Below are 57,671 nucleotides of genomic sequence, written 5' to 3' on the forward strand. Positions count from 1 at the left end.
TTAAAATTTAAACAGCGAAATTTATACTATTTTAATGTTATTTTTATCATATTACTAATCAAACTCTATTTATATGAATTCAATGTTTACTAAAATCGTTAGAATAGTCTTGGGTTTGGCACTGGTTATTTTTGGTGCCAACATGATTCATCCTTTCATACCAATGGATCGGCCAGATACCCATACCGCTGCCGGGCAGTTTATGTATTCACTTGGAGCAACGGGTTATATTTTTCCTGTGGTAGGTTTCATGGAAATTATTATTGGCGCCATGCTTTTGTTGAAAAAGTGGGTAGCTTTTGCACTGATATTATTGGTGCCGATTTCACTTAACATTTTACTATTCCATTTATTTTTAGACATTCCGGGATTGTCGGTTGCTTTGGTGATTGTACTCTTCAATGCGATATTAATATTCAAACATTGGCAACAATACAAACCTTTGTTTTATTAGAATCTTATATACAATAAAAAAGCCGGCAATTACTTGTCGGCTTTTTTATTATAGTCTATTTTCCCAAGATGTCTCATCACTCTCATTATATTTTCTTTTCTCCGGTTAATATAAGAAGAAGAGTTTGATGCCTTGAATTTTCTTGGATTGGGCAAAATAGCTGCAATACCTGCAGCTTCCTTTGCATTCAGATCTATCGCGGTTTTGCTGTACCAATGTCGTGACGCTTCCTGTGCTCCGTAAACACCGTTACCCATTTCTATGCTATTCAGGTACACTTCCATGATGCGTTCCTTGCCCCAGACTAATTCAATTAACACTGTGAAATAGGCTTCCAATCCTTTACGCAAATAACTTCTGCCCTGCCATAGGAACACATTTTTTGCAGTTTGTTGTGAAATCGTACTGCCTCCTTTGAGCTTCTTTCCCTTACTGTTACTTTTATATGCCTTTTCCATTGCCTTGAAATCAAAGCCACTGTGTTTTAAAAAGTTTCCATCTTCACTGGCGATTACCGCTTTTTGAAGGTTAGGAGAAATCTCTTCCAAAGGAACCCATTTGTGGCTGTAAATAGCATCGCCCTTGCTATCAAGCTTAAATTCGATAATCCTGGTAACCATCAAAGGGGTAAACGGTATCGGAACCCATTTGAATACAATGACCGATAGGATTGATAATCCAAAGAACCAAAGCATGGCTTTCCAAATCCAGCGAAAAATCTTTTTTATCATATTCTCTATAGCTTTAGAGTTTAAGTATCTTCAGGGTTTTATTTTTCCCTTCTGAAGTTACTGTAACAAAATATACTCCTCTTGAAAAATCAGCCATATCAACCGTTGCTTTTATATCATTGACATTGATTTCCTTTATAATTTGCCCGCTGATGTTGGAAACCTTTAATTTTTCTATGAATGAGGTTGATTCAATATTCAAGATACTGTTGGTTGGATTGGGCCACACTTTAATTTTAAAGCTTTCCGAATCACTAATCGACAAAGTACTACCCTGATTTAAATCGATATTCTTTAAATAGGCAATATCTGTTGTTGTTTTGCCGATATGTTGCAGTGAAATATAAATAGTGCCTCCAACATAAGGAGTCAAATTAAACTCAAAAGGCTGGAAAGAAATTTGTTTTGATGACTGCGGATATATAATCTCACCCATTACAGTGCCATTAACCAATACCCTAAAACCAGAATCTGCAGCATTCTGATTATACAGCTGTTTGAGGTCAAATCGCAAATAAAGCGAAGTTAGTCCCGAAGCATTTACCTTGAAATTGGCTTTGGTAATATAATTTTGATTGCCTTCCCATGGATTGGTGCTTACTATATAATCGGTATTTGTAGAACCTGTCATTTTTAGCGCACTCTCGTTTTCTTCTATTACTTGGATGGCTGTGGCAGTTTGTGTTTGCTCCACAATAAGGCCATTGTGGCTTTGTCCTAAATAAATCCTTCCATAAGAATTCAGGACATCTTCATAACCTTCGTCCACCTTAAAGTCATCCAGTATCATATTCATTCCGCCACTATCACTTAAAATCAGGTTAAAGCTGTAGTCGGCACTCTGTATGGGAGTGTAATAAAATGAATTTTTTTCATAATTATATTCCGTAAGCGTTCCTTCCCTGTGAAGCATTGCATCCCTGAAATAATATTCCTGGCCTCTTACGGCACTTGCTTTCAGCGTTGCAAAATCATATTCATAATCCTTCCGTGCCTGTAATGAAAATTTATAGGACACTCCTGCAGTCAAATGAAAAACAGGCGTATAGATTCCACTTAAAAAAGAATCATCAAAATGCAGATAGGTTGTGTCGTTATAGCCTGTCATCAAATTATCAGGATCATATCCGGAGCCAAGACCCAACGTACTTAATGAAGTGTTGTATGCATGAAAATCATTCGCAGCATTGTCTTTAAAGCATTGTGGCAAAACATTCAATCCGTAATTGCTTAGTCCGTTGAAGTCCTCATACCATGGAAGGCTCTCTGCCAAACAGGTTGTTGTGATTTTCTTTGGCCCAATAGTGATTGAATTACCATTGGTACAATTAGTCGTAAAATAAAAATCGTAATTGGATGATGGCAAAAGTCCGGAAACAATTACATCCATGGTGGTGGAAGTAAGTAGTGTTCCACTTCCCTGCGTAAACCCTTCCGGTCCATATTCTATCGTAACGTTGCGCGTTCCGGTATTTTGCCAAAGGAAATGGGTCGCATTTCCGTTTACAAATTCTGTATGGATGTTGAGAGGTTCCGCACAAGACGGAAGCGATTCATAATATACATCGTCGATATAGATTCGATTGCTTACGAAAGTGTTTTCAGTAAAACCACTCGATTTGAACGCGAAAAATTTGCTGTCGCCAGTGTAGCTTGAAAAATCAACGACATACTCCATTCCGCTATGCGCCTGTCCGTCCATATGGAATGTTTGGAATGGTACAAAAGTAGAAAGGTCTAAAGGATTTTTAACTGTTCCGACAATCAAGTCCATGGTATCCACCGAATACCCATCAGGAAAATAAGCCCAAAACTTAAGTTGTTTCGTATTGTCAAAATCCGGCAGATAAGGAGAAATCATTATCCCCTCAGTACGCACTCCATTCTGAAGGCCGGAGCTCTCCACCTCGGCACAATTTGGCGCACTACTAACATTATTCATAGAATACTGAACCACGCCTGCATACATAGTGTTGTTGGAAGTCCAGCAAATGGTAGGATCCATGGTAACGAATCCTCCGCTGATACTGTTATATTGATCGAAGTTTTCATAAAAAGGAACAGTTTTGGAACAGGTTATTTTAAAGGAATACAAATCGCTCCAGTTCGTGGCATTGTTAGCGCAAATATTCCTTACGCGGAATTGGTATTTTTTTATCGATTGCAAGCCACTTAATACATACGGATTTGTATTTACTGTCAAGAATGTCCCGGTTCCTGGAACAAATCCAAGCTCACCGTATTCTAACTGCCAGGTCGTGCTGCCATCGACTGTAATATTGGAATTCCATAACAACGTTGCGCTAGTCTGTGCTGTTTGTGAAGCCATTAACTCAGTTGGCTTCCGGCATGGGTTATCAGTATATTCAAAATCATCTATAAAAAGAATATACCTTCCATTAGAGGAAATTTGCTTAATCCCGACATATTTATCTGTACCATAATACGAAGAAAAATCAGCCGTATATTGTTTCCATTGCCCAAGAGTGTACGGGCCAGTAATTGTCTGAAACGGAGTGAAAGTGGAATAGTCATCCGGATTGGATAAGGTTCCAATCACTATTTGCTGAAGAGTTGAATAGGCATCATTAGGACAAAAAGCCCAAAATTTAAGCAGTTTAGTATTGTCCAGATCTATCAATCTCGGCGTAACCAACACCGTTTTGTTTTGTTCATCAGTATCTGGAGAATCGTTTCCGCCAAATATCTTCGCAAATTTGGTGCCTGTATGGGCTGTGTAAGATCCGTATTGTCCGTTATTGTATATATCGATAAAGTATCTTGGGCTATACGAATAGTTTCTCAATATAGGCACGGTTCTTCTCCAGCAGGTGGCATTCGGATCAAATGACTCATTTTCAAATCCTCCGCTATATCCTACCGTAACTCCACTGCATCGGGTTTTAAAGATTCCTTTGGATGATAAAAGACTGTTTCCGCCCGCGCAGACCGATCTTACATAAAAATCATAGTTTGTATCGGGAGTCAAATTAGCAAGCGTAAAAGGCGAACTCGATGCATCGACGATTATTCCTGTTCCAGGGACAAAGCCAATTGGCCCATACTCAATCTGCCAAGAAGTTGCCGAAGAAGCACTGTTCCAGGAAACAGTAGCTTTATCATAGTCATAGCTTATGACCTGAATGTTGGTGGGCTCTTTGCATTGTGGGATTTCATCAAAATAAAAATCATCAAATGCAATATTTTGCTGAAAAGACGCAGCATTTGGTTCAATCTTAAAGCCAATATAGTGATGGCCCGCCGGTATCGAATAATTACTGAAATCCAAAATAAATTGCTGCCAAAAAGAACCTAACTCAAAAAGTCCAACCGGATTAACGTCTAAAGGATTTAGGGTTACCAAAGGCACAAAGGTTGTTGGATCATTTGGATTTGACAATGTTCCAACAGTAAAAGGATAATTAAGGAAATAGGCTCTTTTGTTATCATACAGCTTGAATCGTATCCTTTTGTTATTATCCAATTCAGGAACATACGGCGAAACAAGTATAGTCTTATAGGTAGTATCGGAAGTCCCGTCAAACGAAAGGTATTTGGTTCCTGAAGCTGCCATTATTGATGCTGATGATGGTGCCAGGTTGATCGTATAGAAAGAATTGGTCGCAATTTTTGTCCAACACGGATTAAAATAGGCAGATTCATCAAAACCCGTATAATATCCGGGAACGACATTTTCACATGGCGTTGTAAAGGAATTCATAGCAGTCCATGGAGAATATATTCCATCACCGCAATTAGCACGTAGCTTAACCTGATAAGTGGTGTTTCCTGTCAAGTTATTTAGGACATAATTGGCATTATTGATTGTGATGGTCTGCACCTGGGTGGTAAGCATGTTTTTTACATAGAGCTCCCAATTGGTCTGCCCTGATGTATCGAAATCCATTTGGGCACTATGCTCTGTAATATTTGAAATATTAAAATTTCCGGCAGCAATACAATTTACGGATTGCTCATAACTGAACTGATCGATGAGGCAGGCTTCAGCTGAGAAATCTACTTTTAATTTAAAAGCAATGTACTTATCAGTACCGTTATAGTCATTGAAAAGAATTGTTTTTTGTGTAAACGCAGTACTGCCTATGCCGGTGTAACTGGCCAATTCATGGAATGTTGTCGGATCGTATGGATTGGTAATGGTTCCGACCTTTACCTGACCACTATTCCCATTTCCTTTTAACCAAAATTTAATCCTTTTATCAGATGCTAAATCCTCTAACCTTGGCGAAACCAGCATAGCAGTATACGCATTGCCACAATACATCAATAGTGACTTTCCGGTGTTGCCATCATAATTTTGGTTTTCAATATTGATTTGCACAGATGTCGAAATTATATTCGATTTATATCCTCTCCAACACTGCTGAATCGGATCAGTATCAAAGTCAGCCGTGTACCCAACATAATGCGGACTGCTGGTACAGCTGTTATTTAGCGTTTCTACCTGTGACCATTCACCAGTAGGGAAACTAAGGTATTTTTTCCTAACTCTAAAATCCCATGTTTGAAAAGGATCCAGCTTATAAGATATGGTATAATAACCCGTAAAATTAGATAGCGTCCCTGTTCCTTCCGCAAAACCGGATGGCCCATATTCAAATTGCCATGTGTCACCAGCAGAAAGGCTTCCAATAGTGACCAATGCAGTTCCGTCTATTTTTAAAGCAACGGTAAAAGGAGTGTTTATAGAATGTCCTTTAAAAAAGAAAAACAATAATACTAAACAGTAATGTAATTTTGAATTCATCGCTAATGGTTATTTTGTTGCAATATAATACTTTAAACTAAATCTGCTAATTCCTGACCAATCAGACTACCGATGGCAACTCCCATTCCTCCTAAGCGGACGCCGCAAAAAACATGCTCTGAAAGCTGTTCTACTATTGGTTTTTTTGTTGAGCCTAATCCCATGATTCCACTCCAGCGATGAGCGATTTTATACTCCGTGTCAGGTAAAATTACTTCTTTCAATAATTCCTCCAAACGGTTTTGGATTAATTCCGTTTGCCCTAATTCAGTTGTGGTTTCTTCCTCAAAGGCCAGGTTCCTTCCGCCGCCCAATAAAATGCGGTTGTCGATATTCCTGAAATAATAATACCCTTTATCTAAATGAAAGGTTCCTTTTATATCCAGATTCGGAATGGGTTCTGTAATCAAAACCTGCGCTCTTGCGGGCTTCACCTGATTATTTGTCAACTGCCCGGCAAAACCATTTGTGGCAAACAATAATTTTTTGGTGGGAAAACTAAATCTCGCCAAAGCTACTTCCACTCCGTCGCTTTTTTCCTGATAAGATGTCATTTCTACCTGATTCAGTATTCTAATGTCGTTAACAATGGCTTTTTGCAATAACGCATTCATCATTTTCCCGGTATCAATCTGTGCTTCAAACGGATTAAAAACCACATATTCCTGAATGCCCTTAAAGGCGAACCGGTCGACTTCTTTGGCGAAAACATCATTTCTGAAAAGGGGTTTCAGCAGCTCATTGATAAAAGGAAGTTTTTGCAGACATTCATTATAGGTGTTTTCATCTTGCTTCAGAAACAGTTCGTAGCCGCCGTAGGGTTTGAAATCGATAACTTCATCGCCTAGATTTTTGCGCAACAACTTTAGTCCATTCCAGCGTTTTTGAATCAATTGCACCACTTCTTCCTCGCTATGCGACTTCAGATCATCTATGATTTCAGATATGCTTCCGAAGCAGGCAAAACCTGCATTTTTAGTACTGGCTCCTTGAGGCAACATTCCCTTTTCTAAAATCAATATTTTACTTTCTGGAAATTTTTCACGAAGGGCCAAACCACAATGAAGTCCAACGATCCCACTGCCAACGATAGTGAAATCTACATTTGTAAACCAATTTTTAAGTTCCCAATAGCTAAGGTGCATTTGTTTTGATTTTTTTCTAAAATTACTTATTTATATAAATTGCAGGACAATTTCTAAAAAATTTATCGCTTTTATACGAATTCTTCCTGCATTTTATTAATTAAGAGTGTAGTTCATCGATTTTTTAACAGTTTTTATCGATTTGTAGAAAAAGCATTTATTTTTGAAGGGTTAATTTCAACCGAAAAATTATGAACCGTAAATTACTAATAATTGCCTTGTTGGCAACAGTAAGCTTCTCCTTCGCCCAAAACAAGGGTTCGCTTTGGAGTGCAACTTCTAAAAAAAGCAACATGGTGCCTCTTGAGGCCAGAATGACGCTTCCGGAAAACAAGCTTTTTAATTTAAATCTTGCTACCCTAAAATCTAGTTTAAGTGCTGCGCCTGCAAGAATGGCAAATGCCAAACTATCAAACACGATCTTATCTATTCCAAATGCTGATGGCGTTTTAGAAAGATTTAGCGTGTATGAAAACCCGATTATGGATCCTGCTTTAGCAGCTAAATATCCTGAAATCAAATCCTATATCGGAATCGGTATTGACAATCCAAACGCGACTGCTTATTTTAGTGTTTCGCCATTAGGTTTCAAATCTATGGTTTTGGCACCTGATAAGTCTGCAGTTTTCATTGAGCCAATTTCTGCCGATTTAGGAACGTATACAGTTTATAGAAAATCAGATAAAAAGCAATCATTGACTCCTTTTGAGTGTAGCGTTATTGACCAGGCTATTCCTCAGGTTGACGGAGCTGCTGCAAGACCTAATGCAGATGATGCCGTTATGAGAACGTTCCGTTTGGCTATGTCCTGTACAGGAGAATACACCGCTTATTTTGGTGGTACAAAAGCTTTGGCCTTAGCGGCTATCAATAACTCTATCACAAGATGCAATGGAGTTTTTGAAAAAGATTTTGGTGCGCGAATGATTATTATTGCCAATACAGATGCAGTGATTTATACAAGTGCATCAACTGATCCTTATTCTGCGGCATCTGGAATGTCTAGCTGGAATTCGCAACTGCAATCGACTTTAACATCTGTTATCGGAGAAGCAAATTATGATATCGGGCACTTATTTGGTGCCACTGGTGGTGGTGGAAATGCCGGATGCATTGGATGTATTTGCTCAAATGGTTCAAAAGGAAGCGGATATACTTCTCCTGGTGATGGAATTCCATCTGGAGATAATTTTGATATTGATTATGTAGCTCATGAAATTGGCCACCAAATGGGGGCTAACCATACTTTTACACAAAGCAACGAAGGCACAGGCGTTCAGATGGAGCCAGGTTCAGGATCAACCATTATGGGTTATGCAGGAATTACTGCTTTGGATGTGCAACCTCACTCTGATGCTTATTTTCATGCGGTTAGTATCCAACAGGTTACAAACAACATTAAAGCTAAAACTTGTTCAGTAAATATTGCTACCGGAAATTCGGTTCCATCAGCTTCTGCTGGTTTAGATTATACGATTCCAAAAAGCACTCCGTTTATGCTTACTGCTACAGCAACAGATGCCAATGGTGATGCCCTTACCTACAATTGGGAAGAAATGGATAACCAAACGACCTCAGCAGCTCCAAGTGCTACAAAAACTACCGGAGTAAATTTCCGATCGTACAATTCTTCTACTTCGCCAACAAGATATTTCCCTAGAATGGCGACTTTATTAGTTGGTGGTACTACAACTGCAGGAAGCGAAATTACTGTTGAAGCTTTATCATCTGTTGCCAGAACATTGAATTTCAGAGTGACAGTGAGAGATAACAGAGCGGGCGGACCAGCAAACAACAGTGATGACATGGTTGTTACCGTTAACGCTGTTCCAGGACCATTTAATGTAACTGCTCCAAATACCGCAATTTCTTATGCGGGTGGAAGTACTCAGGCAGTAACCTGGAATGTTGCAGGAACAACTGCTAACAGTGTAAACTGTGCCAATGTTGATATTTTAATCTCTACCAATTCAGGGACTACATGGACGACCTTATTGGCAGCTACGCCAAATGACGGTTCAGAAAATGTGGTTATTCCCAATACTGCCGGAACAACAAACCGAATTATGGTAAAAGGAACCAATCATATTTTCTTTGATATTTCTAATAGTAACTTTACCATTACTGCAGGTTCTACTGATACTGTTGCTCCAACAGCTCCAACATTATCAGCATCAGGAACTACACAAACAACGACAAATCTGTCATGGTCGGGCGCTACAGATAACGTAGGCGTAACCGGATATGATATATATAAAGATGCCGTTTTGATTGGATCAACTTCCGGAACAACTTATAATGTTTCTGGTTTGACCAATTCCACCACTTATGTTTTCACTGTGAAAGCTAAAGATGCAGCCGGAAATGTTTCAGCGGCAAGTAATGCTGTAAGTGTAACTACCTTGGCTCCGGCTCCTGACACAACAGCTCCGACAGCTCCGACATTATCAGCTTCGGGTACCACTTTTACCAATACGACTTTATCATGGTCTGGCGCTACAGATAACATAGCTGTGACTGGATATGATGTATATAAAGACGGCGTTTTATTGGGATCTACAACAAGTGCTACTACTTTTGCAGTTGGTGGTTTAACCGCTTCCACTACATATACATTTAATGTCACTGCTAAAGACGCGGCTGGAAATGTTTCTGCAAACAGCAATACTGTAAGCATTACCACTCCAACTCCGGACACAACAGCTCCAACGGCTCCAACTTTGACTGCTTTAGGAACTACTGCATCAACTACAAACTTATCTTGGTCAGGTGCATCAGATAACGTTGCTGTAACCGGATATGATGTTTATAGAAATGGTTCTTTATTGGGATCAACAACAAGTGCTACCACTTATGCAGTAAGTGGCCTGACCGCTTCAACAACTTATACTTTCAATGTAAAAGCTAAAGATGCTGCCGGGAATGTTTCTGCAAACAGCAATACGGTAAGTGTAACCACTCTTACCAATACAGTAACTTACTGTACTTCTCAAGGTAACAATACTGCGGATGAAAGAATCGGAAAAGTAGTGTTGGGAACCATCAATAACACCTCAGCCGGAACTGCCGGTTATGAAAACTTTACAGCGCTTTCTACCAATGTGGCCAGAAGTTCATCAAATACGATAACCATTACTCCAACTTGGACCGGTTCTACTTTCAACGAAGGTTATGCTGTGTTTATTGATTACAATCAAGATGGCGATTTTGCTGATTCTGGCGAAACTGTTTTAACAAAAGCAAGATCAAAAACAACTCCGGTTTCAGGCTCGTTTACGATTCCTGCGATTGCTACGCTTGGAGCTACAAGAATGCGTGTTTCTATGAAATACAACGCAACTCCAACCGCATGTGAGGTTTTCACATACGGACAAGTTGAAGATTATACTGTAAACATTACAGCAGCTGCAAGAATTGACGAAACAACTAGTCCTGCAAGAATTTCATTTAATTTATATCCAAATCCTGTAAAGGGAGAAATCCTGAACATTGCCAACCTTGAATCACCATCGACTTATAGAATTTATAATATGATGGGACAAGAATTGGGAACAGGTAAAATTGAAAATGATGCGATTTATGTTGGAAATTTGACTACAGGAACTTTCTTAATCGAAATTTCTAACGGAACTTCATCCGCAACCAAACGCTTTATCAAAGAATAAATAATTAATAAGAATAGAAAAGCCATACTGAAAAGTGTGGCTTTTTTTATATTTGAAATTAAAAGGAGCACTGCCAGTGGCAGTGAGGTATTCAAACTTTAGTTTGCTAATATTTTCCGACACAATTAAATTTGCTACTTTTAGCCATTCAAAAAAATCATGATTACCAATGAAGAAAATCCTTTTTTTAATAGTTAGCACTATGGGCATAGCAGCATCGGCGCAACAAGTTTTATCTCCGGAAATTTTATGGAAATTAGGAAGAGTTACCGCTCTGGGAATTTCGAAGGACGGAAAAACAATCGTATACAAGGTTTCGACTCCTTCTATGGAAGAGAACAAATCCAATTCAAAATTTTATGTTATTCCTGTAAATGGCGGCAATGCTGTTGAAGTCCAGGAAGCAAAAACCAAGGAATTGCTGGCAGATAAAAATGTTTCTGCTGACGGTAAGTACATCTTATCCACCCAGGAAGTAAAAACAGAAAATGTTTTAGGAAAGGATTTTTATCCCGAATTGGATAAATCGGATGCCCAAATTTATGATGGCTTGGATTATCGTCATTGGGACACCTGGAACAATGGATCCCATAATCATGTTTTTTACGCAGAAAATGTGGATAAGGCAACTCTAACCGACATTATGAAAGACGAGCCTTATGATGCTCCCCAGAAACCTTTTGGTGGAGATGAGGATTATATTTGGTCACCCAACGGCAAAAGCATCATTTATGTTTCCAAAAAGAAATTTGGTACCGCTTATGCGATTTCTACAAATACCGATCTATACGAATACAATCTTGAAACCAAAACCACAAAAAATCTAACGGAAAACAATCCTGGTTACGACACCAATCCAGTTTTTTCACCAAAAGGCGATTTGACCTGGCTACAGATGAAACGTGATGGTTATGAAGCCGACAAGAATGATATTATTGTACGTTTTAGGAATGAAGATTATAATCTGACCATCAATTGGGATGGTTCAGTTGAGAGTTTTAAATGGAGTGCAGATGGCTCAAAAGTATATTTCGTTGCTGCAGTTGACGGAACTTTACAATTGTTTGAAGTTAATTTTCCTGGCGCAAAAAGAATCGCTATCGGTGTAAAACAAATTTCTACAGGTGATTTTGACGTTCATGACATTGTTGGTCTTAACGGAGACAACATCATCATCACCAGAACCGATATGAATCATGCTGCCGAGCTTTATTCGTATAACCTGAAGAAAAAAATATTCACGCAACTCACAAAAACCAATGCTGATATCTATTCCAAATTGGCAATGCCTAAATATGAAAGAAGATATGTTACGACAACCGATGGCAAAAAAATGTTGGTTTGGGTAATCCTTCCTCCTAATTTTGACAAATCCAAAAAATATCCAACCTTGCTTTATTGCCAAGGCGGACCACAATCTCCGTTAACACAATTTTACTCTTTCCGATGGAACTTTTCTTTGATGGCTTCACAAGGTTATGTTGTAGTAGCACCAAACCGAAGAGGCATGTACGGTCAGGGCCAAGCCTGGAACGAACAAATATCAAGAGATTGGGGCGGCCAGGTAATGGACGACTATCTTTCGGCTATTGATGATGTGTCTAAGGAAAACTATGTCGACAAAACACGTTTAGGCTGTGTTGGTGCCAGTTATGGAGGCTATTCTGTTTTCTATCTGGCCGGAATACACAAAAACCGTTTCAAGACTTTTATTGCCCATGACGGTGTTTTCAATACGCAAAGTATGTTTGGAACCACAGAGGAAGTATTCTTCAACAACTGGGATTTTGGCGGTGCTTATTGGGAAAAAGACAATGCCGTTGCGCAAAAAGCTTACAATGAATTCAACCCAATCAACTATGTAGATAAATGGAATACACCCATTCTTATAGTTCAGGGCGGAAAAGATTACCGTGTGCCAATAGGGCAAGGGCAGGAAGCTTTCCAGGCAGCTCAATTACGCGGAATCAAAAGCCGTTTCCTTTATTTACCGGAAGAAAACCATTGGGTTTTAAAACCTCAAAACGGAATGGTTTGGCAGCGTGAATTTTTTAAATGGCTGAAAGAAACATTGTAAAAAAATAATAAGTACTACATAAAAAGCCTTGATTTGAATCAGGGCTTTTTTTATTACAATTTGAAAATCCAAAAGTGAATTTATAAGAAATATTCTTTATTGAAGATTAAATGTTATGCCACCAGTCGGAGTGGTACAACCTTTGGTTAAACTTCATTGTTGGTGACACATAACGATTTAATCAATGCGGGATCGCTTAGCAATAAAACAGATTCCTTTTTCACAATCCAACAGCTACGATAAAAGGAAAAAGCCTATTCTCTGGGGAATAGGCTTTTATTTTATAATAGAATCAGAAAATTTATTCTGAACCTTTCATTTTGAAACTTTCCATAAACTTGGTGGTATAGTTTCCGGCAACATAATCCGGTTCGTCCATCAATTGTCTGTGAAAAGGAATGGTAGTTTTGATTCCTTCAATATAAAATTCATCTAAAGCACGTTTCATTTTGTTGATGGCTTCTTCCCTTGTTTGAGCAGTAGTAATCAATTTGGCAATCATCGAATCATAATTTGGCGGAATAGTATAGCCTGCGTAAACGTGAGTATCTAAACGCACTCCGTGTCCACCTGGCGAATGCAATACAGTGATTTTCCCCGGTGAAGGACGGAAATCGTTGTAGGGATCTTCAGCGTTGATACGGCATTCTATGGAGTGTAATTGTGGCAAGTAATTTTTACCGGAAATTGGCACACCGGCAGCCACTAAAATCTGCTCGCGAATCAAATCATAATCAATAACCTGTTCTGTGATTGGATGTTCTACCTGAATACGCGTATTCATTTCCATGAAATAAAAATTCCTATGCTTATCCACCAGGAACTCCACAGTTCCGGCACCTTCATACTTGATAAACTCTGCAGCTTTTACGGCAGCTTCACCCATTTTGTGACGCAATTCGTCAGTCATAAATGGCGATGGTGTTTCTTCGGTTAATTTTTGGTGACGACGTTGTACCGAACAATCCCTTTCTGATAAGTGACAGGCTTTTCCATAAGAATCACCCACAACCTGTATTTCGATATGACGTGGCTCTTCGATTAATTTCTCAAGATACATTCCGTCATTTCCAAAAGCCGCAGCGGATTCCTGACGGGCACTTTCCCATGCTTTCAATAATTCATCTTCCTTCCAAACCGCACGCATTCCTTTTCCTCCACCACCTGCAGTAGCTTTCAGCATTACCGGGAATCCCATTTCTTTAGATAGTTCCAATGCCTGTTCGTAAGACTCTAATAGTCCTTCTGAACCTGGTACACAAGGAACTCCGGCAGCTTTCATAGTAGCTTTGGCAGAGGCCTTATCGCCCATCCTGTCAATCATTTCAGGTGAAGCACCAATAAACTTGATACCGTGTTCCTGACATATTTTAGAAAACTTAGAATTTTCAGAAAGGAAACCATATCCAGGGTGGATTGCATCGGCGTTTGTAATTTCGGCGGCGGCAATAATATTGGACATTTTTAAGTACGAAAGGTTACTTGGCGGTGGCCCTATACAAACGGCTTCGTCAGCAAACTTTACGTGTAAACTTTCGGCATCTGCAGTGGAATAAACCGCTACCGTTTTGATTCCCATTTCCTTACAGGTTCTGATTACACGAAGTGCAATTTCCCCTCTATTGGCAATTAGTATTTTTTTAAACATAATTTTAATTTGAAAATTAGACAATTTGAAAATTTGAAAATGAATTCAAATGGTTACATTTTTTTCAAATTAAGAAGGATCTACCAAGAATAATGGTTGGTCAAACTCCACTGGTGACATATCGTCAACCAAAATCTTAACGATTTTCCCAGTAATTTCTGATTCGATTTCGTTGAATAATTTCATCGCTTCCACCACACAAAGAACGTCACCTTTGCCTATTGAAGTTCCCACTTCAACAAATGTAGGCTTGTCTGGCGCTGGTTTGCGGTAGAATGTTCCAATCATTGGAGACTTTATAGTGATGAAGTTTGAATTATCATCCGATGAAGCTGGCGCAGCTGGTGCGGCCGGAGCGGCAACTGGTGCTTGTGCAGCTGGCATTGCCTGTTGCATTGGCGCTTGTTGTACATAGGTGATATCTGGTGAATTCCCTTCTAATGTAGTTCTAATGGTAATTTTCACTTCTCCGGTTTCCAGCTTTACTTCAGCAACTCCAGAATTGGATACGAATTTGATTAGGTTTTGAATTTCTTTTAAATCCATGATTAGTTTATTTTAGTTAGTTTATTGTTTGTTGTATGCCCATTTTAAATAGATAGAACCCCAAGTGAATCCTCCACCAAATGCTGCAAAAATTAAATTATCTCCTTTTTTAAGTTTGTCTTCGAAATCGCTTAGCAGCAAAGGCAATGTAGCCGAAGTGGTATTACCATATTTTTGGATATTTACCAATACCTTTTCTTCGTCAAGTCCCATTCTGCTAGCTGTGGCATCGATGATTCTTTTGTTGGCCTGATGTGCAATCAGCCAGTTTACGTCGTCTTTTGACAAATTATTACGCTCCATGATTTTTTCACTAACATCTGCCATTCCTGAAACTGCGTATTTGAAAACTGTTTTTCCATCCTGGAACACATAGTGTTGACCATTTTCAACGGTTTCCTTTGAAGGAGGAAGTATAGATCCGCCGGCATCGATTTTCAGGTATTCCCTGCCGATTCCGTCACTTCTTAAAAACTCATCCTGCAGTCCCAGACCTTCATAATTTGGTTCGAATAAAACAGCACCCGCACCATCTCCAAAGATGATACAAGTCGCCCTATCCGTATAATCAATAATGGAAGACATTTTATCGGCACCAATTAAAAGTACTTTCTTATACCTACCTGATTGAATATAAGCTGCGGCGGTTGACATTCCGTATAAAAAACTGGAACAGGCAGCCTGCAGGTCATAGGCAAAAGCATTAACGGCACCAATTTGAGTTGCTACAAAAACTCCTGTCGAAGCCACGGGCATATCGGGAGTCGTTGTTGCCATGATAACCATATCGATGTCAGCCGGGTTGATTTTTGATTTGGCAATTAGGTCCTGAGCGGCTTTGATAGCCATAAAAGACGTGCCTTTCCCTTTTTCCTTTAATAGTCTTCTTTCCTTGATTCCTGTACGAGTGGTAATCCATTCGTCATTGGTATCGACCATTGATTCCAGTACTTGATTTGAGAGTACAAATTCTGGAACATAAGCTCCAACTGCTGTGATTGCGGCTGTGATTGTATTCATAAATAGGGTGTTTTTCCTTCCGCTTTTTTGAGCGCGAAAAGTTGTGGAAATTACAAAAAAAAAAATTACCTAAAGCGTTTTAAGGCGGGATATTTATTAAATTTCTTTAAAACAAAAAACTCCCACAAAGTGAGAGTTAGTTTTGTAAAAAACTTAAATTATGCTACAGCTACCGATTTGTCAATAACTACCTGTCCTCTGTAGTACATTTTACCTTCATGCCAGTAAGCTCTGTGGTATAAATGTGCTTCTCCAGTTATTGGGCAGGTTGCAATTTGAGCAACAGTTGCTTTATAGTGAGTTCTTCTTTTATCTCTTCTTGTTTTGGAGATTTTTCTCTTAGGATGTGCCATTTTACTATATTATTTATCCGTTAATAGTTTCTTTAATTCGTCCCAACGCGGGTCAATTTCTTCTTCTTTTATGCTTTGCTTTTGATTGTTAACGGTTAATTCCTTTAATTTATCAAGAGCGGGTGTTTGTAATGTGCCGTCTTTAATGCCTGGATGCGTTTTTTTCAATGGAACTGACAACACAATCATTTCATAAATGTATTGCTTGATGTCTAACTGATGTTCACCATGCGGCAAAATCAACAACTCTTCGTTGTCGTTGTTAAACTGTTCCCCAAACTGCACAACGACTTTGATTTTTCCTTTGATGGGCAAATCAAAAAGCTCTCCTGTCAAGTCACAAGGCACATTGACTGTTCCTTTGTGTTTGAAAGCGAGCTCCATCAGCGTGCTTTTCTTTTCTAAAACTACATTGACTTTGATGTCTGAATTTTCAAATTCGTCATAATCAAAATTCTCAAAGAACGATTTATTTATTTGATATTCAAACTGATGTTTTCCTAACTTTAATCCTATAAATGGAATTAAAAATTCATTTAACTGCTTCATTTCAACAACAATTTGACCGATTCCGAAGCTTCGGAATGGGAGCGCAAAGATATAAAATTATTGTACATTCAAAACTGTTGAGCGAATTTTTTTAGCGATTATTTTTTTCGAGCTGTTTTTCCTTTATTTTCATTGGGTTTTTACTAATCTCTTGGTGCTGAATTCTCGAATGAAATATATCAATCGCGAGATAAACAGCTTCTTTGAATGAGTTATAATCGGCTATTCCTTTTCCAGCAATGTCATAAGCCGTTCCGTGATCGGGAGAAGTTCTGATTTTATTTAAACCCGCCGTATAATTAACGCCTTTGCCAAACGATAATGTTTTAAACGGAATCAATCCTTGGTCGTGGTAAGTCGCAATAACCGCATCATACTTCTCATACTGGTTGCTTCCAAAAAACCCGTCAGCTGGAAATGGCCCGAAAACCATAGTTCCCTTTTGAAACAAATCTTTAATCGTTGGCATGATGATTTCTATTTCCTCTTTGCCGATGACACCATTGTCTCCGCTATGTGGATTCAATCCTAAGACAGCAATCTTTGGTTTATTAATTCCAAAATCTTGAGTCAATGATTGTTTGATGGTTTCGATTTTCTGTTTAATTAAAGCCGGCGTTAAATGTTTTGCCACTTCATTCACAGGAACATGATCCGTTAACAAACCAACACGTAAATTATCTTGAACCATCAACATCAAAGCATTGCCTTCAAGTTCTTGATTGAGATAATCCGTATGCCCCGGAAATTTAAATTCTTCAGATTGAATGTTGTATTTATTAATTGGAGCCGTCACTAAAACATCTATCAATCCTTCTTTCAACGCTTGAGTTGCAGCGGTAAAAGATTTGATGGCGTACTTTCCGACATTTTCATCATTAACCCCAAAGTTCAAATCAATTCCTTCCTTCCATACATTCAACACATTGATTTTACCAGGAATAATTTGATTCAGATGATCAATACCATGCAAGGTTGAAGTCGATTCGAAAGTTTTTTTGACAAACGATAAGATTTTTACATTGGCAAAAATTACCGGCGTACAGAATTCGAGCATGCGCGAATCTTCGAAAGTTTTTAAAACTACTTCGCTTCCAATACCGTTTAAATCCCCAATGGATATTCCGACGATTATATTTTCTGCTCTTTTCATGCTGCTCGCGTTATTTATTGCTAATTTTGACGTGCAAATTTAGTAAAATAAAACAAGAATGTTTACAGGAATTATAGAAACACTTGGGACTATCAAGGAATTGGAAAAAACAGGCGACAATGTTCACGTAACAATAGAATCGGCTGTAACCCATGAGCTCAAAATCGATCAGAGTGTGGCGCACAATGGCGTTTGTTTGACCGTTGTTGCAATAAAAGAAAATCAATATACCGTAACGGCCATCCGCGAAACGATTGAAAAAACCAATTTAAGCGATTGGCGCATTGGTGACGCAGTCAATTTAGAGCGCGCTATGAAACTTGGCGATCGACTCGACGGGCACATCGTTCAAGGACATGTTGACCAAACCGCTATTTGCAAAAATATTGAATCGGCTAATGGAAGTTGGTATTTTACTTTTGAATACGATGCTCAATTAAACAATCTCACTATAGAAAAAGGATCTATCACAGTAAACGGCGTGAGCTTGACGGTAGTTAATTCGAAAAAGAATGAATTTAGTGTGGCGATTATACCTTACACTTATGAGCATACTAATTTTAAACATTTCAGGATTGGCTCGAAAATCAACTTAGAATTTGATGTCATCGGGAAATATGTCTCGCGATTGTATTCTTTAGAAAAGTAAATAATGGTTATAAAATAAAAAACTCCGATTTACATCGGAGTTTTTTTATTGATTTTCAATTGATTGATTTTATAAATCCCATATCCCAGCGCTATTACAAACAATAGAACAACACCTCCGTCTATTGGAAGTCCCGGCGGCGGCACTCCTGGCGGTGGTGGTCCACTTGGAGCCGCATAAGCTGACGCTCCAAATAGGATTAAAAAGTTTAAAATTATTCCTGGGACAATTTTCATAGGCCGTAAAAGTAAATAAAATTTCCTTTCGTCAAAATTTTTTTCTATTAATATTTAAAATACAACATTAGGCGTTATTTCTGTTAATTACTTAACTTTTTAATAACGCTAAATCAAAAACTTTATTCTACTTACGGTGAATTATAGTTTTCGGTTCGAAAAAAAAAGACTTTCGTTTTGAAAGCCTTTTTGTGGTCCCACTTGGAATCGAACCAAGCACCTACTGATTATGAGTCAGTTGCTCTAACCGAATGAGCTATAGGACCAATTATGAGGTTGCAATATTACTATTAATTTTGCTCCGTTCCAAATGTTTGTTGGATTAATTAGACTACTTAGATTGTTGGATTGCTAGATTATTGGATTGCCAGATTTTTAGAATTTAACCATTAGCGTTCTTGTCTGACAATCTAAAAAATCGAGTAAACTAAAAATCTATTTTATCTCTTGACACAATTCAATCAAAACACCATTGGTTGACTTTGGATGTAGAAAAGCAACTAGTTTATTGTCGGCGCCTTTTTTAGGGATTTCATTTAAAACAATAAAACCTTCGGATTGCAAACGTCTGATTTCTGCCTCAATATCTTCGACATCAAAAGCGATGTGATGAATGCCTTCGCCTTTCTTTTCGATAAATTTGGCAATGGGGCTTTCAGGATTTGTAGCTTCCAACAATTCGATTTTATTCGGGCCGTTTTGAAAGAACGAAGTTTTAACGCCTTCGCTGGTAACTTCTTCAGATTTGTAGGATGGCGCGCCAAAAAGTTTTTCGAAAATGAGATTAGAAACCTCCAAGTCTTTCACAGCAATACCGATATGTTCAATTTTTCGCATTGGATTTATTTTACCGCAAAGTTCGCAAAGTTTTTCGCAAAGTCCGCAAAGTTGATGTGAAATCTATTGCCCTAGCCCTAATAGCAGCGGTTATCCTTTTGCGCCGGTGTTCGGCGGAAAAGATAATAGCGAATAGCAGGTTCCCGGCTCCTAAAAAAACCTCAGAACCTTAGAACCTCAGTTCCTTTTTCAACTAAAAATTGTACTTTTGTCGCATGGAAACAAACAGACAGAAAAAAATAGGCGGTGTCCTCCAAAAAGATTTGGTGGATATTCTGCAAGGTGAAGTGCGAAAAAATGGTATTCAGAACCTGATTATTTCCGTTTCTAAAGTTACTGTTACTACCGATTTATCAGTGGCTACAGTGCATTTGAGTATTTTTCCTCAAGAAAAAGCCAAAGAAACATTGGCTGCTATCAAATCGAATTCGATTTTAATCAAACACGATTTGTCGCAACGTGTGCGTTTGCAATTGCGTAAAGTGCCGAATCTTACTTTTTTTATTGACGACTCTTTAGATTATATCGAGAAAATCGACCATGCTTTGGCTTCCAAAGAAAACCCTATCGAAAACCGTGATTTATTAGAACGTCGCAGAAAATCGTAAGTTGAATTTTCCTCTTTACATAGCCAAACGATACCTTAGAAGCGCGAGTAAAAACAACGCGATCAATATTATTAATGGCATTGCTTCGGTGGGTATTATCGTTGGTGCGATGGCGCTTTTTGTAGTGCTTTCGGTATTTAGCGGACTCAAAGATTTCAGTTTATCGTTTAGCAACGACTTCGATCCAGATTTGAAAATGACTAGTACTTACGGAAAATCATTTCACATTGCTCCAGAACAAGAAGCGCAAATCAAAAAAATAAACGGCATTGCCGGCAGCAGCAAAATCATCGAAGAACGCGTTCTTTTTTTATTTGATGGTAAAGAGCAAGTGACTTATATCAAAGGCGTTGATTCGCTTTTTAGTCATGTTAATCCTGTTAAAAAAAACATTTACCAAGGCGAATGGTTGCAAAATAATACGAATCAAGTTGTAGTTGGTTATGGCATTTGCCAGAAATTATCGCTTGGTTTGTTCGATTTCAACAATCCGTTTGAGGTGTTCGTTCCCAAAGTCGGAAGTGGCACGATTGAAACACCCGAAAGTGCTTTCAACAAATGCAAACTCGCGCCAATTGGGATTTATGCGATTAGTGAAGACTTAGATTCGAAGTTTGTTTTTGCCGATTTGGCATTGACACAAGCGTTGCTCGAATTCAAACCCGATCAGATTTCGGGCATTGAGTTTAAACTTAAGCCCAACGCAGATGAAAAAGCAATCATCAATCAACTCAACTCAATCTTTAAAAATAAAGTCACGGTAAAAACCCGCGCGCAACTCAACGACAGCCTTTATAAAATGCTTAACACCGAAAATATTGCGGTGTATTTGATTTTTACTTTGGTGATTATTGTAGCTTTATTCAACCTCGTCGGTGCCTTAATCATGATGATTTTAGACAAAAAAGGCAACCTCAAAACGCTGTTCAATCTCGGTACTGAAGTGGGTGATTTGCGGAAAATATTCCTATTGCAAGGTTCGCTGTTGTCTTTATTTGGCGGTATTATCGGCTTGGTTTTGGGCATTATCATCGTGTTGGCGCAACAGCGATTTCAAATTATTATGATAACTCCAACACTCGCTTATCCTGTGGTTTTCTCGATTCAAAATGTGTTGATTGTTTTCGCAACGATAGTGTTGTTAGGCGTTTTAGCGTCTTGGATTGCTTCGAGTCGTGTGACTAAAAAATTATTGGAAGAATTTTAATTAGGGCGTTCCCTAAAGGTCGGGCTTTCGCACTCGCTTTTTTTGCTGCGTAAACGCCACAAAAAAGAGCTCAAACAAAAATGCTACAATCCCTAACGCAACAATTCGGAAACTATAATGTATCTCCTTTAAAATTGAATATTTAAAAATGCAACACGGATTTATAGTATTTCCATGCCACTAAATTTCTCCAGCACTTCGTCAAATGTTCGGAAAATTACTTCCGGTTCGTCACTCGTTACCATTTGAGTTCGGTATTCTTTGAAGTTCGGCAATCCTTTAAAATAATTGGTATAATGTCTTCTGGTTTCTACGATTCCGAGGTGTTTGCCTTTCCAATCCATCGCCCATTGAAGGTGGTTTTTGGCAGCTTGTACTCGATCTTCTATTGTAGGTTTTGGTAAATGTGTTCCTGTAGCGGCATAATGCTTAATTTCATTGAAAATCCATGGATAACCAATCGCAGCGCGACCAATCATAATCCCATCAACACCGTATTTGTTTTTATATTCTAATGCTTTTTCTACCGAAGTCACGTCGCCATTTCCGAAAATGGGCATCGTGATTCTAGGATTGTTTTTAACACGGGCAATGTGCGACCAATCGGCTTCCCCTTTATAAAGTTGTGCACGCGTTCTGCCGTGAATCGATAACGCTTGCACGCCGATATCTTGTAATCTTTCGGCAACCTCATCAATATTAATCGAATTATCGTCCCAACCCAAACGGGTTTTTACGGTTACGGGTAAATTGGTACTTCTGATTACGGCTTTGGTTAAACGCACCATCAAATCAACATCTTTTAGAACCGCGGCTCCGGCGCCTTTGCAAACGACTTTCTTTACCGGGCATCCAAAATTAATATCAATTAAATCCGGATTAACCGTAGATACAATTTTTGATGACATCGCCATAGCTTCTTCATCACCCCCAAAAATCTGAATGCCGACTGGACGTTCGTAATCGAAAATGTCTAATTTTTGACGGCTTTTGATAGCGTCGCGGATTAGTCCTTCGGAAGAAATAAATTCGCTGAACATCAAATCGGCTCCGTGCAGTTTACACAAACGACGGAATGGTGGATCGCTCACGTCTTCCATGGGTGCAAGAAGTAGTGGGAAATCTGGTAGTTCTATGTTGCCGATTTTGATCATGGGTTGATTTTGGGGCAAAATTACACTTTTTTGAGAAACTGAGCTACTGAGTGCCTGAGTTGCTGAGAAAAAGGCGCTAAGGTTCTGAGATGGTATTGTGCTCAGGAAATAGAGATTCGTTTCTTTTATGGCATTAGTGCTTTGAGGCTGACGAAGTTTGGATTATATTTGCAGACTAATTTCGGGGTACTGAGCCGCGTTAGGGATTGGAGCATTTTTGTTTGAGCTCTTTTTGCGCTGGCTTTCGGCGGAAAAAAGCGAGTGCGGAAAGCCCGACCCATAGGGAAACGCCCAAATGAAAGAGAAAAGAATCAAGAGACAAGACAAATAGACAGATGAAACACATAAGGAATTTTTGCATTATTGCGCACATTGATCACGGGAAAAGCACATTAGCTGACCGCCTTTTAGGTGCGACGCAAACCGTTACGGCTCGTGAGGAAAAAGCACAATTGCTAGACAACATGGACTTGGAGCGCGAACGCGGGATTACGATTAAGAGTCACGCGATTCAGATGGAATATACTTACAAAGGTGAAGACTATATTTTGAATTTGATAGATACGCCAGGGCACGTTGACTTTTCTTATGAAGTTTCGCGATCGATTGCGGCTTGTGAAGGTGCGCTTTTGATTGTGGATGCGGCTCAAAGTATCCAAGCTCAGACGATTTCGAATTTGTATTTGGCTTTAGAAAACGATTTGGAAATTATTCCGGTTTTGAATAAAGTGGATTTACCAAGCGCGAATCCTGAGGAAGTTAGTGATGACATTATTGATTTGCTAGGCTGTAAATTGGAAGATATTATTCATGCTTCTGGAAAAACCGGTTTCGGTGTTGAAAATATTTTAGCGGCTATTATTGAAAAAATTCCGGCGCCTAAAGGTAATGTTGACGAGCCTTTACAAGCTTTGATTTTTGATTCTGTATACAATCCGTTTCGTGGTATTGAAGTAATTTTTCGTGTGAAAAACGGTGAAATCCGAAAAGGTCAGAAGATTAAATTTATGGCTACGGGCAATGAATATTTTGCGGATGAAATTGGCACATTGAAACTCAACCAAGTTCCAAAACAAGTGATTTCTGCGGGCGATGTTGGGTATTTGATATCTGGAATTAAGGAAGCAAAAGAAGTGAAAGTTGGTGACACGTTGACTGACGCCAAAACGCCTACGACCAATATGATTACAGGATTTGAGGATGTGAAGCCGATGGTTTTTGCCGGAATTTATCCTGTAGATACTGAAGATTATGAAGAGTTACGCAACTCGATGGAGAAACTGCAATTAAACGATGCTTCGTTGGTTTTTTTGCCTGAAAGTTCTGCGGCATTAGGGTTTGGTTTCCGTTGCGGATTCTTGGGAATGTTGCATATGGAAATTATTCAGGAACGTCTCGAGCGCGAGTTCAATATGACTGTAATTACAACAGTTCCGAACGTTTCGTATTTGGCCTATACTAAGAAAGATCCTGAGAAAGGGCAAGTGGTGAATAACCCTTCTGACCTTCCGGAGCCTTCTAAATTAGAGCGTGTAGAAGAACCTTACATCAAAGCTACGATTATTACCAAAGCAGATTTTGTGGGTAATGTGATGTCGCTTTGTATCGAAAAAAGAGGTTTGATTACGAACCAAACGTATTTGACAACCGAACGTGTAGAGTTGACTTTTGATATGCCATTGGCGGAAATTGTATTTGATTTTTACGACCGGTTGAAAACTGTTTCAAAAGGATATGCTTCGTTTGATTATTCTCCGATTGGAATGCGTACTTCGAATTTGGTAAAAGTGGATATATTATTAAACGCCACTATCGTTGATGCTTTGTCTTCATTAATTCACGTTGACAATGCTTATCATATTGGTAAGAAAATGTGTGAGAAACTCAAAGAGTTGATTCCACGTCAACAGTTTGATATTCCTATTCAAGCGGCGATTGGTGTGAAAGTGATTTCGCGCGAAACCATCAAAGCGCTTAGAAAAGACGTTACTGCCAAATGTTATGGTGGTGATATTTCGCGTAAACGTAAGTTATTAGAGAAACAGAAAAAAGGTAAGAAGAGAATGCGCCAGGTTGGGAATGTGGAGATTCCGCAGGAGGCTTTTATGGCGGTGTTGAAACTTAATGATTAATTATAGGTTTGAGGCATTATCAGGAGAGAATCAAAACATACTAATAAAGAGAAACCCGATTGCGAAAGTGGTCGGGTTTTTTGTTTTTATTCCTTTTGTAGCCATTCGAAAAGTCGTTTGGCTTCTGCTACTTTGAATAGTTGCGTGCCTTCGTTCATTGTTGCAGCGGATCCGCAGGCAACACCCCATTGTACCACTTCTTTTAATGGTTTGTTTTTGGATAATGCCCAAACCATTGCACCAACCATACTATCCCCCGCTCCTACAGTACTCTTGCGAACTACATTGGGAGCGGGCACTACAATTGTTTGATCTTTAGTCACCAAAATTGCTCCATGCGGACCAAGAGAAACTACCACAATTTGAGCACTCCCTTTTAGGATTAGTTTTTTGGCTGCATCGGCTACTTCGTCCATTTCTAATTTTTCTACACCAATTAGTTTTGCAAGTTCCCCTACGTTTGGTTTTACTAAATAAACTCCGGATTCTAGTACCTTTTTGAGAGCATCTCCGGATGTATCAACGATTATTTTTGTTTCAGGGACTATCGCTTTTACAATTTGTTGGTAAAAATCAGCAGATAACTTTTTGTTTAGGCTGCCACTAAGTACAAGATATTTCGAGGATGTGCTTTTCAAAATTTGTATTATTTGTTGCTGTTCCGCTTCTGAAAGTGTAGCTCCAGGAAAACCAAATCGATATTGTAATTTGGTGTGGATATCGAAGGCGACAAAATTTTCTCGCGTCCAATTTTTTGTTGGAATTACAAGTGTTGGAATGGCTTCTTTTTGAAGACATGCTTCGAGCATGCTTCCAATTGGTCCTCCGGAAGTGAAGATGCTCAAACTTTCGCCACCTAAGCGATGAATGGCTTTAGACACATTGATTCCGCCGCCGCCGGCATCAAACTGTGGTTCTTCACAACGGATTTTTTGCTCGGCGATCAAGCCTGAAAACTGAGCGCTTTTATCAAGGGCAGGATTGACCGTAAGCGTTATGATATCGTAGGATTTCATTCTTTCATTTTCATTTAAAGGTCGGCAAAATATACCGAATATCCCCAACTCTTATTAAAAAACAACACTTCTTTACTCTTTAAAACCTTTGCATCTTTGTACCTTTGTGCTCTATAAAATAAAAAAAATGATAGAAGATAAAACCCCACAACGCACTAGCATTGCCCAATTGGGAGAATTCGGTTTGATTAATCACTTGACCAAAAATTTTGAAATCAATCAACCTTCAACATTAAAAGGGATTGGCGATGATGCTGCAGTTTTGGATTTTAAGGATAAGAAAGTTGTTGTTTCTACCGATTTGTTGGTGGAAGGTATTCATTTTGATTTGGCCTATATGCCTTTGAAACATTTGGGATACAAGGCGGTTGTTGTGAATGTGTCTGACATTTGTGCGATGAATGCAAAGGCAACGCAGATTACAGTTTCAGTAGCGGTTTCGAATAGATTTCCTTTGGAAGCATTAGAGGAATTATTTGCGGGAATTACTTTGGCGGCGAACGAATATAAAGTCGATGTGATTGGCGGCGATACAACTTCTTCCCAAAAAGGATTGACCATTAGTATCACGGCGATTGGTGAAGCGGATGAGGATGAAATCGTTTATAGAAATGGTGCTAAGGCAAATGATTTGTTGGTTGTTACCGGCGACATAGGTGCGGCTTATATGGGATTACAAGTTTTGGAGCGTGAAAAACAAGTGTTTCAAGTGAATCCGAATTCACAGCCAGATTTAGATGCTTATACTTATTTAATCGAGCGTCAGTTGAAACCTGAAGCGCGCAAAGACATTCGAACTTTGTTGCATGCTTTGGAAATCAAACCTACTTCGATGATTGATATTTCGGATGGTTTGTCTTCAGAGATTATTCATATTTGTAAACAATCTACTGTAGGATGTAATTTGTATGAAGACAAGTTGCCTTTAGATCCGCAATTTATGAACGTTTGTGAAGAATTTCAAATAGACAGTACAACCGTTGCGATTAATGGCGGTGAGGATTATGAATTGCTGTTTACAATTGATATGGGTGATTTCGAAAAAATTAAAGGAAATCCTAATTTCACAGTTATTGGTCATATGGTTCAGGAAAGTGAAGGCATTCATCTGATTACAAGAGCTGATACCAAAATTCCTTTAAAAGCCCGTGGTTGGAATGCTATACAAGAAGAATAGATTGTTCACTTATAGACACAAAAAAAGCGACACTCCCTAATTTGTCGCTTTTTTTTATACTTTGTAGTAAGTAAGTTATAGGTATTTCTTGATTGGGCCAAAAAGGATTTTATGCGATACTCACTACTTTGTAATATGCTTATGTTATACGACTACTACCTCAATAACATATTGCTAAATTACTATGAAAGCTTGCATTGGCGTCTGAGGTTTCCCTCAAAACCTTTTGTGGTTTCCCGCATTTTTCATTACGGTTTCCCGCAACAGTTAAATCATTCCTTTGTTTTTGGCTTCTCGAATTAAGTCGATATCACTTCCACCTTTAATTTCGAGTATATCTTTTAGATTCAATTTCCTTTTTTCGACAGCGCTAAGTGACAGCGGGACGTATTGTGGAATATCTTTGGTTTTGGTTCCTTTAGAAAGGTGAAATAAAATTTGTTTGTCGAAGGCGTCAATTTCGATATTATCGTATTGAATCTGACTCACCAATTTCACTACAGTTTGACTATAATAATTTTCATCTTTGAGTATTTTATCAAAAGCCAATAAGAGTTCATCAAACGTTAAATCATTTTTAATCACCAATCCGTTAGGGTTGATATTTTTAATGATGGTATTTATTTTTAATAACTCTGTATGCATCGTCAGCAAAATTATTTTGCAATCGGGCATTTCTTTTTTAATGAGTTGTGCTAAATCTTCGCCTGAAAAAATACTTTTCTCTTCATAAACCGGCATGCTCAAATCGAAAAAAGCAATTCCGAATGGTTCCGGAGCTTCCGTTATGGCTTCGTATCCTGTTTTACAATCCTTAGCTTGGGTAATCGAAAACTCATATTCGCCTTTTGCATTATATCCTTTTATGGCGTTCTTATAGGCTTCGATGATGAAAGGATGATCGTCTACAATTAGAATGTTTATTGGTGTTGCCATGATTGTGTTTTTTATATTGGTATTCTCACGATGACGGTAGTTCCTTCGTTTACTTTTGATTTAATTTCTGCACTACCTTCACATGATTTTGCTCTTGAAAATATATTCTGCAAACCTATACCTTTTTTCTTTCTGTTTAACGAGAATCCGTTTCCATCGTCAAAAATTTCTAATAAAAGGTGGTTGTCTTTTTTTAAAATACTGACAATAACGTTTTTAGCTTGTGCGTGTTTTTCGATATTTTGGACGGCTTCTTGTAGTATTCTAAAAAGGTGAATTTTCTTAAATCCAGCAAGCATTTCCCAATTGATTGACATGTCAATTTCAAGGTGATAATTGCGATTTGAAATTCTTTTTTGTTCTTCAATAAACGTTTCTATAACGGCTATAAAACTAGTCTTATTGGCTAATACGTTGCTGTTTAAATCATGCGCAATATTACGAATTTCTTTTTCAATATCTTGAATTCCATCAATAAACGGCAGGCATTTTTTTATGGCTTCCGGTGATGGCTTTTCAGCAATAATATGCAGGTTAAGACGTGTGGAAGCCAAGCGATTCATAATTCCATCATGCAAATCTTGGGCAATGCGTTTTTTTTCTATTTGCCGCACTTCATCGATTTTAGTTTGTTGGTTTTGGATGAGTTGGTAGATTTCTTCGTTGGTTTTTTGTTGTGTTTGAAGAAACCGTAATTCTTTTTGTTTGTTTCTTTGGTGAATGATGACAAATAGTAAAATTCCTATCAGCAGTATCAACAAGGCGATGCCAAAAAATACCCATTTTTGTTTGATGGCTTGGTCTTTTTCTGTGGTGATTTCTTCTGTTTCGTAGGCGATTTTAGCAAACTTATTGCGTGTAACTCTTTCGAGTTGTTGCATACTATCGGATATTTTGATGTATTCTTGGGAGTATTTTAGGGCGTTTTTTGTGTCTACTTTGGAGAGTTGTTTGAGGCAAAGGAGTACATCATTAGCTAAAAAGAAATTTTTAGAAAGACTGTAAGCTTGGTGAGCATATTTTTTTGCATTTATAGTATCTTTAATTTCTCCGTAATATTCTGAAAGAAATAATTTGTTTGCATTTATACCTTGTTTGTTATTAATTCGATTATAAATTTTAGAAGCTTTATTATGTAAATTATAAATTCCATTATAGTCTTTTAATTTTAATTTAGCATTCCCTAAGTTATCAATTAATCTACAAAATATTATTGGAGATTCGAATTCAAGATTTTTCTCTTTTAATGCTATTAAATATAACTCTATTGCTTTTTTTATATTCTTTGTGTCTAAATAGTTTATCCCAATATTGTTAAGACAATAAGCACTTGAATGATTTATTGTATTTCTTTTATCTTTTGACAAAATTAGAGCCTTTTCATAGTAATAAAATGCTTTTTTAAAATCTCCTTGTTCATTTGAGCTAACTCCTAAGTCTATATTTATTCTATACTGTTCTGTTATATCTTCTAATTCATTCGCTATTTTCAATGCTTTAATTAAAAACAATTCTTGATTTAAATAATCATTACTATAAAATTGAACTTGAGCCTTGTCGTGATAAATTAGGCCTAAGTACTTTTTATTGTTAATCTTTTTAAATATTTTTTCTGCTTTCAAATAAAAATAAAAGGCACTATCATTAGCACTAATGTTCTCGTAGTAAATCCCTAGCCATCGATACGATTGTCCCATGAAATAATCGTCTTTTTTCTCAACACTTTTTACTAATTCTATTTCGCTTGTGATTTTTAAATCTTTCCAAGAATTCAATACATAAAAATTGTGAGCAATATTAATAAGTTTGTCTCTATTCAAAGAATCGTTCTCTTGTTGAACCAAACTTTCCATCGCTTTTTTTGTATACATTATACGCAATTGATATGGAGTTTTTAAGCTCTCCGCTTTTTGCATATAAATTGCCACACTGTCTTTTGTCGTATAATCGGCTATAGACTTACTCTTTGAGCATCCAAACAATGATATTAGTATTAAAAAAATAACTCCAAAAAGGTTTTTCAATATTTCTGTTTTTAGGATTAAGAAACTATACTCCTTTAAAGATAGAAAAATTAATGGAAGTTATATTCTAGTTTTTCCTCAGTAAATGTTAAACCTAAACCAATCCTCTTTTTCTAGCCTCCATAATAATATCTTCATCATCACCTTTTTGGAGATTAAAAAATACTTTTATCTGTGCCTTTCTTTTATCGATAGCGCTAATGGTTATGCCCATGTGCTCCGGAAGGTTTTTAGTTTTTATGCCTTTGGCCAATAAAGAAATAATGCGTCGATCGTAGGAATCTAAACCAAAATGTTTGGTTCCAACTTCTCTAATGCTTTGTTGCGCCGTGTGGGTATAATAGGTTTGCCCATCGAGCACGCTTTGGAATGCCTTTAGAAGCTCTTCGGATGCAAAATCACTTTTGATTAACAACGCTTCCGGATTAATTTTCTTAATCAAATTGTAGAGTATAAATGCTTCGGCGTGGGAAGTAAGCATCATTATTTTAGTGTTCTTCCAAAGTTTTTTTATCAACAGGGCCAAATCTTCTCCTGAAAAAAGTTTTGCAGCTTCGTAAGGTGGTAGCGCCAAATCGAGTAAAACAATATCGTATGCCTGATTGTTTTTTGTAATATATTCATAAGCCATTTCGCAATTGTAAGCAACTGTAATTACAAGGTTTTCAGTAGAATAATTTGAGTTCAAAATACTCTTATATCCTTCAATCATGGTAGGATGATCATCCACTATTAATATACTTATTAATCCGTTTCTCATGGCACTTCAACCGCTTTTTTCTCTATTGGTATCGAAACAATCGTGATGGTTCCTTTTCCTTTTTTCGATTTAATATCAAAGGTTCCTTCACACTCATCAACTCTTGACTGCATATTTTGAAGCCCAATGCCTTTCTTTTTGGTATTGACATCAAAACCAATTCCATCATCGGTTATAGTAAGCAATATTAGTCCGTTATCATTTTTAAACTCCACCGAAATATGTTTGGCATTTGCATATTTATTGATATTTTGTAGTGATTCTTGAAGAATACGATATAGGTTTATTTTAACGGCATTCGACACTTTGTCCCATTGTATACTTTCGTCTAATGCAGATGTCAAACGAGCTTCAAAAGAATTGGCTTGTTCTTCTAATAGATTGCTGACTATTGCCACAAAATTATTAATTAACACGTATTTCTCTCGGTTCAAATCGTGTGAAATTTCACGAATATCTTGTTCAATATTTTTTAATTCCGCCAAATAATCAAAACGACTATTGATTGAATCTTCATCGTTAAATCGGTTCAAACTGTCTAAATTTAACCTAGCACCAAATAGTCTTCCCAAAACACCGTCGTGTAATTCTTGAGCAATCCGTTTTTTCTCTTTGACGCGGTTTTCTTCAATCGTGGCTTGTTGAGAAATCATTAAGTTATAAATTTCTTCATTCACTTTTTGTTGTTGCTGTTTGAGTAAAAGTTCTCGGTTTTTAGCACGTTGTGTTCTGATAACAAAAAGTAATATTCCTAAAAATAAGGTGCCGATGAAGAAATAAAGTAACGTTCTATTTTGTTCGGTAAGCTTGTCTTTTTCTTGGATGATTTCATCAGTTTCGAAGGCGATACGAGCGAATTTATCTTTTGATTTTCGTTCTTCTAATTGGAGACTATCACTGATTTTAATATATTCATTAGAATATTGAGTTGCATTTTTATGATCTACAAGAGATAATTGTTTTAATGAGCCTAACAAATCTCCGGAAATTTTTGTTTTTTTTGCTAATTGTAAAGCTTCATTAGCAAATTTTTGTGAATTGATAGAATCCTTTAGCGTTAAATAAAACTCTGACAAATGAATCTTATTTGCAATTACTCCTGAAAACAATCCGTTTTTCTCTCTAATTTTTAAAGATGTAAAAAACAAACTTGGTAAATTGGTATAATCTCCTATTTTAAATTTTGAGTATGCTAAATTATCAATTATCGCAGAATATACATAAGGGTTGTCAATCAATAAATTTTTTTCTGAAAGTGCCTGATTAAAATTATTAATTGCTTCTTTATAATTATTTAAATTTAAATAAACATAACCAATATTATTTAAAGTGCTTGACCTATAATGAGTTTTAGACTTACTTATAACTTCATATCTATTTACATAATCCAATGCTTTTTTATGATAAACAATTGCATTATCATAATTTTTTAATTCATTAGAACAAATTCCAACTAAGTTGAAAGCGTCATACTCTTTTTGTCTTCTATTTTGATTTTTATAAAAATTCAATGCTTGAATAGAAGAAAGCTCACAGTTAGAATAGTCACTTTCATAAAGCTGAACAAATGCCTTATCAATATAATTTTTTCCTAAATTAAGACTGTCTTTTTTTTTTGCAAATAATTTTTCAGATTTTAAAAGGAAATAATAAGCGCTATCATTTTTACCAGAATCAATATAAAAGTTTCCTAATAAATTATATGATTTAGCAATATTTATTGTGTCTTTGCTTTCAATAGATTTCTCAACAATAACTTTATATGCTTTTTTAAACTCATTATTCGATTTCAAATCATAATACAATTCTAAAACATTAATCAAACTGTTTCTTGATTCTTGACTGTTTTTAGTTTTTTGAGCAATCAAAAAAGCTTTATTGTTGTATCTAATTCTTTTATTCTTAGGAAGAGACTTATTTTGAGCGTAAAAAAAATAATCTGATAAGCTATCTATAGTTTGCTTATCAGAATCCCCAGTATTTTTAGTCTTATTACAATTTGTAAAAAAAACTAACGGTAATAACAATATTAAAAAATATTTTTTCAATAGATAAAAATTGAATTATGCTAAAATAACAAATTATATTAAATAAAAAAAGGCTTTCAAATGAAAGCCTTTTTTTATTTAAAGTTTATTTACGAAAGTATTATCTATTAGCGACTTGTCCTCCTCCAATTTCTGTTAATCTATTAGCGACTTGTCCTCCTCCAATTTCTGTTAATCTATTAGCGACTTGTCCTCCTCCAATTTCTGTTAATCTATTGGCGACTTGTCCTCCTCCAATTTCTGTTAATCTATTAGCGACTTGTCCTCCTCCAATTTCAGGACTTGTAAACGAAGTCAAGACCATCATCAAAGAAAATAATCCGAATGTTAAAATTGCTTTTTTCATAATTTGAGACTTTTATATTGTTATGTGTTTAATTCGATTTTTCGAGAACCTATTAATGATTGACGATGTAAAACTACATAGCATGTCTCGTTGTGCCTAGTGTTTGCAGGCGTTTGTGGTGAATGGTGTTTGTTTGATAGTGTATGGGTGTCAAATTTTGGTGAATGAATTTGACGATTTGATCTAAATCTCTATATAATTGCCTTTTGTGATGCTATTAATGATTGCATCTACATTTTCTTTATAAGATTTAGAAAACGGCAACTTCGTAGTGGTGTTTTTAATATAACAAACCGAATTTCCGGTATGTATTCTGGAAACATAATCGATATTGACAATATAACTGTTGTGAATTCGCACAAACGGTGAAGAAAGGACATTTTCAAAATGCTTTAGTGTTTTAAACGCAGTAATCATTTCTCCATTATATAAATGAATATCTGTTGAGTTGTTATCGGCTTGCAAATAACAAATGTCTTTAGCTTCTATAAACCTGTAATCCCCATAAGATTTCACGCAAATAATCAGTGGTTTGTCTTCTTTATAAGTTTCGAGATTTGACAATACTTTCTTTATTGGGACCTCAGCATCTTCAGATTCAATTAAAATGGCGTTTTCTTCCAATCCAATTCCTGGTGACGTTTCAACTACATCTTCCGTCTCGACAATTTCGTGTTTTACCGAAATATCTTCTATTGATATGCTATTTACAGTGTTATGATCTGGCGCCTCATTAACGGTCTGAGTAAATTGTTGTTGTGAAGCTATTTTTGGATTTGCTGAAAATAGGTTTGAGTTTTCATTCGTTTTCTCAAACTTAAGAATAGACTTTCTCAAAGCATTACCATCAATCGGTTTTGATAAATAATCAAAAGCACCATGCTGAATCGCTTCTATTGCTGATGCTGAATTGTTTGTTGTAATAATAATTTTAGGAAGTACTTTCAGGAAACGATGCAATTCATTAATAAGTAGTAATGACAAATTGCTGTCCTTATTGCTAGGATTAATTTCTAAGAAAACGAATGTCGGGTGATGTTCTAAAATTAAATCTAAACCTTCACTATAGGAATTAGCAGAAGCCAGAAATTGTAAATTCTGAAATCGCGCCGCTACGGACAACGTTTTCAGAATGCTTTCTGCACTATCATCAATAATGATATATGAATACTTCATCAATTACTTTTCCTAAAATTATGTTTAGTAAAGCATTGTCGGATTCAAGGATATAAAAGTAGCTTGGGGCTTACTATTTTGATTTTAAAATTAAAACCGTCGGCTAAATTACAGTTTTTGAATATTCTATTTTGCGATTGTTAATAGAATTACATCGATTGTTAACATTATTTTACGAACGGTAAAAATATTCGCTGAACTGCATTATGATTAGATAATTTGAATGCTTTAATATGGAAAATAATAGTATTATATATTTATTTACACTAATTTTGTTTTGGATTTTTAATTTTTACTATAAAATGATAAACCATGAGTTTAAAAGCATTCCTGATATTTCAAAAGCTTTTCCAAGCGAACAAATCTGTATTGATCACTTAGAAAAATTAAGATGGGAATATTATATTGTAAGTCCGTTTGATGCTAGTTCAAAGGTATATCAGTGTCCTAATAATACTTACAAATGCAAAAATTCAGGAAAATATTTCAACGTAAAAACAGGAACCATTTTCCACAATTCTAAAATTGAATTACAAAAATGGTTCGTCGCTATTTGGCTCATTACTGAATCTCAAAAAAATATGACTTCCGTCGCTTTAGGTAAAGAATTAAATATTACTCAAAAAACAGCTTGGTATATTATAAAGCGTATTAAATCATATTATCAGTTGGAAAAAGACATCCTACCGAATGGGAAGAAAAGTTCTCTTTCATTTCAACTATCTAATGCAAACAAAATGGCAGTCGAAAAACAAGAAGATAAACTAAACCTTATGGATTGGCTGGCTTTATATCAATTTAAAAAATGAATTCAAATGCCTTAAAAATAGCGTACGGTTCTCCTCAACTACTTTTAAAAATGAGCGGTCTGGAAATACCTTGCTTCATTTTAAATGACAAAAAGCATGTGCTCCCTATTAGTGGAATTCATAAATTATTTGGTTATGAAGGGAAATCTGAAATTTGGTTGCTCAACATATTGAACACCATTTCCAAGTTCACAAAAATTCAAAAAGAATTATTACAAGCATATGAAAGTCCCATAAAAATTGAGACAAACCATTCAAAAGCGCATAAAGAAATTATTGGACTGATAGATTCTAATCTGTTTATAGAAACTTGTAAAACGTTTGTTGAAGCAAAAAACAACGGATTGTTAGGCGCCAATTTGATTAAAATTTCAAAAACGGCAGAAGCCATTCTAAAGCATACAAAAGATCAAAATATTGATGATTTAATTGACATTGCAACCGGTTATACTATTTTCAAAGAACATGTAAAGCATTCATTACAAAAATACATGCAAACCCAACTCGAAGATGATGTTGCGCTATGGCTGAGAACTTTTCCGGATGAATTTTATGCCGTCATTTTTGAAATTCATAACTATAACTGGCATACCGTAAAAGCCAAACCCGAAAACCTAGGAAAAATATTTTATGACATTATTTTTAGTAGAATTCCGAGTGAACTATTAGCCGATTTAAATGCAAATCAACCCAAAAGAGCCTACAAAAGAATAAACAACAAACCTCAAAATAACGAACATGCTGAATTGAAAAAGTATCTTGACAATTTAATAGCGTTATTAAAAACTTCGGGTAACAATTGGTTTATTTTTTTACAGTTATTAAACCGCAATTATCCTATTCAGAACTATTACAGCAAAAAATTAAGGTTTGAGACTTCAACCTCGAAAAAAGAATCGCTTTCTGCTTTCAACAGTCGTCTTAAAAAACTAACCTAAAACCATAAAAAAAGCCCACGATAAAGTGGACTTTCATATTGATTAAAACATCAATTTATACTTTGGCTTTCATCAACCAGTTTTTCATCGATACTTCATTTTCTATGATGGACTTCAATTCCGTAATTTTCACACGATCTTGTTTCATCGAATCGCGATGCCTTATTGTTACTGTTTTGTCTTCTAAGGTTTGATGATCAACAGTTATGCAAAATGGCGTTCCTAAAGCATCTTGACGTCTGTAACGTCTTCCAACGGCGTCTTTTTCATCATAAGTCACATTGAAATCCCATTTTAAATCTTCTATAATTTCACGGGCTACTTCAGGCAAACCGTCTTTTTTCACCAATGGTAAAACAGCCGCTTTTGTTGGAGCTAAAACCGATGGTAACTGCAAAACCGTTCTTATCGAACCATCTTCCAATGTTTCTTCTTTTAATGAATTCGAAAAAACCGCTAAGAACATTCTGTCTAAACCAACAGAAGTTTCCACTACATAAGGTGTGTAATTCGCATTAGTTTCCGCATCGAAATATTGCATTTTCTTACCGGAAAACTGTTCATGTGCTTTCAAATCAAAATCAGTCCTCGAATGAATGCCTTCCAATTCTTTAAAACCGAATGGAAAATTAAATTCAATATCCGCAGCTGCATTGGCATAATGCGCTAATTTTTCATGATCATGAAAACGGTAATTCTCACGTCCTAAGCCCAACGACAAATGCCAGTTTAAGCGAGTGTTTTTCCAGTATTCATACCATTGCATCTCTTCGCCTGGTTTGACGAAAAACTGCATCTCCATTTGCTCAAATTCACGCATACGAAAGATAAATTGTCGCGCTACGATTTCATTTCTAAACGCCTTTCCCGTTTGTGCTATTCCAAAAGGAATTTTCATTCTGCCCGATTTTTGAACATTCAAGAAGTTCACAAAAATACCTTGAGCTGTTTCCGGGCGCAAATATAAATCCATTGCAGAATCGGCTGAAGCTCCAAGTTTTGTTCCGAACATTAAATTGAATTGACGCACTTCTGTCCAGTTTTTAGAACCTGTTTCCGGATCGGCAATTTCTAATTCTTCAATTAATGCTTTGACATCTTCCAAGTTTTCATCGCCAAGTGATTTCGCCATTCTTTCAAGAATTTCTTTTTTCTTAGCAAGATATTCCATCACACGAGCATTCGTGGTAACAAACTCTTCGCGATTGAAGGCATCACCAAAACGTGCACTAGCTTTTTCAATTTCTTTTTCTGCCTTTTGATTTAATTTCTCAGCATAATCTTCAATCAAAACATCGGCGCGGTATCTTTTTTTAGAATCTTTATTATCTATCAATGGGTCGTTGAAAGCGTCAACGTGTCCTGAAGCCTTCCAAGTTGTGGGATGCATTAAAATCGCGGCATCTAAACCTACAATATTTTCATGCATCTGAACCATTGATTTCCACCAATATTCTCTAATGTTTTTCTTCAATTCAACGCCATTTTGAGCATAGTCATAAACTGCGCTCAATCCGTCATATATCTCGCTCGAAGGGAAAATAAATCCATACTCCTTAGCATGCGAAACGACATTCTTAAATAAATCTTCTTGTTTTGCCATAGTGCTGCAAAAATATAAAAGTGAAATTAAAAATGAACATAAATCGACATCGAATCATAGTTTTTTATAATTTTATGACATAAACGCCAAAAAGATGTTCGAAAATATTATAAGCCTCTTCTTTCCAAAGGTTTGTGTCGGTTGCCATTCCTTACTATTGTCTAATGAAAAAGTCATTTGCACCATTTGCAGACATGACATTCCTTTAACCAATCATCATTTAACGCCAAAAAACGAAGCTTTTAAAAAATTCTATGGTAAAATTCCTGTCGAATTTGTTAGCTGTTTGCTCTTTTTTCATAAAAAGGGAATCGTTCAGGAAATGATTCACAACTTAAAGTACAAAGGCTTTGAAGACGTTGGAATTCTTTTAGCAGATTGGTTTGCAGAAGATTTAAAATCGATTATTGGTATTGATTCTGTAAATGAAATTATTCCAGTTCCGCTACATCCAAAAAAGCTAAGGTTACGTGGTTATAATCAAGTTACTTCCTTTGGATTGACTTTATCAAAAAACCTTGATGTCACTTACAATCCAAACATTTTGAAGCGAACTGTATTTTCAAAAACGCAAACGAAAAAAAATTTATTAAAGAGAACGGAAGTCAATAATCAAAGTGTTTTCGATGTCGTATTTACCGAAGAAGATCATGGCAAACATTTTTTATTGATTGACGATGTATTAACCACCGGATCAACTTTAGAAGCATGCAGTCGTGCTTTATTGAAAATTCCCGGAGTAAAAATTAGTATTGTCTGTATGGCCATTACACATTAAAGCATAGTTTTTTGAATGATATTATTAATGTAAATAACTACTATTTTATAATTAAATAACTGATTTAATACGCTTTAAATATGATTACATTGTAAAATATTCTCATTTTAATTCTCTGTAAATCCACATCAGATTTATTTAATAATTGTTGTGATTTTTTTTCAATTCCAAGAATATAAATTGTTATTTTGTCATTCGAAAAAAGCTTTATCCTTGAAAAAACAAATTCGTTATTTTTTTATTCTTTCACTGCTTGTCATTACCGGTTGCGCTAAGCGTGGCTCGATATCTGGTGGAATTAAAGACACAATTGCTCCGGTACTTAAAGTGAGTTTTCCTAAAAATTTCTCAACAGATTTTACGGGACAATCGATTAAACTGACTTTTGATGAATATGTAAAGCTCAAAGACATCAACAAACAATTGATTATCTCGCCGCCAATAGCCAAAAAACCACAAATACTGCCGCTTACTGCCAGCAAAACTGTGAGTGTAAATTTCTTAGAGCCTTTAGAGCCAAATACCACGTATAGTTTAAATTTTGGTCAAAGTATAGAAGACAATAATGAAGGAAATCCGTATCGTCAATTTAAATATGTTTTTTCAACCGGGCATTACATTGATTCTTTATCGATAAATGGCAACATTAAAGATGCTTTGGATAAAACCCCGGATTCTTATGTGAATGTGATGTTGTATGAAGTCAACGAAAAATATAATGATTCCTTAATTTACAAGGGAAACCCAAGATATATTACGAATACTTTAGACAGTTCTGCAACTTTTAAAATAGACAATATTAAAGCCGGGAGGTATCATTTGGTGGCGTTGAAAGACATCAATAATAACTACCGATTTGATCCTAAAACTGAAAAAATAGGTTTCTATAATAAAATTATTTCGATTCCTAATGATTCGCTTTTTGAAGTTAAACTCTTTAAAGAAACTGAGAAATTCAAAGCTTTTAAACCGTCACAATCATCCGGAAGCTCAGCAATAATGGGCTATGAAGGCAACCCGAAAGGCGTTAAATTAACTTTGAAAAGAGGCGGTGAAGACATCAAATCTTATGTGACCAGAATGCCAAAGAAAGACTCGCTTCAATTGTGGTTTAAGCCTTTCAAAATAGAAAAATCTGCCGTCGATTCTCTCATGCTTTCTGTTTCTAAAGACAATTACAATAAAGACTTTACATTCAAAATTAAAAATCAAAAGACAGATAGTTTGAGAGTAAATATACCTCCTAAAACACTCGATTTAAGAGAAACTTTAACACTCAATGTCAGTATTCCAATTGCTAAAATGGATGAATCTAAAATGCAATTGATTAATAAAGATTCTACAGCCATTCCATTTAAAATGATCTATGACGAAATGAATTTAGCTTTGAACATTGATTTTCAAAAAGAACCTTTGGAAAAATACACCTTCAAATTATTACCCGATGCGCTTACAGATTTCTTAGATCAAACCAATAAAAAAGAAATTACTTTTACATTTGAAACCAAAAACACTTCTGATTATGGCAATCTTCGACTCAATTTAGAGAGTATAAAGCAGTTTCCGCTGATTGTAGAACTTACTGATAAGAAAGGTGAAGTTCAGGCTTCCTACTATTCAGAAAACAATGCTCAAATCGATTTTAATCTTATTAAGCCAGACTTATATACTTTGAGGGTTATCTACGATGACAATAAAAATGGCGTATGGGATTCTGGAAATTTCCTCGAAAGAAAACAATCAGAAGAAGTGATTTATTTTCCTAAGGAAATCGATGTCAGAGCCAATTGGGACGTGCAACAAACCTTTAGTTTAAAAAACTAAAAGCATCGCGGTCGGATAAAAAATCTAGCCTTTCCCTTGTTTCAATCATGTCGCTTTTATCAAGATTTATGATAAAAACACCTTCATTTTCTTGTGGTTCTAACACATAATTCCCAAGACAATCTACTGCTTGAGAATGACCAATATATTCGTGATTATTCTTATCAATACCTATTCGATTAACGCCAATCACAAAACATTGATTCTCCACTGCACGCGCTTTTAGTAAAATATCCCATGCATTGGTTCTTGGTTTTGGCCAATTGGCAACATAAATCAGTAAGTCGTAATTTTCTGTATTCCTGGAAAAAACAGGAAACCTCAAGTCATAACAAATCAAAGGACAGATTTTAAAACCTTGATAATCAATAATTAATTTTTCGTTGCCAGCTTTGTAAACTTTATCTTCGCCAGCCAAAGTAAACAAGTGTTTCTTATCATATTTTTTGATTTCCCCCGAAGGCAAAACAAATACCAATCGATTGTAATAACGCTCGTTTTCTCGAATGACCAAACTGCCCATTATAGCCGATTCTTTTGATTTCGCAACCGATTTAAGCCATTCAATCGTTTCGCCCAACATTGGTTCAGCTACATCCGCCGGATGCATTGTAAATCCTGTAGAAAACATTTCTGGAAGTACAATCAAATCAACTTTTTCAGCAATAGAATGGATTAATTTTTCGAAATGATTTCGATTGGCTTGCGGGTTTTCCCAATGCAATGCGGTTTGTATTAAAGCGACTTTCATCGTATAAAAATAAAAAATCCCAACCGAATGATTGGGATTTGAGTAGTATATTTTAAAAATGAATTAAGAAATACTTGCTTTTAAGTATTCTCTGTTCATGCGTGCAATATTCTCGAGTGAAATTCCTTTCGGGCATTCAATCTCACATGCGCCAGTATTGGTGCAATTTCCGAAACCTTCTTCGTCCATTTGACGCACCATATTGAGTACACGTTGCGAAGCTTCTACTTTTCCTTGTGGCAACAACGCATATTGCGATACTTTTGCGCCAACAAACAACATTGCTGAACCGTTTTTACAAGTTGCAACACAAGCGCCGCAACCGATGCACGCAGCAGCTTCAAATGCTTTATCCGCGTCGTCTTTCGGAATTGGAGTGGCATTGGCGTCAATCGTATTTCCTGATGTATTGACCGATACGAAACCGCCGGCTTGTTGAATTCTATCGAAAGCACTTCTGTCGACCACTAAATCTTTAATCACCGGAAACGCTTTACTTCTCCATGGTTCTACAAAAATCGTGTCGTTATCTTTAAACGTTCGCATGTGCAACTGGCAAGTTGTGATTCCGGTATCCGGGCCATGCGCACGTCCATTGATGTATAATGAACACGATCCACAAATTCCTTCGCGGCAATCATGGTCGAATGCAATCGGTTCTTTTCTTTCATTGATCAACTGTTCGTTCAATTGATCGAGCATTTCCAAAAATGAACTTGCGGTAGAAACATTATCAAGTTTATACGTTTCCATGCTTCCTTTGACACTTGGGTTTTTCTGACGCCAAATTTTAAGGTTGATATTGATATTTTTTGCTGCTGACATAATCTTTTATTTGTAGTTTCTAGCTGCGATTTTAATAAACTCGTATTTCAATTCTTCTTTGTGAAGTGCTTCTTTGGTGATGTCATCGCCTTGATATTCCCATGCTCCAACAAATTTAAAGTTCTCATCGTCACGCAATGTTTCACCTTCAGCATCTTGATATTCTTCACGGAAGTGACCGCCTGCGGATTCTTTACGTTGCAATCCATCCATTGCCATCAATTGTCCGAGTTCGATGAAATCGGCTACTCGTAGTGCTTTTTCGAGCTCTGGATTTAATTCGTCTGAACTTCCTGGAACATATACATCTTTATAAAATTCTTCTTTTAATTGACCAATTTCAGCTATGGCTTCTTGCAGACCTTTCTCGTTTCTGCCCATTCCAACTTTATTCCACATAATCAATCCCAAACGTTTGTGGAAATGATCGACGGTTTTAGTTCCATTGTTGTTTAAGAACATATCGATCGTTCCTTTCACTCGCTTTTCTGCTTCATCAAATTCAGCTGAATCCGTAGCGATTTTTCCTGTTCGGATATCATCTGCCAAATAATCCGAAACCGTGTAAGGCAAGACGAAATAACCGTCAGCCAAACCTTGCATCAACGCCGAAGCTCCCAAACGATTCGCACCGTGATCAGAAAAATTGGCTTCACCGGCTACGAAACAACCCGGAATTGTTGATTGTAAATTATAATCAACCCAAACGCCACCCATGGTGTAATGCACCGCCGGATAGATTTTCATTGGTGTTTCATATGGGTTTTCGTCTGTGATTTTTTGATACATCGTAAACAAATTCCCGTACTTTTCTTCAAGCCATTGCTTTCCTAAAGCCGTAACTTCTTCAGCCGTTGGATTGTGATTTCCTTTAGCATAAGCGGTTTGCTTTCCTTTGTTTTGGATTTCAGTTGAGAAATCTAAATAAACACCTTCATTAGTATCATTCGCTTCAATACCGAAACCGGCATCGCAACGCTCTTTTGCAGCTCTTGAGGCTACATCTCGAGGTACTAAATTCCCAAACGCAGGATATCTTCTTTCTAAGTAATAATCTCTATCTTCTTCTGCAATTTGTGTTGGTTTCAATTGACCAGCACGAATAGCTTCAGCGTCTTCTTTTTTCTTTGGAACCCAAATCCGTCCTGAGTTTCTCAATGATTCTGACATCAATGTCAATTTCGATTGGTTGGTTCCGTGAACTGGAATACAAGTTGGGTGAATTTGTACATAACACGGATTAGCAAAATAAGCCCCTTGTTTGTGTATTTTCCATCCTGCAGTAACGTTACTTCCCATCGCGTTGGTGGAAAGGAAATAAACGTTTCCATAACCTCCCGAAGCAATAATGACAGCATGTGCTGAGTGTCTTTCTAATTCTCCTGTTACTAAGTTTCTGGCAATAATACCACGGGCTTTTCCATCAACTTTAACCAAATCCAACATTTCATGACGGTTGAACATTTGAACGCGCCCTAATCCGATTTGTCTTGATAAAGCAGAATATGCACCTAACAATAATTGTTGTCCTGTTTGTCCGGCAGCGTAAAACGTACGTTGTACTTGCGTTCCACCAAACGAACGATTGTCTAACAATCCACCGTAATCACGAGCAAAAGGAACGCCTTGTGCTACACATTGGTCGATGATGTTTGATGACACTTCTGCCAAACGGTGTACGTTCGCTTCACGCGCTCTGTAATCGCCACCTTTGATTGTATCGTAAAATAAACGGAACGTACTGTCACCGTCGTTTTGATAATTTTTAGCAGCGTTGATTCCGCCTTGAGCCGCGATTGAGTGCGCTCTTCGTGGTGAATCTTGAAAACAAAATGCTTTTACATTGTAGCCCATTTCTCCGAACGAAGCCGCAGCGGAAGCGCCTGCCAAACCTGTTCCTACAACAATGATGTCGATTTTTGGACGGTTGTTAGGAGCTACTAATTTTAAATGGTCTTTATAGTCTGTCCATTTATCTGAAATGGGACCTTGAGGTATTTTTGAATCTAATGCCATTGGATTATGCTTTTAGAAAAAAATGAATGTATATTGGAATAATCGCAAACAACAACGGAACTACAATCGCAAATCCTTTTCCAAATGCTTTGATTGCCGGTGTATATTTGGGATGATTCAATCCTAAACTCTGGAAAGCACTGCTGAAACCGTGCAATAAGTGAAATGCCAAAATGATCATCGACACTACATACAACAAAGTAAACAACAAACCATATTGCGCATCTTGGAAGAAAGCCAAAGTGATTTTGTATAAATCTTTGTAGCCTTCTTTGATTTTCACATTAGCACCTGCATCATAAAAATCCGTTCTGTCTTTAATCAAAATCATTTTCTGATCCACTTGCGCTTTTGGCAAATAACCGCCATCAGTAGTCACATAAAATTCTTGTGATTGACCTTGAGCACTGATGGTAACGGTTTGCAACGGCATCTTTTCATCAAAGTGCATTTTGGCCCAAAAACTCACCATGTGCGTTACAATAAAAATCAAAATGATGGTTCCCATAACCGCCATATTTCTCGATGCCCAAGGACTGTTCGCCGACGGATTGTTTTTCGCGTACCCAATCGGACGCGCTGCTTTGTTTTGAAAAGCCAGCATAATACCGTCGAATGCGTGAAAAAGAATGGAAATGTAAGTGAGGTAAGAAAGTATTTTTACTGCCGGATTGGAAGTCATAAACAAAGCGTATTTATTAAAATTCAACGCATTGTGAGGAACCAGTAACTGAAGATTTCCCGCTAAATGACCACTTAAGAACAAGCATAAAAATAAACCTGTTAGAGCCATCCAATATTTCTTTGCTAGGGATGACTTTAAAAATGCAGATTTTGCCATAAGATTAGAATAGTTTGTTTTAAAAATCACACAAAAATAAGGCTATTTGAATTTAACTACAACCTTTTCGCCGTAATTTATAATGATTTTAAAATGTTTCATTAAAAAGATTATGAAATGTTTAAAGAATACCGTTTTAAACCTTTAATTTCAACACTTTACTTCAACAAAATTAGCTTTATTGAATGTCTGAAAAAACGAAATTTCTTGTTTAATACATCACTCCTATTGCAATTCTTTTACTTTTGTTGAAATTTAATTCGATAAATGAAATCTCAGGAAATGAAAAGCAGTTTGCTTGAAGATATGCAACTCATGGTTGGTGATGTTTCGTTGGAAAATCTCGTCGATCAATCGAAGGATTCTTTTCAATTATTGAATCTCAAAAAAAACGAATTTCTAGTTAAAGAAGGCGAAGTATGTCAGTATTTCTGCTATGTCGAAAACGGCATTTTACAACACGAGATTGTCATCAATGATGAAGAAATAACTACTTATCTGGCATTACGCAATACATTCACGGCTTCGCTCAACAGTTTCTTGTTCAACAAACCTTCTCGCAAAAGCATCAAGGCGATTTTCGATTGCAAGTTGTGGGTTTTAGATATTGAGACTTTCCGTGAACTCATCAAAACCAACGAAGCTTTTCATCAATTCTATTACAATTTAATCGAAAAACAAATCTGCCTCATTGATGATTATCGAATTGATTTACTGACACTCACTCCCGAAGAACGCTACAAAAAATTGCTCACCACAGAACCGCATTTGATGCAGCAAGTGCCTCTACATTATCTTGCTTCGTTTCTCGGAATTTCCTCAAGACACATGAGCCGTATCCGGAAAAATATAAAATAACGCCATTTGGCTAGTCGATAAGAAAATTGTTTCCTTAATTTTGAGTTCAAATCAATCTCAAAAATAAGAACAATGAAATACCATCAAATTGACCGACAACTTTTTATAAAAAACCGCACAAAATTTATTGCTCAAATGAAACCAAACAGCGTTGCGGTGTTTAACTCCAATGATATTTATCCGGTCTCCGCAGACAGCAGTTTGCCTTTTGCACAGCACCGCGATATTTTCTATTTATCTGGTGTTGACCAAGAAGAAAGCGTGTTGTTGCTTTTTCCTGAAGCGCCTTACGAACACCAACGTGAGATGCTTTTCCTCAAAGAAACCAGCGAACACATTGCGATTTGGGAAGGCGAAAAACTCACCAAAGACCGTGCATTCGAAGTGTCTGGAATCAAAACTGTGTATTGGCTGCAGGATTTTCATAAGATTTTAAATGAAATGATGACGTATAGCGACACCATCTACATCAATACCAACGAACATTACCGCGCTGCCGTTGAAACTGAAACTCGAGAAGACCGCTTCGTCAAATGGTGGAAAGCCAAATATCCTGCGCACCAAGTGGCGAAAAGCAATCCGATTTTGCAGCGTTTGCGTTCGGTCAAAGAAAGTGAAGAACTCGATTTGATTCAACAAGCTTGCAATATTACCGAATTGGGCTTCCGTCGTTTGTTGCCTTTTGTAAAACCCAATGTAACGGAATATGAAATCGAAGCCGAATTAATCCACGAATTCATCCGCAACCGTTCGAAAGGTTTTGCCTACACACCCATTATTGCTTCGGGCAACAATGCCAACGTTTTGCATTACATCGAAAACAACCAGCAATGCAAAGCCGGTGATTTGATTTTACTCGACGTAGCTGCGGAATATGCCAATTATTCAAGCGATTTATCGAGAACGATTCCGGTTTCAGGTCGATATAACGAACGTCAAAAAGCGGTTTATAATGCCGTGTTGCGCGTAAAAAACGAAGCCACTAAAATGCTTACGCCAGGAACTTTATGGAAACAATACCATGTTGAAGTTGGCAAACTTATGACTTCAGAATTGCTTGGTTTAGGCTTGATAGACAAAGCCGATGTGCAAAATGAAAATCCGGACTGGCCCGCTTACAAAAAATATTTCATGCACGGAACGTCTCACCATATGGGACTTGACACACACGATTACGGTTTATTAAACGAGCCAATGAAAGCCAATATGGTGTTTACGGTTGAACCAGGGATTTATATTCCGGCTGAAGGATTTGGAATTCGTCTTGAAGACAATGTTGTCGTTCAGGAAAAAGGCGAGCCTTTCAATCTGATGCATACGATTCCAATTGAAATTGATGAAATCGAAAGTTTGATGAACGCTTAGATCATGGATGCTCAAAAATTCGCAAAAGACTGGATTGCTGCTTGGAATTCACATGATTTGGATATAATTCTTGACCATTATACCGACGATATTGAAATCACGACTCCGATGATTAAGCTCGCGGCAGGTATTGAAAGTGGTTCTTTGAAAGGCAAAAATGCTGTGCGTGATTATTGGAGCAAAGCGCTTCAAAGAATTCCCGATTTGCATTTCGAATTGCTGGATGTAACTCAAGGCGTAGATTCTGTAGCTTTATATTATAAATCGGTCATGAATAAAATGGCCGTGGAAGTCATGTTTCTCAACGAGGCTGGAAAAGTCTATAAAATGATAGCGCATTATACTTAATGAAAACCATAATTGAAACCGAACGGCTGAGATTGCGCGAATTTACATTTGACGATACCGCTTTCATCATAACGCTTCTAAATAGTCCAGGATGGATTGAATTTATTGGTGAACGCAATGTAAAGACCACCGAACAAGCTAAGATCTATCTCGAAAACGGACCCATGAAAATCTATGAAAATCACGGCTTCGGACTTTGGATGGTCGAACTTAAAAACGACAAAACACTGATTGGTATGTGTGGTATTTTGAAACGCGACACACTCGATTTTCCTGATATTGGTTTTTGCCTTTTACCCGAATTTTCAAGAAAAGGTTATGCTTATGAAAGCGCCAATGCTACGATGACCGTGGCTCGTGAAACTTACAATCTTGATACCATCTGCGCCATTACATTAGCTAACAATATACCATCTATAAAGCTTTTGGAGCAATTGGGTTTGCAATTTATTTCGACGATTCAATTTCCCGATGACCACGAAGAATTGATGTTATATCGCAATTAAGACTACTTATGAATATTCCTTTTCAAACTATCGATTGGACATTAATTCCAAAAACGGAACATCAAGGTGAAACCTGAACTGCCTATTGGCAAACGATTCAATTCCCAGGATTAAGAATTCGTCTTGTAACCTACACTGTCGGTTATATAGCGAATCATTGGTGTCAGAAAGGCCATATTGTTTATTGTCTTGAAGGCGAATTTGTCAGCGAATTGGCTACCGGCGAACAATTGACATTAACCAAGGGAATGACTTATGTTGTCTCTGACGATTTGAGCAGCCACCGTTCTATTTCAGAAAATGGGGTCAAATTATTGATTGTTGATGGTGATTTTTTACTTCCGGATTCGCTGTAAATTTCCTTATTTTTGCTTCATAAATAATTCGCCTCAAATGTATCGGATAGCCCTAGCCCTGATAGCAGTGGAAATCCTTTTGTTCTGGGGTTCAGAACAAAAGATTGGGAACGTATAGCGGGAATAGCTTCTGAAAAAACAAATTTTGAAACAACATCTTTACAAAAATATTCATGTCACTTATACTGATTCCGGCAAAGGAACGGCGATTGTATTGCTTCATGGTTTCTTGGAAAATCAAGGAATGTGGCAAGCAATGATTCCCGAATTGAGTAAAAAACACCGCGTCATTACTATTGATTTATTAGGCCACGGACAAACGGAATGTTTGGGTTATATCCACGGAATGGAAGATCAGGCGGACATGGTTCATGATATTTTATCGGGTTTACGCATTCGCAAAGCGATAATAATCGGGCATTCGATGGGCGGTTATGTGGCATTGGCTTTTGCGGAATTGTATCCTGATTTTATGAAAGGTTTGGTGTTGATGAATTCGACTTCACTTGCCGATAGTGATGAAAGAAAAACGAATCGCGATCGCGCCATCAAAGCGGTTAAGAAAGATTATACCGCTTTTGTTAGATTGTCGATTGCTAATTTATTCAGCGAGGACAACCGAACGCGATTGACTGAGGAAATCGAAAAAGTAAAACTTGAAGCTTTAAAAACACCACTTCAAGGCATTGTTGCTGCTTTAGAAGGAATGAAAATTAGGAAAGACCGTGAAGTTTTATTGCATTTCGGACCCTATCAGAAACTACTGATTTTGGGTAGAAAAGATGGCGTTTTAAATTATGATGAAAATCGAAATCAGATTGAAAACACGAATGTTGAACTGGTTACTTTTCCCGATGGACACATGAGTCATATTGAAAATTCGGGCCAAGTTTTGAAGGCAATTGGTGAATTTTTGAAAAAAATATAACCCGATTTGATTTACATCATTTCTTTCAATTTTATTTTATTGAAATAGAAGAACGCTAAAATCAAAGCAACGACAATCAAAATCCATCGATGGCCTATTGGTGCGGCAGAACCTTCATTTATATTGGCATTCCCTAATGTATTTACATTCTTTTCAATACCATTTTTTTTGTAATCTTCATCCGTTTCAAGAACAATCAGCGAAGATATGGGTGTGACAATATTAGCATCTTTAGCCAACGTAACATAGGGATTACTTGCTGTCGAATCTTGTTGAATTTTGACTTGTTCCTCTAAAACTTTTCCAAAAGCATACATTCTGTAGATATGATTAGAACCGTTACTAACCGAATTCGCTTTTTTGGGTTGCTGTTGAATGCAGATGTTCGAAGGTTCAATAGCAACGCTGTTTTCCGGTTTTTTTAATGATATAAACTGATTGTTATTGATGAGTTGAATAGCGCTTTTGATATTTGTGTTGCTATACTCGACATACTTTTGCTCTTTTATGGTTTGCCAAAAAGGATTGATATCTTCAGAAATATTGATTACTCTAATCTGCTTTTGCTTGACTTCAGATTTAATTTTTTTGAGATAATCGGATGCTTCCAATTCTTCGAAATTTGCAGAAAAAGTGCCGCATTTTGTGACAACAAGACTGTTTTCATGAAGCAAATAAAGTGGTAATAATGAATAATGCAGGTTTATAAATTGTGATAAAACAACTTCATAATTGGCGTCGTTAATTTCTTGTTTTTGATTGTTATAGTAGGTGAAATATTTTTGATCTTTTTGATTTAAAAAAGCTTTTACTTCATCTGTTGTCCAAAAACTATTGAGATCTAAGATGATTTCACTAGGTGTAAATTGGGATGTTTCTTTTTCTATTTTGTTTATTCTATATTCGTTATCCTTCCAAACAAAGGTTCTTGAAAATGTTTCATTATCAATAGGTACGATTGCTTCCCATGTTTCCAAACCTTTCGATTTGTTGGTGTAAAAACCGTTATTCAATTGAAAATTTTTATTCGCTGTAAACTTTTGATTGCCTACCATTTGAATTCTGGAAATCGTTTCCGCATTCGATATATTGGGTCCTTTGATATTTAAACTTTGATAGGACATTTGATTGTTTGCCACTTTTAATGGTGTTGTAAATCCACATTTAAAAGTGCGTGGCAATTTATAGCTTATCGGAAAAACCCTAACCACCACTTTATTACCTTCTTTCCATTGCATCAACGATGGGTCGCGCGCTTCAACGCCTACAATCTGACGGTAGGCATTTTGGGCTTTTTCTTTAGTCGTCAAAACACCTTTGCGTTCTATACCGTTTACCCATAACGAAAGTGATGTTGCTACAGAACCTTCAGGCAATTGAAAAGAATAAATGGCTTCTCTTTTATCCCAAAGATCATCTTTATCGCAAACTACATCCATGGTGATTTCGGTATATGCCAGGCGGTCGTTTGAATAGATCTTGATATCTTCTTTGATGTTTTTGGTGATTAAATCTGTTCCGCTCCAGAGTTGCTCTTCGGTTTCCAATCGTTTGTCGAAATTCGATTTCAGAATATTAATTCTATCGTCTTGGCTTAAATTAAAATCCTCAGAAAACAAATAAGCCACATTGATAAATGGGTTGTGTATCTTTCTTTCGTTGAATTGCTTTTCTCCAAACGTATCGAATCCTTTAAATTCAAAGAAATTATCGGTACAGACATACACAATGTCTTTTTTGAGTAAGATTTCATTTAAGAAATTAGGATTGAGGTTTTGGGAAATGACGATATAGTTAGGCAAGTCGTCATTACTTTCAAATGATTTGGTAACAGTGTATTGATTTAAATGCTGACATTCTTCATTAAGCTTAAAAGTAAAAAGGGTTAAAGCCACAATAACAGCAATAATTCCTGTGCTAAAAGGCAACAGGTTCTTTTGGCTATTGTAAAACTCTTTTCCTAATGTGTAGCTATGACTCACAAAGACAATCAAAGGAACCAATCCGTAAAAACCAATTCCGATAGCGAAAATTCCGATTAGTGAAATCGGTATAAAAGGAATTAAATACATCATGAAATAAACAATCAATAGCAATGAAAATCCATTGATGAAATAACACACCGCTGCAGCATACTTATTTTTAAGTTTACTGTATACAAAGAAATTAGAAAGGCAAAACAAAAACGTTACAACATAAACCCAAACCGGAAGATTTTCAAAAACATTGATAAAAATATTCGCACAAAAACAACCTATAAACCAATTTAAAAACAGAAAAGGAATCAGATGTAAGTATTCTGCCCTGTTTTTTAAGACTTTAATGGATAGAATGACTCCGTAAAGAAATTCTATAATCAGACTGAAAAAACAAATCATTCCTAAATTGTCGTTGTTATAATTGACGCTTACAAGTGAAATAATCAGCATTAGAACACTAAAAATGGTTACTGCTAAACTAACTTTCACGTTCGATTTGTTTGCGTAATTTACAAATGCTGCGATTTCGTTTTTCATCTTTTGATTATTAAAATAAATAATATTAAACTTTCTCTTCGAAAGCCATGTCTTGATTTAAAATTTTTTGTAATAATACAACTATTTGCTCGGTAAAATCAGCCAGTATCTGATCATCGATAATAGAAATGGCTTCTTTATCTTCTTTGAAACTGAACGGCAAAAATCCTGCTTTTAAATTTTTAAACGAAATAATTCCAGCTTCCATGGGTTTGCTTTCAGATTTTTCTTGATACATATAAGCATACGCCAAGACTTGAATTATTTTGTCGTTTTTAAGATCGTCTGTGAGCGCATTCCATGTTTTTAAGGCAACACTTCGCTTTTCTACTTTTCCGGTCTTATAGTCGATGATTCTGATGATTCCGTTGCGTTCTTCGATTCGGTCGACATTGCCTCGAATCAAAACAGGAAAAGGCAAATCAGGATGTTCGATCTGGCGTTCGAAAGTTTGCTCTAAAGCGATTATTTTTAATGCATCACCGTTTTTCAAACTTTCTAATTCCAATTGCAGGAAATTGTATACATGACGTTTGGCCACTTCGAAAGCCAATAGGTTTCTGCCTTTTTTGATTTCGCCTTCTTTGTAAACCAATCTAAATTGATTTAGAACTTCTTGATCCAGTTGATTCAAGCAGATATTGATATCTTTTTCATTGATAAATCGACCGACAAAAGGTTCATATAAAACTCTTAAAGTTTCATGAATAATGGTTCCGAGTGTATTCAATGCAATATTTTCCTCGACTTCTTCTACTTCACGGATGTGCAGAATCTTTTGAAAATAAAAATCAATCGGGTTTCTAATATAGCTCGTTAATGCCGAAGGTGAAAACCCTTTTTCTGCAATTTCCTTAAGACGAATCATAACCGAATCTGACTTTGGAATTATCACGGGATCGTGCGCCAATTCTGGCAAAATCGCATTGTATATTTCGTGTGTCAATTGATGATTGGGTTGCTTTTCGATTTCGAGTTGGGTGATGAAACGGCTTTTTTCACCGGCATCGATTCCGTCGCTTTCGGTGTTGTACAACAAATAAATATTTTTGGCGCGTTGTAATAAATGGTAGAAATGATAGGTATAAATAGCGTCTTTTTCTTTAAATGTCGGCAAATCGAATTCTCTTTTCACATCATACGGAATGAATGAATTTTGCGATTTTCCAGCCGGGAATTTTCCTTCATTCATTGAAGTAATAATAACGGTGTCAAAATCTAAAACGCGGCTTTCTAAAACGCCCATAATTTGCAAGCCATTAAGAGGTTCGCCTTCAAAAGAAACTTCTGCTAATTCGATAATTTGCTTATAAATCGAATGCAATGTTTCTAGAGAATTGATGTGCGGATATTGCGAAGCGTAATTGATGAGCTTGTTGATGGTTTTAAAAATCGCATACACAAAAGCTTTGGTGATTTTTTCGTCTTGGCTTTCATTACTCAGATTGTTTTTGATGGTTTCTAACAAACTTGATATGGTTTTCAATACTGCAACAACACCATCATTCCATGGGTATAATAACAATTCCAGCAACTTGTTTTGTTGCCCTTGAATTTCAGCCACTTTTTTGTATGTAATAAAAGTATAATTCTGTTGGTTGATCCTTTTGACTAAATCTTCTGCATTGATGTAGGGTTCAACCAACGGATGTGTCAGGACATCAAGCAAATCTTTGTAATAAAACACATATTGGCTTCGGGAAGATGCACTGGTGTGCAGTTTGAATAATTTAGCAACCAATATTTGAACAGGATTATTTTTGCTGGAATAACCCATCGTAATATTCAAATTTTGAATTGATGCGGGAAGTGAATATAACAATGGAATTAAGATGTTTTCTTCACCAAGAACAACAGCAGTTTTATTGATGTTAAAATCAGGATTGGTGAGCATTTGTTGTTCGAGAATGTTTCCGACAATTTTAGCTTGCCCAATGGTTTTTGGAGTGCCGATTATTTGAATATTTTTGAATGCTGAAAAATCGTTGACAATCCATTCGAAAGGGTTTGATTGGTAGTGATTCCATTTTTGTTTAAAACGCCTAACAAATAGGCTTGCTTCGTGTGACGCATCGTTCAAAAAAACTTCATCAACATCCCAATAAATCTGAGCTTGATTGGATTCTAATAACTGCTGCACAATTTTTTCTTCGGCGGCATTCAAAGCATTAAAACCTGCAAACAAATATTTTTTATCGTTCTTGGTTTTAGAAAATACATCGATTTTTTTTACGGCTTCACGATAAATCATACCTTGGTATCCGACGCCTTTATTGGCTAAATAAGCATAAAACGAATGATAATAATTGGGTAATAATTTCCAGAATTCTAAATGCTTATTGATTAGCTCTGTTCTATTTTCAGCATCTACTGACCAATGCTCTATTTCTTTGATGTCATCGAGATACTTTAGAATTTTATTGGGCTCTAATAGATACCGATCGATTTCATTAAAATCTTGCAGTAATGTTTTCGCCCAATTCGCAAACAGTTCGAAAGGTTGTTGTTTTGATTTTTCTGTAATGGATAAGTATACTTCGTAAAACTCAAAAATTAATTCGATAGCATCAATGCTGCGAAGCTCGGCTATGTCTTGAATGAAATCTTCGATGCTGATGATTTCTGGGGCGAAAATGGTATTGTCAATTTGCTTCTTTAACGCTTCGATTAAGAAAATTTTAGCGCGTTTGTTTGGTAAAATAACAATGGTATTGGGTAATGTATCGCTGTAGTTTTCGATTAATACTTGGGCTATTTTATCAAGAAAAGAAGTTTTTGTCATGTTATAAAAATAAAAAAACGCCCCGATAAATCGAGGCGTTTTTGAGAAATATTTTTGAAGAAATTATTTTACCAATTTCACTTCAACTCTTCTGTTGTTAGCTTTACCAGCTTTAGTTTTGTTGCTGTCGATTGGTTTAGTTTCACCGTAACCTGCAGAAGTTAATCTTGAAGCAGCAATACCATTCTCAATTAAATAGTTTTTAACTGCTGCAGCTCTGTCTTCTGATAATTTTTGGTTAGCAGCATCTTTACCATCGCTATCTGTGTGACCTTCGATGCTAAAGTTAGAAGAAGGATATTCTTTTAAGATTGCAGCTATCGATTGTAAAACAGGGTAAGTTTGTTGTTGGAATGTTGATTTTCCAGAGTTAAACAAGATTGTTTTAGCATATGCATTCAATTTGTTTACTTGTTCTTCTGAGATTTCAGGACAACCATTGTTGGCAACAGTACCTTTAACATCAACACATTTATCATCTTTGTCTAATACTCCGTCTCCGTCAGTATCTGGCCAAGGACAACCACCATTTTCTTTTGGACCTTTCACATCTGGACATTTGTCAGATTTATCAGCAACACCGTCACCGTCAGCATCAGGACAACCGTTTAATGATTTTGGACCTGCAACTTCAGGACAAGCATCATCTTTATCAGCAATTCCGTCTCCATCTGTATCAGGACAACCTTGGAATTCAGGTAAACCGGCAACATCTGGACAAGAATCGCTTCCGTCGATAATTCCGTCACCGTCAGTATCAGGACATCCTTTGAATTGTTTCAAACCAGCAACTTCAGGACAAGCGTCATCTTTATCATAAATTCCGTCACCGTCAGTATCTTTTCCTCCAAATTTGAATGTCAAACCAGCAAAGTGTTGCATATGAGAAGGAACATTTTGTTCTGGAATTCTTGCATCTGTATCGAATGAATATTTATAAGTAGATTGGAAAGACAAACCTACCATTTCTGTGAACCAAAAAGTTAATCCAAAACCACCATTAGCAGTTCCGTAACTTGCTTTCCCCATTGAAGTATAACCTCCGCCAATGTGCATCGACGGGTCGATAACTTTCCAACCGAACATGTTAGCAAAACTATATTTAATTACTCCATCTGCAGCGTAGTAGCTTAAATCTCCCGGATTAATTACTGTATAATCTCCAGGCTCAGTAACTCTAGGCTCTACCCATCTTTTTATTCTGTTAACAGATCCTGTTACACCAAATGAAAAATTTCCACCAACGTGTCTTGAAACTGTAATGTATGAAACTGATGGAAGAATATTCCAGTTGTCTTTTACATTAAAATACTGAGAAAATTGGTCTTCTACTTTTGATGCAGCACTAACTCTAGTGTCTACGGCATTTGTTCCAAAGGAAATAGCCCATGGATTGTTACTATCTTGTGCTTGTGAACTTAGTCCGATAAACATTACCACAGCAGCAAATAATTTGTTAAGATGTTTCATACTTAAATTTTGTTAGATTACAATATTTTGTAAGGCAAAAGTAATACGTAATTTTTTAACTACAAAACGAAATGTTAAAAAAAACCAACTAAATCCTTAATGAGATGGCAATTATATAACATTTAACATTTGCCCGACTTCTTTAAAGGCTAAAATCGCTTTGTCAATGTGGTCTTTTGTATGAGCTGCAGAAAGTTGGACTCTAATTCTGGCTTTGTCTTTTGGAACAACAGGAAAAAAGAATCCGATGACGTAAATTCCTTTTTTTAAGAGTTCATTTGCCATTTTTTGAGACAATTTTGCATCATACAACATAACGGGCACAATAGCTGAGTCGCCATCGATAATGTCGAATCCTGCTTTTTTAATGCCTTCTTTGAAATATTGGGTATTCCATTCTAATTGATCTCTTAAAGTAGTTTCTTTTTCCAATAATTCGAAAACTTTGATCGATGCACCGACGATTGATGGCGCTAATGAATTTGAAAACAAATATGGACGAGACCTTTGTCGCAAAATTTCGATGATTTCTTTTTTAGCAGTAGTGTATCCGCCCATAGCACCTCCAAGCGCTTTTCCTAGTGTTCCTGTAATAATATCAACTCTGCCCATAACACCTTTTGCTTCCAAAGTGCCTTTGCCCGTTGCTCCAATAAATCCTGCAGCGTGACATTCGTCTACCATCACCATCGCATCATATTTATCGGCAAGATCACAAATTTTGTCTAACGGCGCTACGATTCCGTCCATAGAAAAAACACCGTCGGTCACAATCAATTTATATCTTGTTCCTGCTTCATTGGCTTTAATTAGTTGTTGTTCTAAATCTTCCATATTGCTATTTTCATAGCGATAACGAGCTGCTTTACACAAACGAACGCCGTCAATTATGGAAGCGTGGTTTAGACTATCTGAAATAATAGCGTCATTTTCATTTAATAGTGGTTCGAAAATCCCACCATTCGCATCAAAAGCGGCGGCATACAAAATGGTATCTTCTGTACCGTAAAACTCAGCAATTTTTTTCTCAAGGGTTTTATGTATGTCTTGCGTTCCACAAATAAAACGAACCGATGACATTCCGAAACCATGACTGTCTAAAGTATCTTTTGCCGCTTGAATTACTTCTGGATGCGATGATAATCCAAGGTAATTATTGGCGCAAAAATTCAAAACCGTTTCACCTGTTGAAATCGTAATTTCCGGTCCTTGCGGCGAAGTGATAATTCTTTCTTTTTTAAAAATACCATTTTGTTCGATGGTTTCTAATTCGTTCTGAAGATATTCTTTAATTTTTCCGTACATTTTTTGAGATTTTTATAGATTACAAATGTATTATTTCTATTGATTTTCCTATATAAATCAAGGCTTTTTTTGTTACTTTTAAATTCATTTTTTCAATCACTTCTTGATAATTTTCCAATTGCAATCTGTATTTTTCTTGATGCTTTCCTGTTTTATAATCCAATAGCAATACGTCATTAGTCGGGGTTAGAACCATTCTGTCAGGTTTTACAGTTTGCCCTTCGCTTTGAATGATACTTTGCTCATTAAAAATACGATTTCCAGAAGCGAAGTAATTTTCTAATTCTGGATGATGTGTAATTCCGTGAATCGCAGTAAGCACTTCTTTCTTTTGATTGTGTTGGATTAATCCCATTTCAATTGATTTGTGAATTGCTAAATCGATGTCGTGAGCAGTATTTATAAATGATAAAATTTCATGGATGACATTCCCGTAT

At 36.6% G+C, this 57,671-nt stretch carries 46 protein-coding genes, 1 tRNA gene and 1 pseudogene (1 of these 48 running past the window's edge); 18 read left to right on the plus strand and 30 right to left on the minus strand.

The window, feature by feature from the left end:
* The first annotated feature begins 73 nt into the window (after positions 1–73).
* Positions 74–454, plus strand: coding sequence for a DoxX protein (locus RMO03_RS11050; RefSeq protein WP_309642163.1), 381 nt, complete (start codon positions 74–76; stop codon positions 452–454).
* A gap of 29 nt (positions 455–483) precedes the next feature.
* Here RMO03_RS11050 and mtgA read toward each other — a convergent pair whose 3' ends face one another.
* Genes mtgA through RMO03_RS11065 form a run of 3 tightly spaced genes read right to left on the minus strand, consistent with a single transcriptional unit; the run spans position 484 to position 7,098 of the window.
* Positions 484–1,185, minus strand: coding sequence for a monofunctional biosynthetic peptidoglycan transglycosylase (gene mtgA / locus RMO03_RS11055; RefSeq protein ID WP_309642164.1), 702 nt, complete (start codon positions 1,183–1,185; stop codon positions 484–486).
* 13 nt (positions 1,186–1,198) lie between these two features.
* On the minus strand, positions 1,199–5,953 hold the full coding sequence (locus tag RMO03_RS11060; RefSeq protein WP_309642165.1) for a T9SS-dependent choice-of-anchor J family protein: 4,755 nt from the start codon (positions 5,951–5,953) through the stop codon (positions 1,199–1,201).
* Between the two features lie 32 nt (positions 5,954–5,985).
* Positions 5,986–7,098 carry an FAD-dependent oxidoreductase gene (locus RMO03_RS11065; RefSeq protein WP_309642166.1) on the minus strand — a complete coding sequence of 371 codons (1,113 nt, stop codon included), beginning with the start codon at positions 7,096–7,098 and terminating at the stop codon, positions 5,986–5,988.
* A 191-nt stretch (positions 7,099–7,289) separates the two neighbouring features.
* Between RMO03_RS11065 and RMO03_RS11070 the strand changes: the two genes are divergently transcribed.
* Positions 7,290–10,763 (plus strand): reprolysin-like metallopeptidase, encoded by a 3,474-nt coding sequence (locus RMO03_RS11070; protein ID WP_309642167.1) that lies wholly within the window; start codon positions 7,290–7,292, stop codon positions 10,761–10,763.
* Between the two features lie 169 nt (positions 10,764–10,932).
* The gene (locus RMO03_RS11075) at positions 10,933–12,840 is read left to right on the plus strand and encodes a S9 family peptidase (protein ID WP_309642168.1); all 1,908 of its coding nucleotides are present in this window, start codon (positions 10,933–10,935) and stop codon (positions 12,838–12,840) included.
* Between the two features lie 301 nt (positions 12,841–13,141).
* Here RMO03_RS11075 and accC read toward each other — a convergent pair whose 3' ends face one another.
* The 6 genes from accC to pdxA form a co-directional block, all read right to left on the minus strand.
* Entirely contained in the window at positions 13,142–14,488 is a 1,347-nt protein-coding gene (gene accC / locus RMO03_RS11080; RefSeq protein WP_309642169.1) for an acetyl-CoA carboxylase biotin carboxylase subunit, read from the minus strand.
* Between the two features lie 69 nt (positions 14,489–14,557).
* Complete coding sequence (gene accB, locus RMO03_RS11085) at positions 14,558–15,034, minus strand: acetyl-CoA carboxylase biotin carboxyl carrier protein (RefSeq protein ID WP_309642170.1); 477 nt, start codon at positions 15,032–15,034, stop codon at positions 14,558–14,560.
* A 21-nt stretch (positions 15,035–15,055) separates the two neighbouring features.
* Positions 15,056–16,054, minus strand: coding sequence for a beta-ketoacyl-ACP synthase III (locus tag RMO03_RS11090; protein WP_309642171.1), 999 nt, complete (start codon positions 16,052–16,054; stop codon positions 15,056–15,058).
* 158 nt (positions 16,055–16,212) lie between these two features.
* A complete protein-coding gene (rpmF, locus tag RMO03_RS11095; protein WP_007137315.1) occupies positions 16,213–16,407 on the minus strand; it encodes a 50S ribosomal protein L32 in 195 nt (64 codons plus the stop codon).
* 9 nt (positions 16,408–16,416) lie between these two features.
* Positions 16,417–16,956 (minus strand): DUF177 domain-containing protein, encoded by a 540-nt coding sequence (locus RMO03_RS11100; protein WP_309642172.1) that lies wholly within the window; start codon positions 16,954–16,956, stop codon positions 16,417–16,419.
* A 91-nt stretch (positions 16,957–17,047) separates the two neighbouring features.
* Positions 17,048–18,109, minus strand: coding sequence for a 4-hydroxythreonine-4-phosphate dehydrogenase PdxA (pdxA, locus tag RMO03_RS11105; RefSeq protein ID WP_309642173.1), 1,062 nt, complete (start codon positions 18,107–18,109; stop codon positions 17,048–17,050).
* Between the two features lie 58 nt (positions 18,110–18,167).
* Between pdxA and RMO03_RS11110 the strand changes: the two genes are divergently transcribed.
* Complete coding sequence (locus RMO03_RS11110) at positions 18,168–18,758, plus strand: riboflavin synthase (RefSeq protein ID WP_309642174.1); 591 nt, start codon at positions 18,168–18,170, stop codon at positions 18,756–18,758.
* A 29-nt stretch (positions 18,759–18,787) separates the two neighbouring features.
* On the opposite strand, the gene RMO03_RS11115 is transcribed toward RMO03_RS11110, so the two are convergent.
* The 3 genes from RMO03_RS11115 to mce all read right to left on the minus strand — a co-directional run bounded on the left by RMO03_RS11115 (position 18,788) and on the right by mce (position 19,831).
* Positions 18,788–18,994, minus strand: a complete 207-nt coding sequence (locus tag RMO03_RS11115; protein ID WP_309642175.1) for a PID-CTERM protein-sorting domain-containing protein — start codon at positions 18,992–18,994, stop codon at positions 18,788–18,790.
* 192 nt (positions 18,995–19,186) lie between these two features.
* Positions 19,187–19,260 (minus strand) — tRNA-Ile (locus tag RMO03_RS11120).
* 169 nt (positions 19,261–19,429) lie between these two features.
* Positions 19,430–19,831, minus strand: a complete 402-nt coding sequence (mce, locus tag RMO03_RS11125) for a methylmalonyl-CoA epimerase (protein ID WP_309642176.1) — start codon at positions 19,829–19,831, stop codon at positions 19,430–19,432.
* 215 nt (positions 19,832–20,046) lie between these two features.
* Between mce and rbfA the strand changes: the two genes are divergently transcribed.
* Positions 20,047–20,439: a 30S ribosome-binding factor RbfA gene (gene rbfA, locus RMO03_RS11130; RefSeq protein WP_309642177.1), complete on the plus strand. Its 393-nt coding sequence runs from the start codon at positions 20,047–20,049 to the stop codon at positions 20,437–20,439.
* 1 nt (position 20,440) lies between these two features.
* Entirely contained in the window at positions 20,441–21,646 is a 1,206-nt protein-coding gene (locus RMO03_RS11135) for an FtsX-like permease family protein (protein ID WP_309642178.1), read from the plus strand.
* Positions 21,647–21,807: 161 nt separating this feature from the next.
* Here RMO03_RS11135 and dusB read toward each other — a convergent pair whose 3' ends face one another.
* Entirely contained in the window at positions 21,808–22,800 is a 993-nt protein-coding gene (dusB, locus tag RMO03_RS11140; RefSeq protein WP_309642179.1) for a tRNA dihydrouridine synthase DusB, read from the minus strand.
* A 335-nt stretch (positions 22,801–23,135) separates the two neighbouring features.
* Here dusB and lepA point away from each other — a divergent pair, with 335 nt between their 5' ends.
* A complete protein-coding gene (gene lepA / locus RMO03_RS11145) occupies positions 23,136–24,932 on the plus strand; it encodes a translation elongation factor 4 (protein ID WP_309642180.1) in 1,797 nt (598 codons plus the stop codon).
* Positions 24,933–25,018: 86 nt separating this feature from the next.
* Here lepA and RMO03_RS11150 read toward each other — a convergent pair whose 3' ends face one another.
* Complete coding sequence (locus RMO03_RS11150; protein ID WP_309642181.1) at positions 25,019–25,948, minus strand: 1-phosphofructokinase family hexose kinase; 930 nt, start codon at positions 25,946–25,948, stop codon at positions 25,019–25,021.
* A gap of 127 nt (positions 25,949–26,075) precedes the next feature.
* Between RMO03_RS11150 and thiL the strand changes: the two genes are divergently transcribed.
* On the plus strand, positions 26,076–27,125 hold the full coding sequence (thiL, locus tag RMO03_RS11155) for a thiamine-phosphate kinase (RefSeq protein WP_309642182.1): 1,050 nt from the start codon (positions 26,076–26,078) through the stop codon (positions 27,123–27,125).
* A 267-nt stretch (positions 27,126–27,392) separates the two neighbouring features.
* On the opposite strand, the gene RMO03_RS11160 is transcribed toward thiL, so the two are convergent.
* From RMO03_RS11160 to RMO03_RS11185, 6 genes are all read right to left on the minus strand, one after another.
* Positions 27,393–28,061 carry a response regulator gene (locus tag RMO03_RS11160; protein ID WP_309642183.1) on the minus strand — a complete coding sequence of 223 codons (669 nt, stop codon included), beginning with the start codon at positions 28,059–28,061 and terminating at the stop codon, positions 27,393–27,395.
* An 11-nt stretch (positions 28,062–28,072) separates the two neighbouring features.
* Entirely contained in the window at positions 28,073–30,085 is a 2,013-nt protein-coding gene (locus tag RMO03_RS11165; protein ID WP_309642184.1) for an ATP-binding protein, read from the minus strand.
* Positions 30,086–30,179: 94 nt separating this feature from the next.
* Entirely contained in the window at positions 30,180–30,845 is a 666-nt protein-coding gene (locus RMO03_RS11170; protein ID WP_309642185.1) for a response regulator, read from the minus strand.
* Positions 30,842–32,893 (minus strand): sensor histidine kinase, encoded by a 2,052-nt coding sequence (locus RMO03_RS11175; RefSeq protein ID WP_309642186.1) that lies wholly within the window; start codon positions 32,891–32,893, stop codon positions 30,842–30,844. The genes RMO03_RS11170 and RMO03_RS11175 overlap by 4 nt, the downstream gene beginning before the upstream one ends.
* Before the next feature lie 100 nt (positions 32,894–32,993).
* Positions 32,994–33,239, minus strand: a complete 246-nt coding sequence (locus tag RMO03_RS11180) for a hypothetical protein (RefSeq protein ID WP_309642187.1) — start codon at positions 33,237–33,239, stop codon at positions 32,994–32,996.
* A 183-nt stretch (positions 33,240–33,422) separates the two neighbouring features.
* The gene (locus RMO03_RS11185) at positions 33,423–34,415 is read right to left on the minus strand and encodes a response regulator transcription factor (protein ID WP_309642188.1); all 993 of its coding nucleotides are present in this window, start codon (positions 34,413–34,415) and stop codon (positions 33,423–33,425) included.
* Between the two features lie 233 nt (positions 34,416–34,648).
* Here RMO03_RS11185 and RMO03_RS11190 point away from each other — a divergent pair, with 233 nt between their 5' ends.
* Together RMO03_RS11190 and RMO03_RS11195 are read left to right on the plus strand one after the other, a co-directional pair.
* Positions 34,649–35,224: a hypothetical protein gene (locus tag RMO03_RS11190; RefSeq protein ID WP_309642189.1), complete on the plus strand. Its 576-nt coding sequence runs from the start codon at positions 34,649–34,651 to the stop codon at positions 35,222–35,224.
* Entirely contained in the window at positions 35,221–36,162 is a 942-nt protein-coding gene (locus RMO03_RS11195; protein WP_309642190.1) for a P63C domain-containing protein, read from the plus strand. Before RMO03_RS11190 ends, RMO03_RS11195 begins: the two co-directional genes overlap by 4 nt.
* A 55-nt stretch (positions 36,163–36,217) precedes the next feature.
* Here RMO03_RS11195 and RMO03_RS11200 read toward each other — a convergent pair whose 3' ends face one another.
* Positions 36,218–37,765, minus strand: a complete 1,548-nt coding sequence (locus RMO03_RS11200) for a glycine--tRNA ligase (RefSeq protein WP_309642191.1) — start codon at positions 37,763–37,765, stop codon at positions 36,218–36,220.
* 94 nt (positions 37,766–37,859) lie between these two features.
* Here RMO03_RS11200 and RMO03_RS11205 point away from each other — a divergent pair, with 94 nt between their 5' ends.
* Both RMO03_RS11205 and RMO03_RS11210 read left to right on the plus strand, forming a co-directional pair.
* Complete coding sequence (locus RMO03_RS11205) at positions 37,860–38,543, plus strand: ComF family protein (protein ID WP_309642192.1); 684 nt, start codon at positions 37,860–37,862, stop codon at positions 38,541–38,543.
* Positions 38,544–38,756: 213 nt separating this feature from the next.
* Entirely contained in the window at positions 38,757–40,367 is a 1,611-nt protein-coding gene (locus RMO03_RS11210) for an Ig-like domain-containing protein (protein ID WP_309642193.1), read from the plus strand.
* On the opposite strand, the gene RMO03_RS11215 is transcribed toward RMO03_RS11210, so the two are convergent.
* The 4 genes from RMO03_RS11215 to RMO03_RS11230 all read right to left on the minus strand — a co-directional run bounded on the left by RMO03_RS11215 (position 40,351) and on the right by RMO03_RS11230 (position 44,800).
* Complete coding sequence (locus RMO03_RS11215) at positions 40,351–41,118, minus strand: amidohydrolase (protein ID WP_309642194.1); 768 nt, start codon at positions 41,116–41,118, stop codon at positions 40,351–40,353. The two genes, RMO03_RS11210 and RMO03_RS11215, sit on opposite strands and share 17 nt — an antisense overlap.
* A gap of 63 nt (positions 41,119–41,181) precedes the next feature.
* Positions 41,182–41,943: a succinate dehydrogenase/fumarate reductase iron-sulfur subunit gene (locus tag RMO03_RS11220; RefSeq protein ID WP_309642195.1), complete on the minus strand. Its 762-nt coding sequence runs from the start codon at positions 41,941–41,943 to the stop codon at positions 41,182–41,184.
* Positions 41,944–41,949: 6 nt separating this feature from the next.
* Entirely contained in the window at positions 41,950–43,959 is a 2,010-nt protein-coding gene (locus tag RMO03_RS11225) for a fumarate reductase/succinate dehydrogenase flavoprotein subunit (protein ID WP_309642196.1), read from the minus strand.
* A gap of 4 nt (positions 43,960–43,963) precedes the next feature.
* Positions 43,964–44,800 (minus strand): succinate dehydrogenase cytochrome b subunit, encoded by an 837-nt coding sequence (locus tag RMO03_RS11230; RefSeq protein WP_309642197.1) that lies wholly within the window; start codon positions 44,798–44,800, stop codon positions 43,964–43,966.
* Between the two features lie 267 nt (positions 44,801–45,067).
* Here RMO03_RS11230 and RMO03_RS11235 point away from each other — a divergent pair, with 267 nt between their 5' ends.
* The 6 genes and pseudogenes from RMO03_RS11235 to RMO03_RS11260 all read left to right on the plus strand — a co-directional run bounded on the left by RMO03_RS11235 (position 45,068) and on the right by RMO03_RS11260 (position 49,161).
* Complete coding sequence (locus RMO03_RS11235) at positions 45,068–45,658, plus strand: Crp/Fnr family transcriptional regulator (RefSeq protein WP_309642198.1); 591 nt, start codon at positions 45,068–45,070, stop codon at positions 45,656–45,658.
* A 72-nt stretch (positions 45,659–45,730) separates the two neighbouring features.
* Positions 45,731–47,023 (plus strand): aminopeptidase P family protein, encoded by a 1,293-nt coding sequence (locus RMO03_RS11240; RefSeq protein WP_309642199.1) that lies wholly within the window; start codon positions 45,731–45,733, stop codon positions 47,021–47,023.
* Positions 47,024–47,026: 3 nt separating this feature from the next.
* Positions 47,027–47,371 (plus strand): nuclear transport factor 2 family protein, encoded by a 345-nt coding sequence (locus RMO03_RS11245; protein WP_309642200.1) that lies wholly within the window; start codon positions 47,027–47,029, stop codon positions 47,369–47,371.
* Positions 47,371–47,877 carry a GNAT family N-acetyltransferase gene (locus tag RMO03_RS11250; RefSeq protein WP_309642201.1) on the plus strand — a complete coding sequence of 169 codons (507 nt, stop codon included), beginning with the start codon at positions 47,371–47,373 and terminating at the stop codon, positions 47,875–47,877. The genes RMO03_RS11245 and RMO03_RS11250 overlap by 1 nt, the downstream gene beginning before the upstream one ends.
* Before the next feature lie 89 nt (positions 47,878–47,966).
* Positions 47,967–48,233 (plus strand): annotated as a pseudogene (locus tag RMO03_RS11255) (DHCW motif cupin fold protein); the annotation flags it as partial.
* Positions 48,234–48,378: 145 nt separating this feature from the next.
* Positions 48,379–49,161, plus strand: coding sequence for an alpha/beta fold hydrolase (locus RMO03_RS11260; RefSeq protein ID WP_309642202.1), 783 nt, complete (start codon positions 48,379–48,381; stop codon positions 49,159–49,161).
* A gap of 11 nt (positions 49,162–49,172) precedes the next feature.
* Here the strand turns inward: RMO03_RS11260 and RMO03_RS11265 are convergent, their stop codons facing one another.
* The 5 genes from RMO03_RS11265 to RMO03_RS11285 form a co-directional block, all read right to left on the minus strand.
* A complete protein-coding gene (locus RMO03_RS11265; protein WP_309642203.1) occupies positions 49,173–51,677 on the minus strand; it encodes an XrtN system VIT domain-containing protein in 2,505 nt (834 codons plus the stop codon).
* Between the two features lie 25 nt (positions 51,678–51,702).
* The gene (locus tag RMO03_RS11270) at positions 51,703–54,459 is read right to left on the minus strand and encodes a PD-(D/E)XK nuclease family protein (RefSeq protein ID WP_309642204.1); all 2,757 of its coding nucleotides are present in this window, start codon (positions 54,457–54,459) and stop codon (positions 51,703–51,705) included.
* A gap of 63 nt (positions 54,460–54,522) precedes the next feature.
* A complete protein-coding gene (locus RMO03_RS11275; RefSeq protein ID WP_309642205.1) occupies positions 54,523–55,929 on the minus strand; it encodes an OmpA family protein in 1,407 nt (468 codons plus the stop codon).
* Positions 55,930–56,040: 111 nt separating this feature from the next.
* Entirely contained in the window at positions 56,041–57,234 is a 1,194-nt protein-coding gene (gene kbl / locus RMO03_RS11280; protein ID WP_309642206.1) for a glycine C-acetyltransferase, read from the minus strand.
* Between the two features lie 19 nt (positions 57,235–57,253).
* Positions 57,254–57,671 carry the 3' end of a UvrD-helicase domain-containing protein gene (locus tag RMO03_RS11285; protein ID WP_309642207.1) on the minus strand. The gene runs 2,744 nt beyond the window's last position, so only the last 418 of its 3,162 coding nucleotides appear in the window; its start codon lies off the right edge, out of view; the stop codon is at positions 57,254–57,256.

This window comes from Flavobacterium sp., assembly GCF_031411595.1.
In the GTDB taxonomy this organism is placed as follows: Bacteria; Bacteroidota; Bacteroidia; order Flavobacteriales; family Flavobacteriaceae; genus Flavobacterium.

Coding starts and splice junctions, on each gene's coding strand:
- RMO03_RS11050 (WP_309642163.1), top strand. CDS start 74: ATGAATTCAATGTTTACTAAAATCGTTAGAATAGTCTTGGGTTTGGCA.
- mtgA (WP_309642164.1), bottom strand. CDS start 1,185: ATGATAAAAAAGATTTTTCGCTGGATTTGGAAAGCCATGCTTTGGTTC.
- RMO03_RS11060 (WP_309642165.1), bottom strand. CDS start 5,953: ATGAATTCAAAATTACATTACTGTTTAGTATTATTGTTTTTCTTTTTT.
- RMO03_RS11065 (WP_309642166.1), bottom strand. CDS start 7,098: ATGCACCTTAGCTATTGGGAACTTAAAAATTGGTTTACAAATGTAGAT.
- RMO03_RS11070 (WP_309642167.1), top strand. CDS start 7,290: ATGAACCGTAAATTACTAATAATTGCCTTGTTGGCAACAGTAAGCTTC.
- RMO03_RS11075 (WP_309642168.1), top strand. CDS start 10,933: ATGAAGAAAATCCTTTTTTTAATAGTTAGCACTATGGGCATAGCAGCA.
- accC (WP_309642169.1), bottom strand. CDS start 14,488: ATGTTTAAAAAAATACTAATTGCCAATAGAGGGGAAATTGCACTTCGT.
- accB (WP_309642170.1), bottom strand. CDS start 15,034: ATGGATTTAAAAGAAATTCAAAACCTAATCAAATTCGTATCCAATTCT.
- RMO03_RS11090 (WP_309642171.1), bottom strand. CDS start 16,054: ATGAATACAATCACAGCCGCAATCACAGCAGTTGGAGCTTATGTTCCA.
- rpmF (WP_007137315.1), bottom strand. CDS start 16,407: ATGGCACATCCTAAGAGAAAAATCTCCAAAACAAGAAGAGATAAAAGA.
- RMO03_RS11100 (WP_309642172.1), bottom strand. CDS start 16,956: ATGAAGCAGTTAAATGAATTTTTAATTCCATTTATAGGATTAAAGTTA.
- pdxA (WP_309642173.1), bottom strand. CDS start 18,109: ATGAAAAGAGCAGAAAATATAATCGTCGGAATATCCATTGGGGATTTA.
- RMO03_RS11110 (WP_309642174.1), top strand. CDS start 18,168: ATGTTTACAGGAATTATAGAAACACTTGGGACTATCAAGGAATTGGAA.
- RMO03_RS11115 (WP_309642175.1), bottom strand. CDS start 18,994: ATGAAAATTGTCCCAGGAATAATTTTAAACTTTTTAATCCTATTTGGA.
- mce (WP_309642176.1), bottom strand. CDS start 19,831: ATGCGAAAAATTGAACATATCGGTATTGCTGTGAAAGACTTGGAGGTT.
- rbfA (WP_309642177.1), top strand. CDS start 20,047: ATGGAAACAAACAGACAGAAAAAAATAGGCGGTGTCCTCCAAAAAGAT.
- dusB (WP_309642179.1), bottom strand. CDS start 22,800: ATGATCAAAATCGGCAACATAGAACTACCAGATTTCCCACTACTTCTT.
- lepA (WP_309642180.1), top strand. CDS start 23,136: ATGAAACACATAAGGAATTTTTGCATTATTGCGCACATTGATCACGGG.
- RMO03_RS11150 (WP_309642181.1), bottom strand. CDS start 25,948: ATGAAATCCTACGATATCATAACGCTTACGGTCAATCCTGCCCTTGAT.
- thiL (WP_309642182.1), top strand. CDS start 26,076: ATGATAGAAGATAAAACCCCACAACGCACTAGCATTGCCCAATTGGGA.
- RMO03_RS11160 (WP_309642183.1), bottom strand. CDS start 28,061: ATGGCAACACCAATAAACATTCTAATTGTAGACGATCATCCTTTCATC.
- RMO03_RS11170 (WP_309642185.1), bottom strand. CDS start 30,845: ATGAGAAACGGATTAATAAGTATATTAATAGTGGATGATCATCCTACC.
- RMO03_RS11180 (WP_309642187.1), bottom strand. CDS start 33,239: ATGAAAAAAGCAATTTTAACATTCGGATTATTTTCTTTGATGATGGTC.
- RMO03_RS11185 (WP_309642188.1), bottom strand. CDS start 34,415: ATGAAGTATTCATATATCATTATTGATGATAGTGCAGAAAGCATTCTG.
- RMO03_RS11190 (WP_309642189.1), top strand. CDS start 34,649: ATGGAAAATAATAGTATTATATATTTATTTACACTAATTTTGTTTTGG.
- RMO03_RS11195 (WP_309642190.1), top strand. CDS start 35,221: ATGAATTCAAATGCCTTAAAAATAGCGTACGGTTCTCCTCAACTACTT.
- RMO03_RS11200 (WP_309642191.1), bottom strand. CDS start 37,765: ATGGCAAAACAAGAAGATTTATTTAAGAATGTCGTTTCGCATGCTAAG.
- RMO03_RS11205 (WP_309642192.1), top strand. CDS start 37,860: ATGTTCGAAAATATTATAAGCCTCTTCTTTCCAAAGGTTTGTGTCGGT.
- RMO03_RS11215 (WP_309642194.1), bottom strand. CDS start 41,118: ATGAAAGTCGCTTTAATACAAACCGCATTGCATTGGGAAAACCCGCAA.
- RMO03_RS11220 (WP_309642195.1), bottom strand. CDS start 41,943: ATGTCAGCAGCAAAAAATATCAATATCAACCTTAAAATTTGGCGTCAG.
- RMO03_RS11225 (WP_309642196.1), bottom strand. CDS start 43,959: ATGGCATTAGATTCAAAAATACCTCAAGGTCCCATTTCAGATAAATGG.
- RMO03_RS11230 (WP_309642197.1), bottom strand. CDS start 44,800: ATGGCAAAATCTGCATTTTTAAAGTCATCCCTAGCAAAGAAATATTGG.
- RMO03_RS11235 (WP_309642198.1), top strand. CDS start 45,068: ATGAAATCTCAGGAAATGAAAAGCAGTTTGCTTGAAGATATGCAACTC.
- RMO03_RS11240 (WP_309642199.1), top strand. CDS start 45,731: ATGAAATACCATCAAATTGACCGACAACTTTTTATAAAAAACCGCACA.
- RMO03_RS11245 (WP_309642200.1), top strand. CDS start 47,027: ATGGATGCTCAAAAATTCGCAAAAGACTGGATTGCTGCTTGGAATTCA.
- RMO03_RS11250 (WP_309642201.1), top strand. CDS start 47,371: ATGAAAACCATAATTGAAACCGAACGGCTGAGATTGCGCGAATTTACA.
- RMO03_RS11265 (WP_309642203.1), bottom strand. CDS start 51,677: ATGAAAAACGAAATCGCAGCATTTGTAAATTACGCAAACAAATCGAAC.
- RMO03_RS11270 (WP_309642204.1), bottom strand. CDS start 54,459: ATGACAAAAACTTCTTTTCTTGATAAAATAGCCCAAGTATTAATCGAA.
- RMO03_RS11275 (WP_309642205.1), bottom strand. CDS start 55,929: ATGAAACATCTTAACAAATTATTTGCTGCTGTGGTAATGTTTATCGGA.
- kbl (WP_309642206.1), bottom strand. CDS start 57,234: ATGTACGGAAAAATTAAAGAATATCTTCAGAACGAATTAGAAACCATC.